At 37.7% G+C, this 57671-nt stretch carries 46 protein-coding genes (2 of these 46 cut by a window edge); 9 read left to right on the top strand and 37 right to left on the bottom strand.

What is annotated here, in order from left to right; all coding sequences use genetic code 11:
* The 12 genes from B4F31_RS16455 to B4F31_RS16400 all read right to left on the bottom strand — a co-directional run.
* A protein-coding gene (locus B4F31_RS16455) for a hypothetical protein (protein WP_075327883.1) crosses the window boundary here: on the bottom strand, positions 1-321 show its 5' portion. Its footprint begins 120 nt before the window's first position; 321 of the gene's 441 nt are visible here — the first part of the coding sequence; the start codon lies at positions 319-321; the stop codon falls past the left edge of the window.
* Positions 322-435: 114 nt separating this feature from the next.
* On the bottom strand, positions 436-1296 hold the full coding sequence (gene atpG, locus B4F31_RS16450; RefSeq protein WP_093304528.1) for an ATP synthase F1 subunit gamma: 861 nt from the start codon (positions 1294-1296) through the stop codon (positions 436-438).
* 119 nt (positions 1297-1415) lie between these two features.
* Positions 1416-2996: a F0F1 ATP synthase subunit alpha gene (gene atpA / locus B4F31_RS16445; RefSeq protein WP_075325468.1), complete on the bottom strand. Its 1581-nt coding sequence runs from the start codon at positions 2994-2996 to the stop codon at positions 1416-1418.
* Between the two features lie 124 nt (positions 2997-3120).
* Positions 3121-3675 (bottom strand): ATP synthase F1 subunit delta, encoded by a 555-nt coding sequence (gene atpH / locus B4F31_RS16440; RefSeq protein ID WP_075325467.1) that lies wholly within the window; start codon positions 3673-3675, stop codon positions 3121-3123.
* Positions 3676-3681: 6 nt separating this feature from the next.
* Positions 3682-4176, bottom strand: a complete 495-nt coding sequence (locus tag B4F31_RS16435; protein ID WP_075325466.1) for a F0F1 ATP synthase subunit B — start codon at positions 4174-4176, stop codon at positions 3682-3684.
* A 90-nt stretch (positions 4177-4266) separates the two neighbouring features.
* Positions 4267-4491: an ATP synthase F0 subunit C gene (gene atpE / locus B4F31_RS16430; RefSeq protein ID WP_037318413.1), complete on the bottom strand. Its 225-nt coding sequence runs from the start codon at positions 4489-4491 to the stop codon at positions 4267-4269.
* 23 nt (positions 4492-4514) lie between these two features.
* A complete protein-coding gene (gene atpB, locus B4F31_RS16425) occupies positions 4515-5603 on the bottom strand; it encodes a F0F1 ATP synthase subunit A (RefSeq protein WP_075325465.1) in 1089 nt (362 codons plus the stop codon).
* 134 nt (positions 5604-5737) lie between these two features.
* A complete protein-coding gene (locus tag B4F31_RS16420; protein ID WP_286761771.1) occupies positions 5738-6121 on the bottom strand; it encodes a hypothetical protein in 384 nt (127 codons plus the stop codon).
* Complete coding sequence (locus tag B4F31_RS16415) at positions 6111-6341, bottom strand: AtpZ/AtpI family protein (protein WP_057482400.1); 231 nt, start codon at positions 6339-6341, stop codon at positions 6111-6113. Before B4F31_RS16415 ends, B4F31_RS16420 begins: the two co-directional genes overlap by 11 nt.
* A gap of 19 nt (positions 6342-6360) precedes the next feature.
* Positions 6361-8874 (bottom strand): tetratricopeptide repeat protein, encoded by a 2514-nt coding sequence (locus tag B4F31_RS16410; RefSeq protein WP_286761770.1) that lies wholly within the window; start codon positions 8872-8874, stop codon positions 6361-6363.
* A gap of 90 nt (positions 8875-8964) precedes the next feature.
* Complete coding sequence (locus B4F31_RS16405) at positions 8965-9690, bottom strand: ABC transporter ATP-binding protein (RefSeq protein WP_093304538.1); 726 nt, start codon at positions 9688-9690, stop codon at positions 8965-8967.
* A gap of 11 nt (positions 9691-9701) precedes the next feature.
* Complete coding sequence (locus B4F31_RS16400; RefSeq protein WP_075325461.1) at positions 9702-11183, bottom strand: DUF5687 family protein; 1482 nt, start codon at positions 11181-11183, stop codon at positions 9702-9704.
* Positions 11184-11365: 182 nt separating this feature from the next.
* Here B4F31_RS16400 and B4F31_RS16395 point away from each other — a divergent pair, with 182 nt between their 5' ends.
* On the top strand, positions 11366-12412 hold the full coding sequence (locus B4F31_RS16395; protein ID WP_286761769.1) for a ferredoxin--NADP reductase: 1047 nt from the start codon (positions 11366-11368) through the stop codon (positions 12410-12412).
* Between the two features lie 52 nt (positions 12413-12464).
* A complete protein-coding gene (locus B4F31_RS16390; protein ID WP_286761768.1) occupies positions 12465-13433 on the top strand; it encodes an ABC transporter ATP-binding protein in 969 nt (322 codons plus the stop codon).
* Positions 13434-13817: 384 nt separating this feature from the next.
* Here B4F31_RS16390 and B4F31_RS16385 read toward each other — a convergent pair whose 3' ends face one another.
* The 9 genes from B4F31_RS16385 to pdxA all read right to left on the bottom strand — a co-directional run bounded on the left by B4F31_RS16385 (position 13818) and on the right by pdxA (position 21460).
* Positions 13818-14270, bottom strand: coding sequence for a transcription elongation factor (locus B4F31_RS16385; RefSeq protein ID WP_286761767.1), 453 nt, complete (start codon positions 14268-14270; stop codon positions 13818-13820).
* A 160-nt stretch (positions 14271-14430) separates the two neighbouring features.
* Complete coding sequence (gene mtgA / locus B4F31_RS16380) at positions 14431-15102, bottom strand: monofunctional biosynthetic peptidoglycan transglycosylase (RefSeq protein ID WP_286761766.1); 672 nt, start codon at positions 15100-15102, stop codon at positions 14431-14433.
* Positions 15099-16214, bottom strand: a complete 1116-nt coding sequence (locus B4F31_RS16375; RefSeq protein WP_075325456.1) for an NAD(P)/FAD-dependent oxidoreductase — start codon at positions 16212-16214, stop codon at positions 15099-15101. Before B4F31_RS16375 ends, mtgA begins: the two co-directional genes overlap by 4 nt.
* 231 nt (positions 16215-16445) lie before the next feature.
* On the bottom strand, positions 16446-17801 hold the full coding sequence (gene accC / locus B4F31_RS16370; RefSeq protein ID WP_075325455.1) for an acetyl-CoA carboxylase biotin carboxylase subunit: 1356 nt from the start codon (positions 17799-17801) through the stop codon (positions 16446-16448).
* A 55-nt stretch (positions 17802-17856) separates the two neighbouring features.
* Entirely contained in the window at positions 17857-18375 is a 519-nt protein-coding gene (gene accB, locus B4F31_RS16365; protein ID WP_075325454.1) for an acetyl-CoA carboxylase biotin carboxyl carrier protein, read from the bottom strand.
* A 21-nt stretch (positions 18376-18396) separates the two neighbouring features.
* Positions 18397-19392 (bottom strand): beta-ketoacyl-ACP synthase III, encoded by a 996-nt coding sequence (locus B4F31_RS16360; protein ID WP_075325453.1) that lies wholly within the window; start codon positions 19390-19392, stop codon positions 18397-18399.
* A gap of 178 nt (positions 19393-19570) precedes the next feature.
* Entirely contained in the window at positions 19571-19768 is a 198-nt protein-coding gene (gene rpmF / locus B4F31_RS16355; RefSeq protein ID WP_037318365.1) for a 50S ribosomal protein L32, read from the bottom strand.
* Positions 19769-19777: 9 nt separating this feature from the next.
* Positions 19778-20317 carry a YceD family protein gene (locus tag B4F31_RS16350; RefSeq protein ID WP_075327882.1) on the bottom strand — a complete coding sequence of 180 codons (540 nt, stop codon included), beginning with the start codon at positions 20315-20317 and terminating at the stop codon, positions 19778-19780.
* 96 nt (positions 20318-20413) lie between these two features.
* Positions 20414-21460 carry a 4-hydroxythreonine-4-phosphate dehydrogenase PdxA gene (gene pdxA / locus B4F31_RS16345; protein ID WP_093304540.1) on the bottom strand — a complete coding sequence of 349 codons (1047 nt, stop codon included), beginning with the start codon at positions 21458-21460 and terminating at the stop codon, positions 20414-20416.
* A gap of 146 nt (positions 21461-21606) precedes the next feature.
* Here pdxA and B4F31_RS16340 point away from each other — a divergent pair, with 146 nt between their 5' ends.
* Complete coding sequence (locus tag B4F31_RS16340; protein ID WP_075325451.1) at positions 21607-22194, top strand: riboflavin synthase; 588 nt, start codon at positions 21607-21609, stop codon at positions 22192-22194.
* 423 nt (positions 22195-22617) lie between these two features.
* Here B4F31_RS16340 and B4F31_RS16335 read toward each other — a convergent pair whose 3' ends face one another.
* The 10 genes from B4F31_RS16335 to B4F31_RS16290 form a co-directional block, all read right to left on the bottom strand.
* Complete coding sequence (locus tag B4F31_RS16335; protein WP_075325449.1) at positions 22618-24702, bottom strand: ATP-binding protein; 2085 nt, start codon at positions 24700-24702, stop codon at positions 22618-22620.
* 102 nt (positions 24703-24804) lie between these two features.
* Positions 24805-26145: a Gfo/Idh/MocA family oxidoreductase gene (locus B4F31_RS16330; protein WP_286761765.1), complete on the bottom strand. Its 1341-nt coding sequence runs from the start codon at positions 26143-26145 to the stop codon at positions 24805-24807.
* A gap of 2 nt (positions 26146-26147) precedes the next feature.
* Complete coding sequence (locus tag B4F31_RS16325) at positions 26148-27506, bottom strand: 3-keto-disaccharide hydrolase (RefSeq protein WP_075325447.1); 1359 nt, start codon at positions 27504-27506, stop codon at positions 26148-26150.
* Between the two features lie 121 nt (positions 27507-27627).
* Entirely contained in the window at positions 27628-28386 is a 759-nt protein-coding gene (locus B4F31_RS16320; protein WP_075325446.1) for a glycoside hydrolase family 16 protein, read from the bottom strand.
* A 2-nt stretch (positions 28387-28388) separates the two neighbouring features.
* Positions 28389-30665 (bottom strand): beta-glucosidase BglX, encoded by a 2277-nt coding sequence (bglX, locus tag B4F31_RS16315; protein ID WP_286761764.1) that lies wholly within the window; start codon positions 30663-30665, stop codon positions 28389-28391.
* A gap of 255 nt (positions 30666-30920) precedes the next feature.
* The gene (locus tag B4F31_RS16310; protein WP_093304542.1) at positions 30921-32567 is read right to left on the bottom strand and encodes a family 16 glycosylhydrolase; all 1647 of its coding nucleotides are present in this window, start codon (positions 32565-32567) and stop codon (positions 30921-30923) included.
* 12 nt (positions 32568-32579) lie between these two features.
* Positions 32580-34661, bottom strand: coding sequence for a hypothetical protein (locus tag B4F31_RS16305; protein ID WP_093304544.1), 2082 nt, complete (start codon positions 34659-34661; stop codon positions 32580-32582).
* A gap of 12 nt (positions 34662-34673) precedes the next feature.
* Entirely contained in the window at positions 34674-36137 is a 1464-nt protein-coding gene (locus tag B4F31_RS16300; RefSeq protein WP_075325443.1) for a RagB/SusD family nutrient uptake outer membrane protein, read from the bottom strand.
* 11 nt (positions 36138-36148) lie between these two features.
* Complete coding sequence (locus B4F31_RS16295) at positions 36149-39175, bottom strand: SusC/RagA family TonB-linked outer membrane protein (protein ID WP_093304546.1); 3027 nt, start codon at positions 39173-39175, stop codon at positions 36149-36151.
* 240 nt (positions 39176-39415) lie between these two features.
* The gene (locus tag B4F31_RS16290; RefSeq protein ID WP_286761763.1) at positions 39416-42184 is read right to left on the bottom strand and encodes a helix-turn-helix and ligand-binding sensor domain-containing protein; all 2769 of its coding nucleotides are present in this window, start codon (positions 42182-42184) and stop codon (positions 39416-39418) included.
* 155 nt (positions 42185-42339) lie between these two features.
* On the opposite strand from B4F31_RS16290, the gene B4F31_RS16285 reads away from it, so the two are divergent.
* The 6 genes from B4F31_RS16285 to B4F31_RS16260 all read left to right on the top strand — a co-directional run bounded on the left by B4F31_RS16285 (position 42340) and on the right by B4F31_RS16260 (position 53878).
* The gene (locus B4F31_RS16285; RefSeq protein WP_286761762.1) at positions 42340-44178 is read left to right on the top strand and encodes a PLP-dependent transferase; all 1839 of its coding nucleotides are present in this window, start codon (positions 42340-42342) and stop codon (positions 44176-44178) included.
* A gap of 105 nt (positions 44179-44283) precedes the next feature.
* Positions 44284-45165 (top strand): DMT family transporter, encoded by an 882-nt coding sequence (locus B4F31_RS16280; RefSeq protein ID WP_093304550.1) that lies wholly within the window; start codon positions 44284-44286, stop codon positions 45163-45165.
* A gap of 222 nt (positions 45166-45387) precedes the next feature.
* A complete protein-coding gene (locus tag B4F31_RS16275; RefSeq protein ID WP_286761761.1) occupies positions 45388-47925 on the top strand; it encodes a glycoside hydrolase family 9 protein in 2538 nt (845 codons plus the stop codon).
* A 253-nt stretch (positions 47926-48178) separates the two neighbouring features.
* Positions 48179-50656 carry a glycoside hydrolase family 9 protein gene (locus B4F31_RS16270; protein ID WP_286761760.1) on the top strand — a complete coding sequence of 826 codons (2478 nt, stop codon included), beginning with the start codon at positions 48179-48181 and terminating at the stop codon, positions 50654-50656.
* Between the two features lie 359 nt (positions 50657-51015).
* Positions 51016-51822 carry a response regulator transcription factor gene (locus B4F31_RS16265; RefSeq protein ID WP_075325437.1) on the top strand — a complete coding sequence of 269 codons (807 nt, stop codon included), beginning with the start codon at positions 51016-51018 and terminating at the stop codon, positions 51820-51822.
* Between the two features lie 94 nt (positions 51823-51916).
* Positions 51917-53878, top strand: coding sequence for a tetratricopeptide repeat-containing sensor histidine kinase (locus B4F31_RS16260; RefSeq protein ID WP_286761759.1), 1962 nt, complete (start codon positions 51917-51919; stop codon positions 53876-53878).
* 21 nt (positions 53879-53899) lie between these two features.
* Here B4F31_RS16260 and B4F31_RS16255 read toward each other — a convergent pair whose 3' ends face one another.
* The 6 genes from B4F31_RS16255 to B4F31_RS16230 form a co-directional block, all read right to left on the bottom strand.
* Positions 53900-54757 (bottom strand): nuclear transport factor 2 family protein, encoded by an 858-nt coding sequence (locus tag B4F31_RS16255; RefSeq protein ID WP_286761758.1) that lies wholly within the window; start codon positions 54755-54757, stop codon positions 53900-53902.
* A gap of 29 nt (positions 54758-54786) precedes the next feature.
* Positions 54787-55728 carry an NAD-dependent epimerase/dehydratase family protein gene (locus B4F31_RS16250; protein WP_349675932.1) on the bottom strand — a complete coding sequence of 314 codons (942 nt, stop codon included), beginning with the start codon at positions 55726-55728 and terminating at the stop codon, positions 54787-54789.
* Between the two features lie 35 nt (positions 55729-55763).
* A complete protein-coding gene (locus tag B4F31_RS16245) occupies positions 55764-56282 on the bottom strand; it encodes a nuclear transport factor 2 family protein (RefSeq protein ID WP_075325434.1) in 519 nt (172 codons plus the stop codon).
* Between the two features lie 16 nt (positions 56283-56298).
* Positions 56299-56709: a hypothetical protein gene (locus tag B4F31_RS16240; protein ID WP_143083642.1), complete on the bottom strand. Its 411-nt coding sequence runs from the start codon at positions 56707-56709 to the stop codon at positions 56299-56301.
* Positions 56710-56723: 14 nt separating this feature from the next.
* Positions 56724-57491: a hypothetical protein gene (locus tag B4F31_RS16235; protein WP_093304558.1), complete on the bottom strand. Its 768-nt coding sequence runs from the start codon at positions 57489-57491 to the stop codon at positions 56724-56726.
* A gap of 120 nt (positions 57492-57611) precedes the next feature.
* Positions 57612-57671, bottom strand: the 3' end of a protein-coding gene (locus B4F31_RS16230) for a LytR/AlgR family response regulator transcription factor (protein ID WP_075325431.1). Its footprint extends 684 nt past the window's final position; the window shows 60 of its 744 coding nt (coding positions 685-744); the start codon falls outside the window, past its right edge — the gene reads right to left on this strand; it ends in the stop codon at positions 57612-57614.

Here is a 57671-nt window from a genome sequence, read left to right as displayed (position 1 = left end):
CCTATTTTTGTTTTCTTCAGCAGGATCAGAGCTCATAATATCCATACCATTGGTACCGAAATTAGCAATAAATAAATTGGTTTGTTCGCTATCCTGAACCAATGGAGATTTCATTCCTCTAAAATAAACACTTTTCAAATTCACACGATTATCCTGAATAACGGCCACAGGAATGTGGAGATCTAACCCATTTTCACCCTGGGTATAATAAATACCCTGAAACTGTGCGGGTGCGCGCTCCTGCAGTTCTTTATTGCTACCGCAACCTGTAATTAAAGTTAAAGCGAATATACTGCTGAATAAAAAAAGTAGTTTTTTCATAATAGAAAGTTTGTTGTTTAAAAGTACAAAAACAAAACGCATACCAAATAAAAAACCCGTAGTTAACTTACGGGTTTTTAGAACGGAATTACTTCCGGAATATTATTTTTGGTTTTATCCATTCAATGCTTCGGCACCACCAACAATCTCAAGGATCTCATTGGTAATAGAAGCCTGTCTCGCTTTGTTATAAGACAATTTAAGATCGTCTCTTAGCTCTTTGGCATTATCGGTTGCCTTATGCATAGCCGTCATACGAGCGCCGTGTTCTGAAGCGAAAGAATCTCTTAATGCTTTAAACAATTGCATTTTTAAAGATTTAGGAATAAGCTCTTTTACGATTTCGATCTTTGATGGTTCGAAAAGATAATCCAACTGTTTTTCTTCTTCGGTATCAAATTGTTCAATGGGCAAAAATTGCTCATGCTGTACAATTTGAGTAGCCGCATTCTTAAACTGGTTGTACACCAATACTATTTTATCATATTTTTCGTCTAAGAACAACTGCATCAATTCTTCTGCGATTTCAGATACGTTTTCAAACGTTAGATCGTCGTAAATTTCGTTGTTATTCTTATATACTTCGAAGTCCTTTTTAAGAACATCATTGGCTTTTTTACCTAAAGTATAAAGTGAAACATTTTTAGACTGGTAATCGTTTTTGGTTTTATACCTAACGCCTTTTACAATATTAGTATTAAAAGCACCTGCAAGACCTTTGTTAGATGAAATAGCAACAACCAATACGTTTTTTACCTCACGGTCTTCGGCGTATTTACTGCTGGTATCATCATCCAGGGTTGCACTTAAATCCTGTAACAGCTGGGTTAATTTTTCAGAATAAGGTCTCATTTGCGTAATTGCATCCTGAGCCCTGCTCAACTTTGCCGCCGACACCATTTTCATGGCGCTGGTGATTTGCATCGTTGAAGATACTGAAGTAATCCTGCTACGTAATTCTTTTAAGTTTGCCATTTTATTTAGTATTGAGTATCGAGTATTTAGATTTTAGACAAAATACTCGATACCTATAATTTATTTAAAGTTTAAATATGAACTTAAGTTTCTAACTACTCTAAGCTCAATACTCAATACTATTTTTTATACTTAGCTGAAAGCTCTTTCGCTACTGAAACTAAAGTATCTGTAACTTCATCGGTTAATTTACCGGCTTTTAGAGTATCTAAAACATCTCTGTGTTTAGTATCTAAAAACTGTAAATAATCTCTTTCAAATTCTTTTACTTTTTCTACCGGCACATCCTTTAGCAAGTTTTTAGAACCTGCATAAATAATTGCGATTTGGTCTTCTACCGGGTAAGGATCGTTTTCTGCCTGTTTAAGGATTTCTACGTTACGCTTACCTTTTTGAATAACTCTTAAAGTGGTTGGGTCAAGGTCTGAACCGAACTTAGCAAAAGCCTCTAATTCACGGTATTGTGCCTGGTCTAATTTTAAAGTACCGGCAACTTTTTTCATCGACTTAATTTGTGCTGAACCACCTACACGAGATACAGAAATACCAACATCAATCGCAGGACGAACCCCCGAGTTAAATAAATCTGAAGTTAGGAAAATCTGTCCATCGGTAATCGAAATTACGTTGGTTGGGATATATGCTGAAACGTCTCCTGCCTGAGTTTCAATAATTGGAAGCGCGGTTAAAGAACCTCCTCCTTTTATTTTTCCTTTAAGAGAATCAGGAAGATCGTTCATATTTTGTGCAATGTCGTCGTCATCAATAACCTTTGCTGCACGCTCTAATAATCTTGAGTGTAAGAAGAAAACATCTCCAGGATATGCTTCACGTCCCGGTGGGCGACGTAAAAGCAAAGATACCTCACGGTAAGCAACGGCTTGTTTAGAAAGATCATCGTAGATAATCAAAGCCGGGCGACCGGTATCCCTAAAATACTCTCCAATAGCTGCACCGGCAAATGGAGCATAAACCTGCATTGGAGCAGGGTCTGATGCATTTGCGGCCACTATGGTAGTATAAGCTAAAGCTCCTTTATCTTCAAGTACTTTGGCAATCCCTGCAACGGTTGAGGCTTTTTGCCCAATCGCTACATATATACAATGTACAGGTTCCCCTGCATCATAAAATTCTTTTTGGTTAAGAATGGTGTCAATACAAACGGTAGTTTTACCGGTTTGACGGTCACCAATCACAAGCTCACGCTGTCCTCTACCTACAGGGACCATCGCATCAATAGATTTGATTCCTGTTTGCAACGGTTCTGTTACCGGCTGACGGTAAATTACACCTGGCGCTTTACGCTCTAATGGCATTTGAAAAGTTTCCCCTTCAATATCACCTTTACCATCTATAGGCTGTCCTAAAGTATCTACTACACGACCTACAATTCCTTCACCAACATTGATGGAAGCAATTCTTTCGGTTCTTTTTACTACAGATCCTTCTCTAACATCCTTAGAAGGCCCTAATAAAACGACACCTACATTGTCTTCCTCAAGGTTTAGTACCATTCCTTCAAGGCCGCTGTCAAACTGAACCAATTCTCCGTATTGCGCGTTGGCTAAACCATACACATTGGCGATACCATCACCAACAGTAAGAACAGTTCCCACCTCGTCTAAAGAGGCTCCGCTTTCAAAACCTGATAATTGTTTCTTTAATATTGCTGATACTTCAGCAGGATTTACTTCTGCCATAATTATTTAAGATAAAATGCCACTATAATCTCGTGACTGTTTTTATTAAATTTTTCAAAGCCCATTATAGGCATTTTATAAATAAGACCAAAAACGATTCGAAACTGCTTTTGACCGACAAATTTTATATAGTAGAACTATATGAATTATCTTTTAATTCTCTTTTTAACCTATTGAGGTTTCGGGATACGCTGGCGTCATATTGTAAATCGCCAATTCTTAAAACAAAACCTCCTATAATATCTTTATTGATAACATTTTTAATCTTAGCGCCGGCTCCGGTTAATTTCTTTACCTTGGCTAAAATCTTTTCTTCCAGTTCTGCTGTTAATGGAACTGCGGTAGTCACTATAGCTTCCTGAGACTTATTCAAGGTATTGTAACGTACTATATAATTTCTTGCTACAAGATCAAGAAGATTAATTCTTCCATTTTCAATAAGTACATCAAAACTGCCCTGAGTAATTTCACCGGCATCTTTAAAGATTTCCTTTAAACTGGCTTTTTTAACCGATGAGTTTACAACCGGACTTTTAAGCATATCGGCAAGATCTGGACTACTTGCAATGGTTTGAGAAATTTGCTGCATATCTGTAAAAACAATATCTGCTGTATTTTTCTCTTTTGCCAAGTCCAAAATTGCTTTGGCGTAACGTTGTGCTGCCCTGGTTCCTTTCATTACATCTTAGTTTAAGGTAGCGTCTTTCAACATCTTATCTATCATTTGATGTTGTTTCTCTTCGGTAGATAATTCTTTTCCAATCACTTTTTCAGCAATCTCAATAGAAAGTGTAGCTACCTGGTTTTTAATATCGGCCATTGCTGCACGCTTCTCCATCTCGATGTTTTCTTTAGCTTTGGCTACAATTTTATCTGCCTTTTCCTGGGCATCGCCTTCAGCTTCAGCAATCATCTTCTCCTTCAACTGGCGTGCTTCTTTAAGCATTTCGTCTCTTTCGGCACGAGCTTCCTGCAATAATTTTTCATTATCTGCCTTAAGATTTTGCATTTCTTTACGCGCATCTTCAGCAGAAGCAAGGGCTTCATTAATAGATTCTTCACGGGTTCTTACCGCACCAAGAATTGGCTTCCAGGCGAATTTGGCAAGAATAAGCATCAGCACTAAAAATACGATGGTTTGCCAAAATATTAGACCAACTTCTGGAGTAATTAAATCCATAATTCTTTATTTATATAATACCGTTAACATCATTTTTTTTAAAAAAGCCCATTCGCAACCAACCGTTACGAATGGGTTTTTGAAATCTTCTTAGGTGGTCAATACACCTAAAAGCGCAGCTACAACTCCAAAAAGAGCAACACCCTCTACAAGTGCAGCAGCAATAATCATTGCAGTCTGGATTTTTCCAGAAGCTTCTGGTTGACGGGCAATAGCGTCCATTGCGGCACCGCCAATTTTACCAACGCCAATAGCGGCTCCAACAACTGCTAATCCAGCTCCTAAAGCTGCAAGACCTACGTGTAATAATTCCATAGTATAAAAATTAAAAATTAAAATTAATGATGTTCATGTTCCGCAACCGCCATCCCAATAAACAGGGCCGACAGCATTGTAAAAATAAACGCTTGAAGGAATGCTACTAACAATTCCAGTATTGTGATGAAAAGGGCAAAAGGAACCGAAATCCCGGCAACTCCAGCGCTTTCCAATATAAATATCAATCCAATTAAACTCAATATAATAATGTGACCCGCGGTAATATTCGCAAATAAACGAATCATAAGTGCTACCGGCTTAATGATTAAGCCAAGCACCTCTACCACCGCCAAAATTGGCTTCACAAAAGTAGGTATTCCCGGCATCCACAAAGTATGTTGCCAAAAATCTTTATTTCCGTTAATTAAAATTAAAGCAAGGGTAAAAAGACCTAAAGAAACGGTTACCGCGATATTTCCTGTTACGTTGGCTGCACCTGGCAACAAACCTAAAAGGTTAGTGATCCAAATAAAGAAGAACACTGTTAATAAAAACGGCATAAACTTCATATACTTCTTATCACCAATTTGAGGTCTTGCGATCTCATCGCGAACAAAAAGCACTAAAGTCTCTAAAATATTATTGAAACCAGCAGGAGCTTTTTTATTCTTTTTGTGGTGACCGGCCAAACCGAAGAAGAAAATCAACATTAAAATAACAGTTAAGAACATAGCAGCTACGTTCTTGGTTATAGAAAAATCCCAGGGTTTACTGGCATTTAATACGTTATGCTCTTCATCAAACTCCACAGTTTCTGCACCTGCGTCTAATTTGTAAATATCTTCGTGATAATTTACAAAACGCATCCCATCTTTTTCTACCACGTGATGCCCTTCGGTATCGTGATGAAATTCACTAGACATAAAAGTTACAAAACCACCTTCTTCAGTAAAAAGAATTACCGGTAATGGCAATGTAAAAGAACTATCTCCTTCCCCAAAGAAATGCCAGCCGTGAGAATCACCAATGTGGTGCATAATCATATCGGTAGGATTAAATTCTTTAGATTCTTCTGCCTCCGGATCTGCTTTGGCAAAAGCGTTAAAAGGAAGTAAGGCTAAGGCTAGTGTAAACGTCACTATAATCTTTAAAGATTTATGTGCTATCATAGTACCTGGTCTGCTTAAAATTATGGGCTCTAAATTCGGCTGCAAAGGTATACTTTTAATTTTTATTTGAAAGCACCCCAACTAAAATTTTAGCAAAAGCGTTATTTTTATCATTATAACTGATAAACAGTATTTTAAGTCTTGTTTATTAGTTTCACTGCGTACAGGGTCTCAAAGACCAAAAACAAAAAGTAAGGAATAAAAAAAGCAAGAACATTTACAAAGACTGCATTTACCTCGCTCAAGACTAATGGCAGCAAAAAAATTACCGCCGCTACCATTTTAAACAAGCTTAATCCCATAAATGCAAACCCGGTTTTATCGGTGAAATTCTTATAAACAAAAACCAGGCTTAAATAAATTAGAAATGTGGCCAGAAAATGAAAAAGATAAATACTAAAACTACTATAGTAAAATTCTACTTCAAATACATACTGCTGTAATAGGAATTGAATAAGCCATAGTAAAATACTAAAAGGAAGCAATCGCTTTAGGAAAGCTAATAATTCATTTTTCATTTTTTTCGTCTTCTTCGCTCATTTTAATTACACTTCTATAAACCTGGTAAAGCGCTATAAAAACGCCCAACAAGGATAAGGAAATTGTAAATGCCGAATATTTATTCGGAAATTTCCCGTCTAACCAAATGCCCAATAACACACCTCCGGCGATAATAATTCCCATCTGGAAAGCAATATTCACAAAACCCAGGTATTTATTTAAATTATCGTTTTTCATAATTTAAGCTGAAAAAATCTTAATTGATCGGTTGTGGGTATTCTTCTAAATTCTTTTGAATTTGTATAATCCTATAATTTTCTGAGGAAATAGGCATTGATTCTTGTTCCACTAAATAATCTTCATTTATTTGAAGTAATTCAGCAAAACCTTCTGCACGATTAAGATCTTCAAGGCCGTGTACCATTACAAAAATCGTTTCCGGATTATAAACATCTATAGAAACTGAAAGATGATCGTATTTAATTTCTGAAATCGCTGTCTCTATTTTTTCTTTTAAGGCTGAAGCTGCTTCCTGTTCTGAAATATCAAACCTGTAAAGTAGTTTATAATTCTGCTGAAGACTGTCGGTATTAAATTCCAAACCACTTAACTGTGGAATTGTTTTATTTAAAATTCCCTGGGCTTTTTTTCCTTCCTGGGTTTGCGGATAGGTTAAAGCCACGTGATTTAATGCACTTTTATAAGCTTCCAAACCTAAAAGTCTTCCGCTGGCCTGGGCTTTTAAAAGTTCAAGCTTTGCAACAATGGGATCTCCAGCAAATTCTGAAATATAACGGTTTGTTTCAGCAATAGCCTTTTCAAAATTTTGTGCCTCAAAATTTCGGTAAAGTTCTGCATAAATTGCTTCAGGAGAATTTTCATCTTCTCTAATACTTTCAGGATTCAAAATATAGGCGGCATAGCGGGAATCTGGGTAATTCTCCAAAATTTCCTGCTTCATTTCTTCAGCCCTAAAACTTTGATTTGTGGCCTGGTAAATCTGGTACAAATTATACATAGAAGGCAAAATAAGGCGTTCGTCTGAAGAAATTTCTAAAACAGCCTCCAATCTATCCTGCGCCATTTTATATTCCCTGAAATTCTCTTTATAAATTATTCCGAGTTGATAATACGCAAAATCCCTGTTCCGGGTTATGGTATCCAAAACGGCCAAATCTGTCGGGATTTGATCTATGTAGGTATAAGGATCCAGCCGCGGATCGTTGTCTAAAACCTGCTGTGAAAGCCCGGCTTCTTCTGCCACTGCATCTTCCCTTTCAAAACTAACTTCTGCCCAGCGCCAGTTATCTGCTAACGGCCTATCTCCCCACTGATTCAAAAATTCCTGTCTCCCCTGTTGAACCCTCGCTTCACTATAAAAATAAAAAGTACGCGCAGAAGCTGGTGGCTGCCTGCTTTCTATGCCCGGTAAATTCACAGGCATAGCAGCTGCATTATTATCGGCTTCTAATTTAGCTCGTAAATCTGTGGTATAATTCTTAAAATAATCCAGTTGTTCAGCCGGCATCATTTGGCTTAACTGCAAGATGCTATCGTTTTTATAAGCTATGTCTTCATACCTAATAACATCTTCCAGGTTATCCCTTTTCTTTTTTATAGTTCTAAATTCTCTTAGTTGCGGATCCATCTCTGCCAGGGTACTGTCAAAATATTTACTGGCGGCCAGGTAATTGCTTCGGTCAAAATTAATATTGGCCAGGATTTCATAATTAATGGAACGTAAATAAATATCACTCGCCGGTTCACGCAGCGATTTTTTATAATATTCTACCGCAGTATCTACAGAATCTAAACGGTTATAATATTCACCAATTTGGAAATAAATTTTATCTAAAAATGGTCGATTTTCGCGGTCTTCTTCCAATTCACGAAGCATTTCCCGCAATTGGTAATTATTGCCCTGCCCCATTTCAAAATTCCGGGCTTTTTGCACATAGGCATTAATCATATAAATTCTAGGGGCTTTCCTGTTCAAATCTATCACTTCATCAAAAGCAGCGTTTGCTTCAGAAATTTCTCCCAATCGATTATGAAGTTGGCCAAGAATATAGAAATAGCGTCCTTTTTCTTCGTTGTTTTCGGTAAATTCGGCTGCATTCCTTAAGGGAACAACCGCACTGTCTAAATGCCGCAGATTGATATAAGCCTGGGCCATAGTTGCACTGGCATCAGCAATATCCTGTTCTTCAAGATGCTCTAAATCCAGTACTTTTTTGAGATTATTCACCGCAAGACGATTATTATCCAGGCGCATATGGGTTTTTTCTCGCCAAACACGGGCGTGAATAATATTGTTGCTGGCAGGATAACGTCTTAAAATATAATTGAAAGCTTCTAACGCTGGAATAAAGCGTTGATCAAAATACCGGGCTTTTCCCAGCAATAAATAAGCTTCATCTATTTGCGGATTTCTTTCTTTTCCTTCTATCAGCATCGAGTGCCGCTGAATTGCTTTTACCGCTTTTTCTTCGGCGTAGCCAAAATTCTGATTTCTGATGCTATCTGGCAAAACGATGTTTTCATCAATTTGCATACGCTCAATGGGTAAGATATCCCAGTAATTATCGGCGTAGTTTTGGTTGAGTTCCTCCTTACCTTGCTCCAGGCCTAAATTACCGTTATAGAGCGTATTATACTCTGTAGTAACGGCGTGCCAGTTTCGGTTTACAAAGGTGTTATTTTTGCGTGAACAGCCAGCGATGCTCCCAACCAGGAGCAACAATAAAGTAAGTTTGGTAATTGTATTCAAAATTAACCGGTTCTCGATGGCTTTATAACTAAAAATCAGTTTGTTTAGTGTGCAAAAATACGCTTCTTTTTACAAACGCAAACCAATTTGCTACAGTTCTTCAGCCTGAGCCGCGCCTACTTCACCAGAAAAATAACTTTCCAATTCGCTTAAAGTAGCCTCCGAAGTTTTAATATCTTTTACCGGTATACCTTTAGCTAAAACCACAATTCGCTCACACACTTCGGTCACGTGAATAAGGTCATGACTGGAAATTAATACAGTGGTTTCACGATTTTCGGTAAGATCTTTAATAATCTTTTTCAATCGAATTTGAGTTGTTGGATCTAAATTGGCAAAAGGTTCATCTAAAATCACCACTTTGGGATTTCCTATTAGCGCCGCAACAATTCCCACCTTTTTCTGATTCCCTTTAGAAAGGTCTCGTAAATATTTTCTACGTCCAATAATTTCTCCATGGAAGAAATCTTCAAAATTGGCTAAAAAAGCATCAATATCAGCTTTATTAGCGCCACGTAAATCCCCTACGAAATAAAAATATTCTTCGGGAGTTAAATAGCCAATAAGGAAACTTTCATCTATAAAAGAAGCGGTAAAAGGTTTCCAGTCTTCACTCTGGCTTACGGTGATCTCGTTATTAAAAATATTCCCCGTGGTTGGCTGAATTAAATCCAACAATAAACTGAAAAAAGTGGTTTTACCGGCACCGTTGTTCCCAACCAGGCCAAAACTTTCTCCTGTTGGAATATCAAGATGATCTATATTTAGAACTTTTGTGCCTCCGTATATTTTACTAAGGTTTGTAGCAGTTATCATATTTATAAATTTTATTCGCCGGTTTGTTTAAAACCATTAATCATTGCGTATTTTCTTTTTTGGTAAACTCCGGCAATGTATTTCATTAAACTAGATCGCAATAGCAGACCAAGAATTCCCAAGCCGGAAAGCCCAATTAAACCTGCTTCAAATCCTATGAAATAATCCAGAAGCCAGAAGATTAAAATTGGTAAAAACATTAAGGGTAGGCCAACTATCCATTGAGCTGCGCCTGTGCCCTGATAATTCATAAACGGACTTTTATCCAGGTCTATTCTCTTTTTATTAAAAGAGCCTGAATACAGCAAAATAGGAACATTTACGCCAATATTATATAAAGCGGCCACCATATTTATCAATAAAATATTCCAGCCAAAATAAATATAAGGTGTGCTTAAAATAGCCAGTATTATTACGCTAAAGCTAATTAACATCGCTTTGGAAGACAGGTAATCTTTTAACGGGATGTTTTGCGACATAATCATTGGATAATAAGATGCATCCCAGGAAGGCACAAATTGACCAAAATTGATCATAAAAATTCCGGTCATAAAAATACCGACAAATACATACATAGCTGGATGCCCATACATATCGCTAGGGTAAATAAATAAACCGTAGCACAACAAAAGCAAGGACATATAAATTGTTGTTTTTGGTCTTTTATTTCTCCAAATTAGTTTTAAATCTAATTGAAGAAAAGGCGCAAGGGCTCCAAATTTTTTAGTCCAAACAAAATCTTTTGTATCGGCATCTTTTTGTTTTTCCTTTAAACCGGCATCGAGATAAAACTTGCTTTCCAGGTTAAGTTGGTTCCATTTATAAAAAGCAATTACCAGAATTATAGGTACAATAGCCAGGTAAGGGTTTAAAACCAGGTAATCCATCATTTTGCCAAACCAGAAACTTATCTCAAAAACTTCAAAATATTCCAGTGCGCCCAAAATCACTACTAAAAGAATGGCGGGAATTAATGCTTTTAGATTATCGGTAAATTTCTTTTTAATAATAAAATTTAGAAAATTTATGCATTGAGTTGTGGCAATCATCGCTACCATCCAACCCAGAATATTCCAGATTCCATAATCACCTTTATAAATGCAAAAAATTCCGAAGGGAATAATTATAAATAATGGCAGAAAGTTAAAAAAGGAATACATAGACTTAAGCAGTACAAAATTCACCGCTTTTCGTCTGGGAATTGGCAAATTTAAAAGTGGTTTTATATCTAAAACCGGCAGTGTTTGCAGCATAAACCTAAAACCGAGTTCAAAAACCAGCCACAGTAAAACAAAACGGTTTACCATTTGTAAAGGATCCTGGTCTGGAAAAGTTTCCTGCAGCAAAGGATAAAGACCAATTCCCAAAGCGAGAAATGCTACAGAAAAATATAAAGCCAGAAAAATAAGCAGAACTTTTAATCCAATACTCTTCCCCACACTTGCGGAACGGAAAAAAGATTTCCATTCTAACCATAAAAACCGTTTAAACATAATTTAATAATTTAACCCATTAACGGGATTAAAAATACTAACCCAAAATGATTAAATACCCAAAATAAAACATCAGTATAATCAGGTTACGGGCATATTTACCTTACATGTATAGAAATTTAGGTATTTGTTACACTCTTTAATTTCACATACTTTGTATTTTTGCCAAAAATAAATTTTTGATGAGTCAGTTTTTTCCGTTAGAAATAAAAGAAGTTATTAGGGAAACCCCGCAGGCAGTGAGCTTGTCTTTTAATATTCCAGAAAATTTAAAAGAAGAGTTTAAGTTTGACGCGGGCCAATATATTACGATAAAAATAAAATTAGGCGACGAAGAATTAAGACGTGCTTATTCGCTTTGCTCGGCACCAAATTCAGGAGAATTCAAAGTTACCGTGAAAGAAGTTGAAGGCGGTAAATTTTCTGTAATTGCCAATAATAAACTTAATGCCGGCGATGTTTTAGATGTTCACCCGCCAGAAGGGAAATTTATTTTAAAACCTACCGGTGAAGCTAGAAATTATGCAGCCTTTGCAGCAGGAAGCGGGATTACCCCGGTGCTTTCTATTATAAAAACTGTTTTAGCCGAAGAACCAAAAAGTCGGTTTGTACTTACTTATGGAAATAAATCTCCAGAAGAAACTATATTTTTCAAGGAATTGCTGGAACTTCAGGCTAAATTCCCCGATAGACTTTTTATTGAATTTGTATATAGTCGTACCCGGGAAGACAATTCACATTTTGGAAGAATTGAAACCAGTACGGTGAATTTTGTGGTGAAAAACAAGTTTAAAGATCACGCCTTTGATGCTTTTTACCTCTGTGGACCTGAAGAAATGATTAACCAGGTAAGCGATGTTTTAAAAGAAAACGGCGTTACCGAAGACAAAATTCTTTACGAACTTTTTACTTCTGAAGAAACGGGAGCTATAGAAACCAATGTAGAAGGCCAAACTGAACTTACCATTATGGTAGACGATGAGGAAACCACTTTCTCTATGGATACCAAAGAAACGGTTTTAGACGCCGCTTTGGAGCACGATTTAGATGTGCCTTATTCCTGCCAGGGCGGAATTTGCAGCAGTTGTATTGCCAGGATCGTAGAAGGAAAAGCCGAAATGCGTAAAAATCAAATCCTTACCGATGAAGAGATTGCACAAGGCTTGATTCTTACCTGCCAGGCGCAACCGCTTACCCCAAAACTAAAGGTAGATTACGACGATGTATAGTTTCTTACCGGAAAAGTCTGAAAAGCTTACCTTGTAGGAACAAAAAATATTTATGCTGAAACTCAAAAATGTCTCCTTTGCCTATGCTGAAGAACCGGTTTTAAAAGATATCGGTTTTACACTGGAAAAAGGAGAAAACCTATCTGTAATTGGGGAAAGCGGCTGCGGAAAAAGTACGTTACTAAAACTTATTTACGGCCTGCTGCATACCGATGGCAAGATTTTTTGGGGAGAAAAAGAACTTTTAGGCCCCAATTTTAACCTTGTGCCAGGCGAGCCGTTTATAAAATATCTCGCGCAAGATTTCGATTTAATGCTTCCTTTAAGTGTTGCTGATAATATTGGGAAATATCTTAGTAACCAATATCCTCAAAAAAAGAAAAAACGTATTAAAGAGTTACTGGAAGTTGTTGAAATGACCGAGCTAGCCAATAAAAAAGCGAAACTCTTAAGCGGCGGGCAACAACAGCGCGTAGCTCTGGCAAGAGCACTGGCCAATGAACCCGAATTGCTTTTACTGGACGAACCTTTTAGCCATATAGATCATTTTAGAAAAAATAATTTACGCCGCAGACTTTTTGATTATTTAAAGGAAAACAATATCACCTGCATTGTCGCCACCCACGATAGTACCGATGCACTTTCTTTTGCCGATAAAACCATTGTTTTAAAAAACGCAAAAATTTACGCTGAAAATTCTCCGGCAGAATTATATCAAGATCCGCCTAATAAGTATGTGGCGTCCCTCTTTGGCGATGTAAATGAGTTAATGCTAAAGGAGCTGACTGAAGATGATAGCAGTCGAAAAAAAGTAATTCTTTACCCCGAAGAAATTAAACTTACCCAAAAAGCAGGAATTAAAGCCGAAGTAAAAAAATCCTGGTTTAAAGGCGAAACCTGGGTAATTGAAGCCGATTTAAACGGGAAAATCATTTATTTTAATCATTCGAAAGCTTTAAAAGAAGGGAAAAAGATAAGTCTCAAAGTTTCCGAAAAATTAATTAAATCAAGGTTGAAGTAGTTTAAGCTTCGCCACAAATACACGAATTGTTTTAGTCTCTTTTTCGAAGTTTTTTTCTTCAATCTTAGCGTCAAACGAGCCACTCAGGAGCGCGGTAATCTTTGGAATGACTGTTTCAGTTGTGCAGATTGCTTCAGTCGTACCTTCTTCCTTGGCACATTATTTATAGATATTTGCTCGGGAAAAAATATTAAAGCTCCTCCCATTTTTTCAAGGGGAGGTGGCCGTAGGCCGGAGGGGTTTGATATCAAAAAGTTTTTCAGTTGTTATTTTATCGGTTGTCCAACCACCCCGTTCTTCAGCTGCGCTGAATTCATTCCATCCTTTGAAAGTAGGGGAGCTATTTTATAGAATATTCGTGAATTCGTGCCTAATCATTTTAATTTAAAAGACTTCCAAAATTTCAGCTGATTTTCCATTAAATGTAATTTCTTCACCGGCTTTTTTATGAAGCAATAATTGCGCGATTGGGGAATTGGCGCCAATGGCAAAATACTCTTCGCCATCTACAATAATACGATCTGCCGGGATCGCGATAAAATAATTAGCCATATTGGTCTTTACCGCAGTTCCTAATTGAGCGGAAACATTGTTAGTTCGGCTTTTAGCAACATTAAGCGTATTTCTTAGATTTTTAAATTGCTGTAGCTGTTCGGCTAGTTTATTTATTTCCAGGTTTATCATTTCCCGGCCGGTTTCATATTTATCGCCCGCACTGCTTTTGGTTTCGTTTTCCAGATCACTTTCAAGTCCGGCCATAGCAGCTTCAATACGCTTTATACGTTCGTCCACATAAGCTTCACAGGCTATATAAAGTTTTTCTTTTATTGCATTCATAGATTATTCTCTTTTTGAAATATGAGAAGTTTGTAGAATCGTCATCCTGAATTTATTTCAGAGCATGCTCCGATATTTGTTCGGAGTTCTAAGCGTTCATTAATCCTCACCAATTAAAAATCTGAAACCAGTTCAGATTGACGGTAATTTTTTTACTGATTTACTCTAAACTAAACTTCCCGTAATTCTGCATTTGCCTTACAATCCAGTTTTTTCTTTGATTTATATAATTACTGGCAGGATTTGCCCGGTATTCTCTAGGATTCGGTAAAATAGCCGCAATTGCAGCAGCTTCGTAGACAGAAAGATTTGCAGCCGATTTGTTAAACCAATGCTGTGCAGCAGCTTCTGCGCCGTAAATTCCGCGGCCCATTTCAATACTATTTAGATAAACTTCTAAAATTCTTTCTTTACTCCAAAAAGTTTCGATCAAAAAAGTGAAATATACCTCCAGGCCTTTTCTTAACCAATTTCTCCCCGGCCATAAAAATACATTCTTTGCGGTTTGTTGGGAAATTGTGCTGGCGCCGCGTACCCGCTTTCCTTTCTGATTATCTTCAATGGTTTTTTCTATAGCTTCAATATCAAAACCATTATGTTTTACGAAATTTTGATCTTCACTGGCAATTACGCCAAGTTGCAAATGCCGGGAAATATCTTGTCGTGGCACCCAGGAATGTTGAATTTTCTCCTCAGGATTTTCAAAATATCGAATAGCCATTAACGGCGTAAACGGTACCGGAAACCATTTAAACAGCAATACAATTAAAAGCGAAAACAGGAGTAAAATTCCTGCAAGTTTCAATAGAAATTTGAATATTTTTTTAATCATTTTATCAATTCTGAAAGTTCTTTCCCTACTAAACTGCCAATAGCAACACCCATTCCGCCAAGGCGAACTCCGCAAAAAACATTATCTGAAATTTGTTTAACGACCGGATTTTTCTGCTTTCCAACGCCCATAATACCGCTCCAGCGTTCATCGATCTCAAAAGCAGTTTCAGGCAAAATTGTGGTTTTTAGTAATTTCTCCAGTTTTTGCTGAATAAGTTTCGTTTGAGCGATTTCGGTAGTTTCTTCGGTTTTAAAATCCAGGTTTCTGCCACCGCCAAAAAGAATACGATCGTCAATATTTCTGAAATAATAATAACCCTTATCCAAATGAAATGTACCCTTAATTTCCAGGTTTTTAATCGGTTTGGTGATCAAAACCTGGGCGCGGGCGGGTTTTACCTGAGCAATTCCCAATTTTTCTGAAAATCCATTAGTAGCGATCAATAATTTATTTGCTGAAAAATCTAATTTATCGGTTTTAATCTTTACTGAGTTCTTTGTTTCTACAAATCCTTCAACTGTAATATTATTCAGGATTTTGATGCCGGACTTCTGCACTTTATGTAGCAGAGCTTCCATCATTTTCCCGGTATTTAATTGCCCTTCAAATTGATTAAAAATGAGTTTTTTTTGAATATTTTTAAATCCAAAACTGTCTTTTTGAACACTAAAAACAGCGTCTCCAAATATTGGTTTCAGCATTTTATTAAGTTGTGGTAAAGCCGACCTACATTCTTCAAAAAGAGTTATATCCTCATTGACAAAAAGTTCGTAACCGCCATATTCTTTATAGCGAATATTTTGATCTCCAAGATTCTTCCGAAGCAATTTTAAACCTTTTAACCGTTTTTGTACTAGTTGTAGCACTTCCTCTTCAGAATGTGAATTTAGATCGTCAAGAATCTCTGAAACACTTCCAAAACAGGCAAATCCGGCGTTTTTTGTACTCGCACCATTGGGTAAAATTCCGCGTTCCAAAATCAGGATTTTCGATTTCGGGAACCGTGTTTTTAAATCAAGCGCACAATTTAGCCCGGTAATTCCGCTACCTACAATACAAAAATCGATATTTGAAAACCAGGTTTTGGTTTCCCAGTAAGAAAAGTTCATTGAATGAGTTAATTTTCAATGAAAATACGAAATTAAAAAAGGAGGCTGTCTGAAAATTCTAATCAACCTGGTTTAAGTTCAGAGCATATTTGTATTTGTAACTTGTTAGATTCTGATACAATCCCTGCTGAACGACAGGGCAGGTTCAGAATAACGTAAATCCAGTAAATAAAAAGACCTCACAGGTTTTGGAAACCTGTGAGGTCTTATATTTAGATTCACTGAAAAAACTTAATCCTCTTTTTCGAGTGGTTTCATTTTAAAATCTTCCATAAACTTAGTGGTGTAGTTCCCTTCAATATAATCGGGGTGATCCATAAGTTGCCTATGGAAAGGAATCGTTGTTTTTATCCCTTCTATTACAAATTCATCTAAGGCGCGTTTCATTTTATTGATCGCTTCTTCCCTGGTTTGGGCAGTAGTGATCAATTTCGCGATCATAGAATCGTAGTTTGGCGGAATAATATATCCACTATAAACGTGGGTATCTATTCGTACTCCGTGACCGCCGGGAGCGTGCAAATTCGTGATTTTTCCCGGTGAAGGCCTAAAACCGTTAAAAGGATCTTCAGCATTAATTCGGCATTCTATAGAGTGTAACTGTGGGAAATAATTTTTCCCAGAAATTGGCACTCCTGCCGCTACAAGAATTTGCTCTCTAATAAGATCGTAGTCTATTACCTGCTCGGTAATTGGGTGTTCTACCTGAATACGGGTATTCATCTCCATAAAGTAGAAGTTTCGGTGTTTATCTACCAAAAATTCTACGGTACCGGCACCTTCATACTTAATATATTCGGCAGCTTTTACTGCGGCCTCTCCCATTTTCTTTCGAAGGCTATCGGTCATAAAAGGAGATGGAGTTTCTTCGGTTAATTTTTGGTGACGGCGTTGTACCGAGCAATCCCTTTCTGAAAGGTGACAGGCTTTACCCGTGCTGTCTCCTACAATTTGAATTTCAATATGGCGAGGCTCTTCAATAAGCTTTTCCATATACATCCCGTCGTTTCCAAAAGCAGCGCCTGCTTCCTGGCGGGCAGAATCCCAGGCATCTTCAAGATTTTCTTCTTTCCAAACGGCTCGCATTCCTTTACCACCACCACCGGCGGTAGCTTTTAGCATTACAGGAAAGCCTATTTCTTTCGCAAGTTTTTGGCATTCCTTAAAATCTTTCATCACCCCTTCTGATCCTGGAACACAAGGAACTCCCGCAGCTCTCATAGTGGCTTTTGCGGTAGCTTTATCTCCCATTTTCGCGATCATATCTGGAGAGGCGCCGATAAATTTTATATCGTGCTCTTCACAAATCTTTGAAAACTTGGCATTTTCTGAAAGAAAACCATAACCGGGATGAATAGCATCTGCATTGGTTATTTCTGCAGCAGCAATAATATTTGAGATTTTTAAATATGATAAATTACTGGGCGGAGGTCCAATACAAACGGCCTCGTCGGCAAATCTTACGTGAAGACTTTCAGCATCTGCGGTAGAATAAACCGCCACGGTGCTAATTCCCATTTCTTTACAGGTGCGAAGTATGCGCAATGCGATCTCGCCCCTGTTTGCAATCAATATTTTTTTAAACATACCTATTGTTTTTTTGGCCCGGGAAAAATTTCCCTTAAGCTAAATGGGCAGTAATTTATGATGGATCTACTAAAAATAATGGTTGGTCGAACTCTACAGGAGAAGAATCGTCTACCAATACTTTTACTATTTTCCCTGAAACTTCGCTTTCAATTTCATTGAAAAGTTTCATAGCCTCAATTACACAAAGCACATCACCTTCTTTAATTGAATCTCCTACTTCTACAAAAGTTGGCTTATCTGGAGAAGGTTTACGGTAAAATGTTCCAATTATAGGAGATTTTACGGTAATATAATTTGAATCTTCTCCTGCAGGTGCTTTTTGCTCTTCTTTACTCTGGGAATCACTTTCCTGAGAAGGAGCAGGTGCCTGTTGTTGAGGTTGCTGTTGAGGCTGTGGCTGTGCAGGCATTTGCTGCATTTGGCCGCCCATTGGCACATGTTGAACAATAGTTTCTTTCTCGTCTGAGCCTGTTTTAATGGTGATCTTTACATCGCCCGTTTCCAGTTTTACCTCGCTGGCACCAGATTTGGCTACAAACTTGATTAAATTCTGAATTTCTTTTAAATCCATAATAATAGGGTGTTGGTTTTTTTAAGAATTATATGCCCATTTTAAATAGGTCGCCCCCCAGGTGAAGCCGCCCCCAAATGAAGCAAAAACTAAATTATCTCCTTTTTTAAATTGCTTCTCGAAATCGCTAAGCAATAAAGGCAAAGTAGCCGATGTAGTGTTTCCGTAGCGCTCAATATTCATAAGCACTTTTTTATCTTCCAGTCCCATGCGGCTAGCCGTTGCCCCCACAATTCGTTTATTTGCCTGGTGCGCCACAAGCCAGTCTACATCTTCATTGGTTAATTTATTACGTTCCATAATATTAGCACTAACTTCTGCCATATTGGAAACTGCAAATTTAAAAACCGTTTTACCGTCCTGTCTCACATAATGTAATTTATTGGCTACAGTCTCTGCAGTAGGTGGCATTAAAGAGCCTCCCGCTTCTATTCTAAGAGAATCCCTTCCAATAGAATCGCTTCTAAGCAGCTCGTCCTGTAAGCCAAAACCTTCTTCATTTGGTTCCATAAGTACTGCACCGGCGCCATCTCCAAAGATAATACACGTAGTTCTATCGGTATAATCAATAATAGAAGACATTTTATCGGCTCCAATTACCAGTACTTTTTTGTACCGACCAGATTCTATATACGCTGAAGCGGTAGACATTGCATATAAAAATCCTGAACATGCTGCCTGAAGATCGTAAGCAAAAGCATTTATAGCACCTATTTGGGTCGCAACGTGAACTGCGGTTGCAGCTACAGGTAAATCTGGAGTGACAGATGCAAGAATAACAAGGTCTATCTCTTTTGGATCGAGATTAGATTTTTCTAATAAATCTTTAGCTGCTTCTATTCCTAAGTATGAAGTTCCTTTATTAGGGTCTTTAAGTATTCGGCGTTCTCGTATTCCGGTTCGGCTGAAAATCCATTCATCATTGGTCTCAACCATTTCTTCCAACATTTTGTTGGTTAACACATCTTCGGGCACATAAGCACCCACAGCGGTAATTGCTGCTGTGATTTTATTCATAGATTTGACTTTTAACCCCTTTTACGTTCTAAAAAAACGTAAAAACTTAAAAAGAAAAGTACTAATTTTTCTTTGAACGGGGGTGCAAATTAAGGTCTTTTTAGCACTTATTCAACTTCAAACAAAAAACTCTCACGTGGGTGAGAGTTTTTATAAAAAGTTAAAGCTCTATGTTAAATTAAGCTTCTATTTCTTCGGTATTGTCAATTAATACCTGGCCTCGGTAATATAGTTTACCTTCATGCCAGTGTGCTCTGTGGTACAAATGCGCCTCTCCTGTTGTAGGATCTGTAGCTATTTTAGGTACCGAAGCTTTATAATGTGTCCTTCTTTTATCTCTTCTGGTTTTCGAGATTTTTCTCTTTGGATGTGCCATGGCTTGCTGTTATTTATCGTTTAATAAGTTTTTTAATTTATCCCAGCGAGGATCTATTTCATCCTCATCATTTTTATTCTCGTTATTATTAATACTTAATTCTTCAAGTTTATCAAGTACGTCAGATTCTAAAGTACCGTCTTCTACCCCGGGATGCACCCTTTTTAATGGTATAGACAAAACTATAAGTTCGTAAATATATTGCTGAATATTTACTTCAAATTCACCGTGTGGCAAAATAAGTAAATCTTCATTTTCATCGTTAAATTCTTCTCCAAACTTAATTACCAAAAACAAACTGCCGTCTATAGGCTGATTGTATGGCTCATTTGTGAGGTCACAATTTACGTTTACAGCACCCGAAGCTTTAAAAGTAAGCTCCATCATTGTTGTTTTCTTCTCCAACAACAAATCAACTTTAACATTGGCACTATTTAAATCGTCGTACTCAAAATGCTCAAAGAACTCATTATCAATATCGTATTCAAACTGGTGTTTTCCCAGCTTTAATCCCACAAAAGGAATTGTATACGCTGCTAATTTCCTCATCTCATCGTCAATTTCTTGCCCGGGCCGCTTCGGCTTAGGCGGGTGCAAATATATAAAAATTAATAAATTAGAGCGCTGTTATAAACAAATTTTTGTTTATAACTTTCTACCCTGTTTCTTTAAAGGGTTTTTGGTGAGTTCCTTATATTCTTCACGGCATTTATGAATTTCTATTGCTCGAAAAACAGCTTCTTTAAAAGAATTAATATTAGCCGAATTTGTTCCAGCTATTTCAAAAGCGGTACCGTGATCTGGCGAGGTTCTTACCTTACTTAAACCAGCGGTAAAATTCACCCCATTCCCAAAAGAAAGTGTTTTAAACGGAATTAAACCCTGGTCATGATAAGAAGCCACCACTGCATCAAAATTTACGTAATTTTTTGAACCGAAAAAACTATCGGCTGAAAATGGGCCAAAAACCAAATCGCCTTTATCACGTAATTTCTGAAGGGTAGGCTTTAAAATCTCTTCATCTTCTTTTCCAATTACTCCATTATCTCCACTATGCGGATTTATTCCTAAAACAGCAATTTTTGGTTTTTGCACCCTAAAATCCTGTTTTAAGGTTTCCTGAATTATGTTTAGTTTCTTTTCAATTAACTCTGGGGTAATTGTATTCGCAATATCTTTTAGTGCTACGTGATCTGTAAGTAAACCAATTTTTAAGGTGTCGGTAATCATAAACATAAGACTCTCCCCTTCAAGTTCCTTAGCTAAATAATCGGTATGGCCGGGAAAATTAAAATCAGCCGACTGGATACTGTGTTTATTGATAGGTGCCGTAACTAACACATCAATTTCATTTTCCTTAAGCGATTTTGTTGCAGCCTGAAGCGATTTAAAAGCATATTCACCAATTTTAGGATCTTCTTCGCCAAAATTGATATTTACCCCCTCTTTCCAAACATTAACAACATTAATTTTTCCATCTATAGCTTTTGAAGCCTCATCTATTCCCTGGTAGTTAAGGGAAAGATTAAAATGTTTCTTTAAAAAAGTGAGTACTTTAGTAGAAGCAAAGATTACCGGGGTACAGAAGTCTAACATCCTGGAATCATCAAAGGTTTTAAGCATTATTTCACTTCCAATTCCATTTAAGTCTCCTATGCTTATTCCTAATTTCACCTTTTCTGCTTGCTTCATCTGCTTATAATTAGTGGGAATATTTCTTGCTAATAAATTACCATTTTCAATCCAAAATTAAATCTGGATTTGTTCTGGGCTATTTCATTAAACTTCCCGTGTTTATTTATATTTTTACATCACAAATGTAAGAATAATCCAAAGATATGTTTACCGGAATTATTGAAGAAGTAGGAGAAGTAAGCCGCATAGAAACCGAAGGGGGAAATATGCATTTTCACATTAAAGCAGCAATGATGCCCGAATTAAAAATAGACCAAAGTGTAGCGCATAACGGCGTTTGTCTAACTGTGGTTTCAATTAAGGATAATGAGTATACCGTTACTGCAGTAGCCGAAACACTGGAAAAAACGAATTTAAAGAATTTGGCTGAAGGCGCACCGGTAAACCTGGAACGTGGAATGAAGTTAGGTGACCGCTTAGACGGCCATATTGTACAGGGACACGTAGACCAAACCGCAATTTGCAAAAAGGTAGAAGAGAGAGACGGCAGTTGGGAGTTCACTTTTGACTACGACCCAACTTTGCAAAATATTACGATTGAGAAAGGTTCTATAACCGTAAATGGCGTGAGTTTAACTGTTGTAAATTCTAAGAAAAATGAATTTAGCGTCGCTATAATTCCTTATACCTACAAACATACCACATTTAAAAACCTTACGGAAGGAGCTATTGTAAACCTGGAATTTGATGTTATTGGGAAATACGTTAAACGCCTGCAGGATTTAAAGTAATTATTTTCTATTCTTAATATGATGAATACCCAGCGCTAACCCAGCAGCGATTAAAGCTGAAATTCCAAAATCTATGGGAAGACCTGGGGGTGGAGGAATTGCAGTTGGACTAGGCTCTGGAGGATTTTGTCCTAATACTACTTGAGAGAAAAAAAGGAGTATTAAAACAAGTATATATTTAGAATAATTATTTCTCACATCAACCCTCATAATTCGTGCGTAATGTACTACATTAATGTTATTCGCCAAAAAACTTTGTTGTGGAGTAGATATACGTAAAAGTTAGCAAGTTGGTTTTTGTACGGGGCATACTTTATAAAAATAATACAAATTTGCTATACTTTAACCATTTTTACAAATTAATCTATTTCCCTATTAACTCTATAATTTAGTACAGGCTATTCAGCGCAAATTTTAATCCTTTTATCCCTGTACCCATTTTTCAACCTTTTCGAACAATTGTTTTTTCTGAAAAGGTTTGGCCAGGTAATCATCCATACCAACCTCAGCACATTTTTGTCTTTCGGTAGCCATAAAGTTAGCTGTTAATGCTACAATAGGCGTTTTTAACCCCATTTCTTTTCTAAGAAATTTCGTAGTGTCATACCCATTTTTGACCGGCATTTGAACATCCATAAAAATCAGGTCATAAGTGCTTTTCCTCAAAAACGAAAGAGCTATTTCTCCATTAGAAGCAATATCTACCTCAAGACCTTTTCCTTTTAAAAGGGCCTTTACCAATCGCTGATTTAGTTCACTGTCTTCGCAAATTAAGATTCTTCCTGAATACTTTTCCTCAAAATTATCTTTCGCATCTTTAACAAGCTGTTTTTCCTGAGTGGCTTTTTCAAAAGGAATTTCAACAATAAAATCGGTTCCTTTTCCGGGTTCACTCTTTACTTCAATTGTTCCTCCCTGTTTTTCTATCAACTGTCTGGAAATATTTAGTCCTAAACCTGTGCCACCATACTTTTGAGAGGTATTTTTATCTGCTTGTAAGAAACGTTGAAAAACAGTCTCCAATTTATTCTTCGGAATACCAATTCCGGAATCTGAAACTTTAAATTTCAATATTGTTTTATCAGCAGTTTCTTTTGTCACACTTAAAAATAATTTCACACTTCCTTCTGAAGTAAATTTTATAGCATTTCCCAAAAGATTAATAAGTACCTGCGAAAGTCTATTTTTATCTCCCATTAATAAAGCAGGAACATTAAATTCAATATGCGGTTCAAACCCAATTTTCTTTTGGTGCGCCTTTAAATGTAAAATTGAAAACACTCTATTTACGGCATCCCTAATATCAAAAACATCTTTATCTATTTGTAATAGGCCTGCATCCATTTTTGAAAGATCCAGGATATCATTTACAATAAATAGCAAGGAATCTCCTGCGATTTTTACCGCTTTTAAATAATTTGTTTTATGCGCGTCTTTTTCATTCTCCAGTAAAAGATCGGTAAATCCTAAAACTGCGTGAATTGGTGTTCTAATTTCATGACTAACATTTGCAATAAAGTTATCTTTCTGTTCATTAAGGCTTTCGGCCATTTCTTTGGCCTTTTCCAAAGAAATTTCTGCTTCAATTTCTTTAGTAATATCCTGTGAAATCTTTACCACTTTTATCACATTCCCATCCAGGTCCTGAATTGGATTATAAGACGCCTGTAAATAAAATTCAGATCCATCTTTATGGATTCTACGTACACGACCCGTTTTATATTCACATTTTCTTAGAGAAGCCCATAGTTGCTTATTTTCAGCATAATCGGCCGGAGTAATAAACTTATGATGAGGACTCCCTAACAGTTCCTTTTCAGTATATCCTGAAATTTCTTCAAAATTTCGGTTTACAGAAATTATCGTTCCATCTGGTTTAAATTCTACAACTCCGCTAGAATTTTTAATCGCCTGCATTAAGGATCTATTCTCGCTCTCTTTGAGTTCGAGTTTCTTTTCTGTGCGTGCGATTCGTTTTTCGAGAATACTATTTAATTCCTTTCCCAGACTTTTATTCTTTTTCCTGGCTTCTATGAGGTGCATTGCCTGGTTGGTAAGTAATTTCAAGGCTTGTCTTTGCTGGGCATCAAGCTTTCTTGGTTTGCCATCTACAACGCAAACCGTCCCAATATTATGGCCGTTTTCAGCCTTTAAAGGCATCCCGGCATAAAACCGAATTCCATTTTCTGAAGTAACGTGAGGATTATCTTTTACCCTTTCATCTAAACGAGCATCAGAAATTTCAACCAGTTCATCCTGCTTAACAGTATATTGGCAGAATGTTTCTTCTAACGGTGTTTCACTGCCATCAAGACCTACCTTGGCTTTATACCACTGTCTTTTATCGTCTATCATTGCAATAAAAGCAACGGGGACATCGCAAATTAGGGCAATAAGCTGCGCTAGCTCATTAAAATCTTTTTCGTAGGGTGTATCAAGAATATTATAGGAAAGTAAGGTTTGAAGCCTTTTTATCTCCTTATTCTCATCAATTTTAGTATTATTCATAAGGGGCGTTATGAGCGGCTAAGGTATTAAATAAGAACTCTCTGCACTTATGATTTTGATAAGGTTTTACTAAAATAGTTTATAGAAAAATTAACCCAGAGGTTAAATTTCAGGTTTCCACCCGGGGGCGTATTCACGGCCCCAAAGCTTCATCGCATCCCTGTCAAAAATTCTTCCTGTTTTATCGTCTATATCAAAGCCTCTACCCAATTGATCGGCAATATTGGTATAGTGTACCATGGTCATACTTATGTTTGCATCATCTATGGGCGCATTTAGTTTGGCTGTGCCGCGTATTCCATCAAAGAAATTAAGCATATGCGCTGTAGACATATCTCCTCCACCCCCTAAAGCTGTCCCGGCTTCATCAGATGCTGAATTGTATTCTTTAATTATTTCACCATTTCTATTGGTAAGCACATATTTCTCACGGTCTACAAATACGCCACCATCGGTACCATAAATTATGGTGCCGCGGCCGCCACCGTAGGTATCGTAGGCATTTCGGCTTTTACCATCCCACTGAATAACCTTATTGTCTGCAAACTTAAAAGTAGCCTCCATGGTATCGTACATTTCCCAGCCGTCATCTTTAAAATGTCGTTTTCCTGATTGTACATCGGTGCGTAGCGGGATTCCAACCTGTAATGCCCAACGTGCTACATCCATTTCGTGGGTTCCGTTATTTCCGGATTCGGCTGTACCATAATTATAACCATACCAGTGCCAGTTATAATCCCAGGTTTCTTCAGTGTATTCTCTTCTTGGTGCCGGTCCCTGCCATAAATCCCAATCTAATCCATGCGGAACAGATGCTTTTTTCTGATTTGGCACCTCGCCACGTGCATTTGTATAAAATGCCACTGCTTTATAAACTTCACCAATCGCCCCCTCGTGAATATCCTTTATAATTTCAATCGTATGATTTGAAGAGCGTTGCTGATTTCCCATTTGCACCACTTTTCCATATTTCTTAGTAGCTTCTACCAGCAGTTCATTTTCAAACATATTATGGCTGGAAGGTTTTTCAACATACACATGCTTCCCGGCTTTCATTGCCATAATAGAGCCCGGGGTGTGCCAATGATCTGGTGTAGCGTTAATAATGGCATCTACCTTTTTATCGTCAAAAACTTTACGAATATCGTTTTCAAGTTTTGGTTTGTAATCTATATGTTCTGAAAAACGCTCTAATGCATTTACCCGCTGACTTTCCATCACGTCGCATAAATACAGGAGTTCTACATTAGAATCTTTGCGAGCAATAGGATCAAAATAAGCACCTAACCTTCTTCCCAAACCGGCTATAGCCACATTAATCCTATCGTTAGAACCTATAATTTTGCGGTAGCTTTTAGCGCTCATTGCCATTGCCGAACTTCCAACTGCAAGAGCAGTTCCGCCTAAAGCTGTTTTTTTTATAAAATCTCTTCGTGAATTCATATTTATTCTGCTTTGATCTTAATGTTTTTAAAACTCACTTTATTACCATGATCCTGAAGCAGAATATGGCCCTCCTCGGCTTCTCCAAAATTTGGCCAGTCTACATACTTGCTTTCAGAAACCAGCTGGCGGTACTCTTCACTTTTTCGTCTATATTCCAGCACTTTCTCGCCATTTAACCAATGTTCTACTTTTTTATCTTTTGAAACAATACGGGCGGTGTTCCATTCTCCTATTGGATTAACCGATTTAGCGAGATCGGCTTGAATTAAATCATATAAAGAAGCCATTGTTCTACTTCCCTCGTGGTTACCCAATTTGGCATCAGGATGACGTTCATCGTCAAGAATCTGGTATTCCAAACCTATTGAAGAACCCGGACCTTTATTGAGATCGGTATCCACAAAATACTTAATGCCGGAGTTGGCACCCTCGGTAATTTTAAAATCAACTTTTAATTCAAAATCGCCATAAAGTTCTTTGGTAACGATATCCCCACCGGCTTCAGATTCTCCGCCACCGCTGGCCAACACTGTAAGTACTCCATCTTCTATTTTCCATCCTTCTTCCGGAAATTCATCTAAACGTGCACCACGCCAACCTTCAGTGGTTTCACCATCCCATAACATTTCCCAGCCGTTATCTTTTTCAGCTGTAGTTAAACTGTTTTTGGTTTTTACAGGTTCCAGGGGAGTTTCTTTGCTATATTTCTCTAAATCTTCGGTAAGAATTTTAATGTTTTTCCACATTACTTCGGTGCCTGCCTCAGCATCTTCGCCAATGCTGTGTACCTGTAGGGCAATAAACCCTTCTGAAGTTTTATCATCTATTAAATGCGAAGCGGGAACCCCGTTTATCCAGGTTTTAATAGTGTCGCCAATGGCCTCAATTCTATAGGTATTCCATTCGTTTTGTTTAAAAGCCTGCTGAGCTTTAGAATTTTCGCCTAAGTCCACCAACCAGCCACGGCGTGCTTCATCATAAATTCCACCGCTCCAAGCACGGTCTGAGGGATCAATTTCTACCTGATACCCGTGTACCCGACCATCCATATAATTGTCTAAACTATTGCTTCTAATTTGAATCCCGGAATTCATAGTGGGATGCAGCTTAAAATCCACCTCCAGAATAAAATCTTCGTAATTTTTATTAGTAGTAAGAAAGGTGTTGGGCGTGTTATGTTGGGTAGTGCCAATTATTGCTGAATTTTCTACCCGGTACTCGGCATCGCCACCTTTTTTAGTCCATCCATCCAGGTTTTCTTCGTTAAATAATTGGGTCCAGGGTGTCGCATCTTTTTCTGAGTCGGCACAGCTTGTGAATACCAATGCTGAAAACAGGAAAATAAAAAGGTTTCTCATAAGGTAGGATTTAAAATATCTGTAAAATATACATAAATTATTAATCACCAGCCAATTCATTAAAATAAAAGGCCAGCATACGCTACTGGTATGCCGGCCTTACTAAAAAAGGGGGGGATTTTTATTTATAAACCTTTACATAATCTATTAAAAACTGCTTCGGAAAAATAGAATCATCAACTTCTGGCCCACCAAAATTACCGCCTACTGCAAGATTCAATAAGAAATAAAACGGGTGCCTGTATGGGTATGTTTCCTCATTCTTTTCTGAAGGAGAAAATGTATAGGTTTTTTCACCGTCAATATAAAAAGTGATCGCATCCTCCGTCCAGTTCATTTTAAACACGCGAAATTCTGAAGTTGCATTTTTTACCGGCGTGGTTTTAATGTTTTCGGTATCACCGTGGCTTGCTGGAGTGTGCAGCGCATTATGAATAGTGTCGGGCTGTCTCCCTACAAATTCCATAATATCAATTTCACCGGAAGCCGGCCAGCCTACCACATCAATATTATCTCCAAGCATCCAGATTGCCGGCCAAAGTCCGTGGCCATCGGGTAATTTTGCTCTTACCTCAACAGTACCGTACTGAAACTCAAATTTATCTTTGGTATTTACTTTCCCACTGTAATACTTATCCCCAACTTTATCGGCAGTAAGTACTAAATTCCCGTCTTTTACCTCTACATAATCTTCGCTATAAATCTGGCGCTCATTATTTCCCCATCCGCAAAGATCGGGACAACCGTCACCGGTTTCGTAGCTCCAGTTTTCCATATTCAGCGAATCGCCTTCAAAATCTTCTTCCCAAATTAATTCCTGAGCAGAAACCTGCAAACCCGCACATAGAACCGCGCTCAATATTATATTCTTTTTTTTCATCTTTATTTTTTTAAACTGAATGTAGCTTTTTGAAGATCTCTAGAATTCCCGCCTATAAAAACTTCAAATTCCCCGGCCTCAGATTCCCATTTTCTATTGGCGTTATAAAACTGAAGCATTTCTTCATCTATCTCGAAAGTGACCGTTTTAGATTCCCCGGGAGCTAAGTTTACCGCTTCAAAACCTTTAAGTTCCTTTACAGGCCTGGTTGTGCTCGCCACAAGATCTCCTAAGTAAAGCTGAACGATCTCTTTTCCTTCAACGTTTCCAATGTTGCTTAAAGTTATGCTTGCCTCGATACTTCCATTGGCATCCATTTCTTCTGAAGAAAGTTGCAAATCCCCATATTCGAAATCGGTATAACTAAGTCCGAAACCAAAAGGATAAAGTGCATCTTTCTTTTCATCGGTGTATCCTGAATAAGTCACATGTGTGGGATTGGATGGTCTTCCCGTACTTTTTTGATTATAATAAAGCGGTTCCTGGCCTACGGCTCGCGGAAAAGAAACCGGAAGTTTTCCCGAAGGATTGTAATCTCCCAGTAAAACATCGGCAATTGCATTTCCGCTTTCAGAACCTAATTGCCAGGCTTCAACAATAGCCGGAATATTTTCTGCTGCCCAGGTAATTTCCAAAGGTCTGCCGTTGATTAAAACCAAGACAACATTTTGATTCACTTTATAAATTTCTTCCAGCAATTCCTGCTGAACTCCGGCCAAACCAATATTTACCTGGCTTCTTCCTTCACCGGTTTGAAAAGCATCTTCTCCCAGTGCCACAATCACCAAATCGGCTTCTGAAGCGGTATTAATCGCTTCTTCAAACCCCGATTTATCGGTTTCATTAATCTCAAGAGGCATTAAAAAGCTTCGTTCCCCAACGCCCAGGTCGGCTCCTTTAGCATAAGAGATTTCAACATTTTCATCGTTATTATTTTGCAAACCTTCCAGCAAGGAAACAGCTGAATTAGCTTCTCCCTGTGCTCTCCAGTTTCCAATTGGAGTATCTTTATCATCGGCCAACGGGCCAATAACAGCAATCTTTTTGACGAATTCTTTTATTGGAAGTAAATCTTTTTCATTCTTCAGCAGCACAATAGATTTTTTCGCCACGTCGCGAGCTACAGCTTTATGTTCTTCAAAAGATATCTGGTCTAAAAGATTGGCATTAGAATATAAATAAGGATCATCAAAAAGTCCGAGTTTAAATTTTACCCTTAGCACTCTTTTCACCGCATCATTTATATAATCTTCGCTTACTTCTCCTTCTTCAACCAAATCTACGAGGCTAGACTCGTAAGCGCCACCTTCCATATCCATATCGCTACCGGCATTTAAGGCGATTTTAGCAGCTTCCTTTTTATCTTTTGCAATTCCGTGAGCAATCATTTCTGGAATAGAACCCCAATCTGAAACTACAAATCCGTTCCAGTCCCAATCCCGTTTAAGAATATCTCTTTGTAGGGTTTTATGCCCGGTTGCGGGGATTCCGTCTAAATCGTTAAAAGCGTTCATAAAAGTAGCAACTCCTGCATCGGCTGCTGCTTTAAATGGAGGAAGAATAGTATTATGCAGTTCGTTCTCTCCAATGTGCACCGTATTATAATCCCGGCCGGCTTCACCAAAACCGTAACCTGCAAAATGCTTGGCTGTAGCGGCTATACTGCGCGGATTTGCAAGATCTTCACTTTGATAGCCCTTTACTTTGGCTACCGCAACTTTGGAAGTTAAATAAGGATCTTCCCCAGAACCTTCCATAATTCTTCCCCAACGCGCATCTCGAGAAACATCTATCATAGGCGAAAAAGTCCAGTTAACCCCGTTAGCCGCAGATTCTAATGCTGCAATTTCTGCCGTTCTCTCCATAGCTTCCAGGTCCCAGCTAGCTGTTTCTGCCAGCGGCACAGGAAAAATAGTAGTATACCCGTGTATTACATCATACCCGAACATCAACGGAATTTGAAGTCGGGAGTTTTCCATTACGAGCTTTTGTGCTTCCCGGGTGGCATCTACCGAAAGTACATTAAGCATAGCACCTACTTTACCGGCTTTAAGATTTTCTTCCTTTTGTTTATTATTCATTTCAGAAGCAGGTCCCGTAAGGTCCCAACTCCCGTTATATTGTACAAGTTGTCCTACTTTTTCTTCGAGGGTCATTAACGTTAAAACCGAATCTACTTTGGCTTCTACATTTTTAACCGAACTTTTTATAGTTGAATCCTGTGCTTTGACCATAAAACAGCCTAACAGGAAACACCCTAATAAATTTAGTTTTTTCATAATTTGAAGTAATCTACCTCGGGACATGCCCAGGAGGCATAATTGGAAAATAAAATTTAATTGCGAGGCACAGCCCATCTAAATAATTTGGGCAGGTCTCACCACTCCCGGCATTAAAGCGACATACGATTAGCGAATAAAAAAACTGCCTGAAGTGTGTTTAAGAAGTTAAGTTTGTGGCCTACAAACAAATAATCTTCAACCGTAAATTCAGAAAACAATAACAGTAATCAGGCAGTCTTATCATAAATTTTGTTACTCTTGATAAACCCTGATGTAATCAATTTCCATGGAGCGTTCATCAAATGCCGGATCAATCTCTCCGCCAAAAGTTCCACCCATCGCTACATTTAGAATTATAAAGAAGTCTTTATTAAATGGAGAATCAGGATTGTTCGCATAAGTATGGTATACTTCACCGTCTACAAGAAATAGTATCCTTTCGGGAGACCATTCTACCGTATAGGTATGGAATTCGTCACTTACACCGGGAACTTCTATAGAACTCCCATCAGCATTTCCACCAGATCGACCCGGATAATGAAGGGTACCATGAATTATATCCTGTTGGTTTCCCACGTGCTCCATAATATCTATCTCACCAGTTTCAGGCCAACCCACTTCATCAAAATCAGATCCCAGCATCCAAATTGCAGGCCAGGTTCCGGCTCCTTCAGGTAACTTAGCACGAGCTTCTACTCTTCCGTATTGAAATTCAAAATTGTCTTTTGTAGTTATTCTTGAAGATGAATAATCAAAGCCGTTGGTTTCTTCTGCCTTTGCAGTAATTACCAGGTTTCCATTTTCTATTATTGCGTTATCCTCGGTATAATATTGAGATTCCTGGTTTCCCCAACCACCATTATTACCGATCTCAAAATTCCAGATACTGCTATCTACAGGGCCATCGGTATCAAAATCCTGTTCCCAAACAAGATTTTCATATTCGGTTTGAAATTCTTCAGGCTCTTCTTCTCCGCCCTGGGAAGTGGTGAATTTTAAATACCAGGCCAAAGCAGGATCGTTACCCGGTATTACCCTAACATCCATTGTAGTTGGTGTAATATTAAGAACTTCGTAAGAACTTGAACCTACATAGTAGCTCATCGTTCCGCCGCCAGCGATGTTAATTACCGTACCGGTAGTAGCATCTTCTGGCAATCCAGACGTTGAAGGAGATAGAGAAGCACTAAAGTCTCCAGTATTACTAAAATCAAGACACTGGTCTTCAGAACCATCTCCACCAAAATCACCGGTGTAAGCAACATTTACAAAGGTTTGCCCATTGTTATTGTAATTATAAACTATATTATCATTTTCGTTCAGGCTAAACGTCATTTCATCGGTATAGAAACAAGAACTAACATCTGCGCCGGCTTTTTCAAAAGGAGCAGCGGCATAATATATAGGAGCCGTAAATCCTTCTCCAGAGCTTGGCCCAACTCCCAGGTGAGCCGGCTGTGAAGCTGCTACATACCAGGTTTTTGAACTTCCGCCGGTAAGCAATTCCTTAGTTTCCGGATCGCTAAAATCACTAAAGACAGTTACGGTGGTGGTCATATTCGAGGAAACTCCCCCTGTACCAGATGCCACAACTGTTACTGTATAATCATTTACACCGTTCTCGTTAAAACTATGGGTGGTTTCTCCAGAAGCAGAAACTTCTTCAAAACCATCACCATAAATAAACTTGTAGGTCATGGCGTTATCGGCGCTGGCGCTAAAACTTACCGCTCCACTACCGTCGCCATTAGGCATTTCCTCAGTTTGCCCTACCACTTCAGCGCTAACACTAAGGTTAGAAGGTGTGGTAATATCACCTATATCATAATCGTCGTTGGAACAGGCGCTGAAAAAAACCAGCGAAAGTACCGCAAGACTTGTTTTAAATATATTTTTCATTTGTGTTCTTTTTTAATTCGTAAGTTGAATATCGTCGTAATAATAAGTGCTGCCGTCACCTGCTACACCTTCAATAATTTCAAAGAATAAAATCACTTTAGAATATTCCTGCACAATTTGCTCATCTGAAAATTCAAAAACTAATTCTTCCCATTGATTGGCTACAGTAGTAATAGCATCTACTTCGGCAAATATTCCAGAGTCATCGTTATTTTCTAATTTCACTCTAACCGGAATATCAGCCTTTGGTGAATACACTTTTACGCTAATTTTATTGTTTCCGTTAAATTCTATGGGACCGTCTAACTGAAGTGTTGTACCAGCGTAAAATAGGGCACCTTCGGTTTTTGTACTTCTCACAACAGTATTACTGGTATTGATGCCTTCTTGAAAAGGGTTTTCTTCAACTGCAGAATCTGCTCCTTCAAAAGGAGTTAGAGAATAGGTTAAAGAAGAGTTTTCAAAAGTCGCCGGTAATGTAACAGCAGTTGCATCACTCTCTGAAAAAAAATAAAGATTGTCAATATAAAAAGCACCACCGGGAGCAGTTCCCACATCAAATTTGAACTGAAAAATATCGCTTATATTAAGATCCTGACTGGTAAATTCAGACAAGGGAATTTCAATACTGTTCCATTGATTTGGAGTTACATTCAAGTTTACACTTTTTTCTCCTGAACCAGAAGAAATAAGAAAGAATGGTATTGAGGAGTAATCTCCAGACCAAACATCTATGTGAACAGATTCAAATGCAGTTACATCTATAGCCTCTCCAATATCAATTCCCTGATAATTTGCGTTGCCATATTTAATCGCCTCATTTCCATTTACAGAAACCACTTCATAGGTTGTTGATTGACCCCAATCTGGATAATAGTCAACGCCTGCGGGATCTGAATACTTATCACTAAATATTGACTTTACATCCTCTTCTAAATGAATTGGGGTCGGAGCGGCATTTACCGGCGAAGTTGGCACCTGTACACTTTCATCATAAAAGAATACATTATCTACTAATACAGTAGTCTCACCTTCAGGTGTAGCTGAATAAATCAATTGAGAAATATGTGCTCTGGTGGTTAAATCTGTAAAGTCTTCCAGAGGAATGTCAAGAGTTACCCATTCTCCCTGGGGCATGTCCTCAATTACCACTTCATGCTCAACATCATCACCACCTCCATCATAAACACCGTTAGGTCCAAAGTCTACAAGTTTAACTTTAAAGGTTTCTGCATCTAGAGAGAAAATATCAGTACGTAAATGAGTCATGTTAGTTGCATCAATCTGAGTGCTTTCAGTTAAAATTCCAGCATAATTTAAATCAGTATATTTCTTAATATCATTTCCTTCAATGTCCGTTTCTTCCAGTTCTGCAGCTGACCAATCCGTGAGCCAGGTATCTACTGGTACATTTGTATAAGTATTACTGAATAGTGAGATAACACTTTCAGGTAATTTATTGGGAGTAGGTGCAGGAACTGGTCCATTCATTTCTACAGTTTCTGTATATTCAACCGTTGCTGTACCACCACTTAGGGCAATTACCTTAATATCATAGGTTCCTATTTCAGCATAGGTATGAGTAATAGATTCTCCTAGCATAAGTAAGGTTGGCACCTCATCTTCTTCATCACCAAAGTAAACCTCAAACATTGCAGCATAATCTGCTGCTGCAGAAACAGAAACCGAATATCCATCAGTATTCTTTGTAATATCCACCTCCAGGTTTTCAGGAGCAAGGAAAGAAACGGTTAAAGGTTGAATTCCCGAAGTCATTTTACCGTTAATATGAGTCCCGGTAACCTCTACTTCATATTCACCTTCTGCATAAACGTGTTCTACGGCATCTCCTACTTTAATCCCTTCTGCAGGAGTAGAACCATCACCGAAATCTACGGTATACACCGCAGCTCCTTCACCGGTTGGGGTAATCTCTACCAAACCGGAATTATCTTGAGTTATTTGAAATGTTGCACCCAAATTTGCCGGTGCCTGTACCTGCTCAAGATCTACAAGGGCATCGTCATCACTCTCGCAGCCAAAAAATGGTAGAGCAAGAAGGAATGCAAAAATTATTTTATAATGTCTTTTCATAATTCTAATGTTTTAGTATCCCGGATTTTGCTCCCAGTTGCCCTGAGAAAATTCTATTTCTTCTAACGGAATAGGGAAAAGTTCATTTTTCCCTGCAGTAAATCCTTCAATGTTATCTGCGGCTCTGCCGGTTCTTACCAAATCAAAGAAACGGTGACCTTCGCCTACTAATTCTTTTCTTCTTTCTTCGTAAATAATTTCGGTAAGTGCATTTCCTGCAGCATCTACTCCATCTAACCCTGCTCTCTCACGAACTTCATTAAGGTAAGTTCTAGCCTCACTATCGTCTATTCCGCCACGGTTCAGGGCTTCAGCAGCCATTAATAAAACATCGGCATAACGAATAGAACGGTAATTATTAGGCTGGGTAAGGTTAGCATCACCTACGTTATCATTTTCTCTTGGAAGGTATTTTCGGTTAAAATAACCGGTGTGTTTGTAGCCTTCAGCATAAGTTGCGCCGGTTTCTGCCGCCCAGGCTTCGATATCTAAAATGGAAAGATCTCTACGAATATCATCTTCTGTAAACAAATCGTATGCTTCCTGAGTAGGAACATTAAAACTGAAACCAGGTTCAAAAACAGGACCCGAATAATTTCTTATTCCCTGGAAACCTACGGCTACATTACCTTCACTACATTGTAAACATCCAAAACCTGCTCCTTCTTCACCGGTGTATTGCACCTCAAAAACCGATTCTTCGTTATTCTCACCTTCCTGTAAGAAAAGAGTATCAAAATCTGCTAAAGCGTAAGGACCATTTTCGATCAAATCTGTCAACACATTTGCAGCTTCATCAAATTCTTCCTGATATAAATGCGCTTTACCAAGCAAAGCCATTGCAGCTCCTTTGGTTGCTCTACCAGTTTCAGGTGCAGCATAATTAAGGTTTTCTATAGCAAATTGTAAATCGCTTTCAATTTGCGCGTAAACTTCTTCGGTAGAAGCTCTTGGAACAGAAGTCTCATCTCCTAATACAAAACGCTCATCTCCTTTTATTGGAATTGGCCCAAACCATTTTACCAATTCAAAAGTGAAATAAGCACGTAAAAAACGAACCTCAGCAATAATCATTTCGAGACCTTCAAAATCTGTTTTGTCCTGAAATTCCAAAACATAGTTTGCGCGTTGTACCCCGGCAAAATTCCAATCCCAAACATCGTCCAGGTTATCGTTTACAGGAGTATGCGTCATTTCATCTACTTGTTGAAAGCCTATAACATCATTGGCGCTTTCACCTCCACTTAATGTATTATCTGAAGCAATTTCGCCCAGCAATACATTTACGTAAGTAGATTGTAAAATATCATAAACGCCAATTAACGCGTTGTAATAATCTTCTTCAGAATTAAAATAATTCTCAGAATCTATATTGTATTCTTCGGTTTTTTCCAAATAATCTTCGCTGCAACCAAAACTGAAAGCCAGCAGGAGCAGAAGAAGCATTTTATTGAATATGTTGTTATATCTCTTCATTGTGCGATTTTTTAAAAGTTAAGGTTTAAACCTGCAAGGAAAATTCTTGGTACAGGGTAGAATCCGTAGTCAATTCCGCCACCAATAGCTTCACCGGTAGAGGCCGAAGGATCAAAACCTTTGTAATTAGTGAAAGTGTAAAGGTTTTGTACCGAAGCATAAACTCTTAAGCGGTTTATACCTACTTGCTCTAAAAATGTTTCAGGCAGGCTATAACCCAGCTGAACATTCTGAATCCTTGCATAAGAAGCGTCTTCAACATAAAAATCTGAAAAAGCCACATTAGAAGTTGCACCTGTTGTTACACGAGGCACTTCGTTGCTTGTTCCCGGCCCGGTCCATCTTTCTAAATAATAAGCGTGGCGATTTACATTTGGCTGATTACGCTCGTAATTTCTTACCATATCGTTCCCTAAAGAAGCGTATGTATACGCGGTAAAATCGAAATTCTTATAATTGAAATTAAGATTTAAGCCCATTGTAGCGGTAGGAATAGGATCGCCAATATTGGTACGATCATCTACATTTATAACTCCGTCACCATTGGTATCTACATAACGAATATCGCCAGGCGAGGCTTCAGCACCTAACGATTCCTGTGAAGGATGCGCATCTACTTCTTCCTGCGTTTGGAAAATCCCGTCGGTTTTATATCCGTAGAAATAACCAATAGGGAAACCTTCCTGAAAACGTGCCGGTTGTGGTTGTCCCACACCAAATTGACCGCCGGGAAGAAACTCGGTTCCATTTACCGCGGTTACTTCATTCCTTAAGAAAGTGGCATTATAACCAATTCCAACTCGAATATCGTCCCCAAAATTTTCTTTATAATTAATAGCAAATTCAAAACCTTCATTTCGGGTAGTTCCAGCATTTATAGTTGGAGCGCCAGATCCCGGTGCGCCACCACCAAAAATCCCCGAAACAGGAATTCCTGCAACCAAAAGATCTTTTCGATCTTCTCTAAAAATATCGGCGGCAATATCAACTCTGTTATTAAAAAGCCTAAGATCTATACCAATGTTTGTTTTTTCGGCTTCTTCCCAGCCTGCCCCGGGATTTGCAATTCTACCTAAAGCGGTACCGTTTACTAAACTCCCATTTAAAACATAAGTAGCTTCACCATCTAATAATGAACGGTAGAATTCTGCGCCACCGGCTTCATCATTACCAAGTATACCAAAACTTCCTCTTAATTTTAAGAATGAAATTACATTAGAATCTTCTAAGAAATCTTCTTCAGAAAGAATCCAACCAGCCGTTGCTGACGGGAAATAACCTACACGGTTTTCCGGGCCAAATCTTGTGGAAGCATCTCTACGAAGCATCCCAGAAACAAGGTATTTTCCTTGATAATCGTACTGTAGCCTTCCGAAGAAGGATAACTTTCTAATGTCATATTTATAAGCACTGTTGTTCAAACCATCGTTTGTTCCCGTAGTTAGGCTAATATCAGCAAAGTCCCAGGAGTTATTTGGAACATCATAACCAGTAGCATATAAACCATCTCCCCAGTCCCTAATTACCGTCATCCCGGCAGTACCGGTTAAATGGTGTGTTTCATTAAAAGTATTCTCGTAAGTCCCAAAAAGGTCATAGGTATAAGAATTATCGTTAATTCGGTTTTGGTTTACCGTACTACGAACATTGTTAAAAACCTTTCCCGGCCCATAATCTATAATTGGCGCAAAATCTTTTCCTTTTGAATTAGATAGACTGTAACCAATTCTGGAGGTGAAGGTCAATTCTTCTATAGGCGTATAATCCAGACTGAAAGAACCGTTGAATTTATTAAGATTATAGTCATTAAAGGTATTTTCAATTTGTGAAAGTGGATTAATAATCTCGTTTCCTAATCTTCCTTCCAAATCTTCCTGGTCGCGGCTAAATGTGGACGGAATATTCAAGGCGTTAAATAAAACAGAACCTAAGCCGTTTTCGTTAATAGATCTTCGGTTTAGACTTGTATAAATTGAATTGGCGGTAAATTTAAATTCATCTGAAATATCTACCCCAATATTAAATCTCGCGGTGCTTCTTTGAAAATCAGATTTTTCAGCGCCAATTATTCCTTCCTGGTCAAGGTGTGAAACCCCGAACGAATAGGTTACTTTTTCTGAACCTCCATTTAAAGTAAGGTTATGACTCATAATTGGAGAAGTGTCAAAAACCTCGTCCTGAAAATTTGTTCCCCTACCTAAATCGCTAACATTGGGATAAGGCAAGGCCTGGCCATTGTTGGCATAACTTTCATTTAAAAGTAAAGCATATTCTGTGGCATTCAATAGTGGTAATTTTCTTGAAGTTTCCTGCATTCCTACATAAGCATCATACTGTACGGTAGGCGCGGTATTCTTTTTACCAGATTTTGTAGTTACCAAAACCACTCCATTAGCTCCTGCAATACCATAAATTGCGGCTTGCGCATCTTTTAGGATAGAAATAGATTCAATATCGTTAGGGTTTATAGTGTTTAAATCTCCCTGGTAACCGTCTATAAGAATTAGCGGGCCATTTTCACTGTTGGAAGCGATTCCTCGAATATTTACATTAATTCCTGCTCCCGGTGCGCCGGAAGATGGAGTAACATTCACCCCGGCCGCAGTACCCTGCAGGGCCTGCTCAATTTTAATAGGATTAAGTTCTTCAATAGTTTCATTGGAAACAACGGAAACGGCACCGGTAATATCTTTACGTTGCTGGGTTCCATAACCAATTACTACAACTTCTTCTAAAGCAGCAGCATCTGTTTTTAATGTAACATCTATTACATTCTGATTTTCTCCCACGGTAACTTCCTGCGGAAGAAACCCCACATAGGAAAATACTAAAACGTCTCCGGCTGAAACTTCATTAATGGTGTAATTTCCATCAAAATCGGTTACCACTCCATTAGAAGTATTTTTTACAATAATGTTTACTCCCGGTAGTGGAAGTCCGGTATCAGCTTCATCTACCATTCCCGAAACAGAAAAGGTTTGTGCCTGCAAGGAAAAGGTTCCTATACAAAACAAAATTAGTACGAGTATTTTATTCATTTGTTGATGATTTAAATTCGGAAATCAATGTATTAAGAAAGCATTAACAGCAATAATAAATCACCCTTACAAATAGTATACAGGAAAAATTATTAGGTGAATTTTGCGAAATATGCATACAAAACCCGCTGAAATCAATGAATACGCAGCCTATAATTATTTTAAGCTAAATATTGATTTTCTGTGGTTTACATTAAATGTTGTGGTAATGTTGAGGAAGAATACGTTCATGTAAAGGCACTAAAACTTAAGGATGTATTCTACCAATCCCTGATCATGCTCTAAATTCATTTTCTTCCGCAAACGATATCGTTTTATTTCTACACTTCTCACCGAAATATTAAGCAGTGGAGCGATCTCTTTTGAGGATAAATTGAGCCTTAAATAAGCACAAAGTTTAAGATCGTTAGAAGTTAGGTTAGGATGTTCTTTTTTTACAGATTGCAGGAAATCCTTGTCGGCATTATCAAAAGCTTCTTTAAATAGTTTCCAGTTATCTTTTTCGGCAATATTCTTATTAATAATAGAAATGACCTCCTGAATATCTTCCTTTTTATTGGCTTCAGTCAGTTTGTTTTTAAGCTGGGTAAGAAATTCATTCTTTTTAATAATATTCATCGTAGAGGCCGCTAATTCCCGGTTTTTAGAAGCTACATCAGATTCCAGTTTTTGATTTTGAAGTGTAATAATCTCCTGTTGCGATTCTAATTGCCGTATTTCCAGCTTCTTTTTATTCTGTTCCAATAATCTTTCCCGCTGTTTTCTGTAATATCCCGTGTAAATTTTATGCAAGATAAAAATGAGCAATAAGAAAAGTAAAATATAAACTACAATTGCTACCGTTGTAGCGTACCATGGTAAAGCAATAGTGAATGCGTAAGTAGCTATTTCACTTATACTGTTATTATATTTACCACGTACTTCAAATACATAATCTCCCGCCGGAAGATTTTCAAAAGTTGCGCTACCGTTGCGTTGCCAGGTGCTCCAACCCGTACTAAAACCTTTAATTCTATAACTATACACCGGTTTTGCAAGTTTGGAATAGGCCGGTATACTAAATTCAAAATTGATATTATTAACCGAGTTTGGTAATTCTAATTGATTAAGGTCTAACTTGTGACTTTTAAACTCCTCCTCCAACGCAGCAGTAGAAACCTTATTTATATTAAGTTGCTCCATAGAAGGCAAATCTAAAGGGGTAGAAAAAATAGTATAGCCTACATTAGAACCCACCAGATATTCACTTTCCCCAATTAGGGAAATATTTTCAAAACCCTTCGCAATACTCCTATATTCTAAGGGAATAGCTGCCGATTTTGCGCTTAACCTATCCTGAAAAGCATCTCGGGTAACATATAAAAGATTGTCTTCACCAAATCCCCACCAGGTATTATCGGGTAAAACGTGGGAAATTCCGCTAATTCTTTGCTCCTGAATTAAATTATTTAATTCATTTTCAAGGCTGAAGGTGTCAGTTTTTGGTTCATATTTATAAATTTCATCTTCAGTAGAATAATAGATAGCGCCATTAAACTGAAATACTTTAAGTCCCATACCACCATCGTAGGATACGCTGTAATTTTCCAGGTCTAAAACTTCATTTACTTCAGCATTAATTTTTAATTTAAAAACTCCCTTATGATCGTGGCCCACCCAAAAAGTAGAATCATTCTGTACCACTAAATTTCTCGAAGAAAGATCGAAATTTGCTAAATAAACGGGATCATTTTCAACATTTCCTTCTTCCCAAAAACTAATTCCGTCGTAATGCCCCTGAAGCAGTCCGTTTTTAAATTCCCTTATTTCCCAGACCCCGGGACCATCTGAAATATGGGTTGCACTGTTCCCTTCAATTGCAAAAATTCCGCGGTCATGCCCTGCGTAAAGTTTTCCTTTAATTTCATTAATACTCCATACCTGACCGCTAGTGCCGGGAATGAGTTCATAAGTATTAGAAGTTCCTATTTTAAGATACAAACCCTGGTTAGTACCTAAATACAAATTATCCCCAAATTGATGACTGCAATAAACCGTGCCTACTTTTCCCGAAATATCGGTGAATAACCTAAACGGACTTTTACGATTAATAAGCACAAGTCCATTATCCAGCCCACCCCAAATATTACCGGCTTTATCCTCCAAAATTGATAAAACCGTATTATTATTAATTACCGGTTGGAGCAATTGGTAGTTTTGTGAAGTTGCCAGGTCATAAACGTGCAGCCCATTACCAATGCTTCCTAAAACAAGGGTTTGGTCTTCCAGCAATTTTGCGGTAAAAATACTTTCATTTAAAGGATAATCTTTAAACTGAAAAGGCTCCCAATTAGAATTTTCAATAGTGAAAAGCCCGTCATCACGGGTAACGGCAAGCATTTTATTTTCTTCAAAAGGAAATAGACCTACAATGGGTTTGTCTTTAATTTTAGCATTAGAAATAACCTGTTCAATCCTCCCGTTGTCTATGGTGTAAAGTCCGTCTTCTGCAACCTGGTAGTAAAGTCTATTATTCACCTTAAATAAATTGGAGATAATATTACCGGCATTAATTGTATTAATTTCTTCGGTTTCCCGGGTATAGCTATAAAGCCGACGTAAACTTTGAAAAATAATATATTCTTCCAGGGCTTCAATATGCCAGAATTGTTCGCCATCAAGGATTTTTTCTTCAGAAAGGTTTTTTAGGCTGGTATAATTTAGTTCTCCTTTTTGGTCTGTGTCCCAATATCCAAAATCCATATAAGACCCCGTATAAATTCTTTTATCCTTGGCTAACACAGAGCGAACCGCACTGGCATTTGGCACCCTGTGTAAATTCCAATGTTCACCGTTAAAAGAGAGTAAGCCAAGGTTATTGGCTATATAAATATGGTTATTATCTGCTTGCGTCAGCATCCAGTTTTGATTGCCGGCATTGTAAATTCCGGGGTCAAAATTGGTAATTGGCGGCAGCTCCTGAGCAAACAGGCTAAAGCTAAAAAACAAAAAGAGAGCAAGTAAACGCATAGTTTAGCAAAAAACGGAAATTACTAAATAATATGGGCTTTTACTAAAGGGAAAAATTAAGAAAAGAATTATAACGGTACTAAGAAAATCGATCGCTTTTACTTTTAAAATTGTATTAAGCAGTTTATATTACCAACTTATCTAAAAGTTAAGTTATGAAAGAGCAGAAAGTGCTAAACTATATTGAAGAGGTAATAAAAAACGTACCCAATGATTGGTTGAAACTAACCACCCATAGATTGGACATTTATAATGAAAAATTGGCGAAAACTGAATTTCTTGAAAAGTTTGAAACCTTATTTGCTGCTAACAATGCTGAAACCTCAGCAATTAAAGCATTACCCACTGCTTTCGATTATATTCGTTTAGGTCACCCCTTATCGTCTGTTCTGGAATGGGGAATTGCTAAATTGAATAATCTCAAGCCCGAAAATATTATCAGTTTTTCTTCCAGGACGATGCCTGTTTTAGCGGTTTTAAGAAAAAATCTATTCGACAATAAAAATACACAGATCGTTTATACCAATTCGTTACCGGATTTTTTTGATACTGAAGCGCTAAAAAATGTGTACGGATATAATTTTGAATTAAAACAGGTGGAGAATGCTGAAGAGATTTCTGAATTTAACGGGAGCACTATATTTATTTCACAAAAAGACGAAATTGGCAAAGTTGATCTGCATCCAAATATCGACTTTTGGCTTAATACTTATCCAAATACTGGAAGTATTTTACTGGTAAATGGCGAAAAAAATGAGACGTACATTTCTGAAATACAACACGTAAGAAGAAGAGAAAGTATTGCTATGACCCCGGCAGATTCTTTTTCTGCTTTAAAACAATTAGCAGGAAAACCTTCTTCTAACCGCAATAATACTGAAAACAATAAAGCTAGTGTAATTGCATCAATCCAAAATATTACCGGCACAAATTCAAATGCATTACTTGCCTCGTGCGGACTTTCGATGCAATATGCCATTATAATGGGACTTATTGACGAAGCCCTGGAGAAACATCCTGGAAAAGCGATTAAAATTGTTGTTCCTCCTAATTGTTACGGTGGTACAAACGACCAGGCAAGACGGGTTGCTGCCAGCCTGGAAAATGTAGACATTGTAGATTTACCGGTAGACGGTGATAATGATATGGTGCAAAGTACTGATATGGTTTTGGAGCAGGTTGCCAAAGAAGATGCTGTTCCTTATATTATTGCCGAAATCCCTACCAATCCACGAGTTGAAGTTCCCAACCTGGAAAAATTAAGAGACGCTTTAAGCAAAAAACGTAAAACCGCCAGGGGCGAAACGGCTATAGATCCTGTATTTATTTTAGATCAAACCTTTTGTCCTAACGTACAATTTTTAGCCGAAGATGGAATATTATCTTCTATTCGAACAATTTCATATGTTAGTGGATCTAAATTTCCAAGTGGCGGAAAATGTACTGCCGGTTACTGTGTTGCCAATCAAAAAGCTGAAAATTTATTGAGCAAGATAGATAAGCATCTTATTCTTTGTGATAATGAAGCAACTGCCCTTCAGGTTGAAATATTAGCAGAGCAATTACCTTCTATGAATCAAAGAATTGCCGATGCCTATAAGAACACACAGGAATTTGTAGACTTTATCAGGAAAACATTACCAGACGCAAAAATCAATTTTGTATCAGAAGAATTAGCTGAGCAAGGCTTTACTCCCTCTGTATTTTCATTAGATCTTCCTACAAAAGGAAATACACAAGAAGAAAGAGAAGCTTATAAAAGGAAATTAAATCAAAAGCTAATCAATATGATGATTAGTGAAATCCCAAACGAAAGTAAATATTGTGTGAGTTATGGGCAACTAAAGGGTTGTTACTGGACAATCCCTGCCACGTCTACCCAGGGAACTACTAAAGAAGCCGACAAAGATTATATAGCCCGGGTATCTGTATCTCCCGATTTGGATCTTGAGCTTCATAAAAAAGTCTTTTTAGATTTCGTTGAACAAATTTAGAGTTAGGGGAGGTTTTAAGGCCTCCCTCTTTTTTCTATTGTGAGTTAGCTAAAAACTGTGTAGTTTCAATGGTTAAAGCGCTGCGCGCTGTAGAAAACCGCTACGATGAAAAGAAGTACAATTTTACTAATTGTAGGCTTTGTTTTATTATGGAACTCCGGTTTTATAGGAGCCGAATATGGACTTCCTTATACCGGGCCTTTTACTTTAATCTTCCTAAGATATCTCGCAGTAACCGTATTATTATTGCTTTACCTTCTTTTCAGAAATAGATTGAAATGGGTAGGTTTTAAAGCGGTGTCCCTCAATATGCTTATTGGTTTCCTGGCGCATGGAGTATGGCTAACCTGCGTTTTACTTGCGCTTGCGGAAGAAGTGCCGGCGGGGATAGTAGCCCTAATCGTCGCGTTGCAGCCATTAGCCACCGGTGCACTTTCTGGTTATGTTACTAATGAAAAAACCAATAAATATCAATGGTGGGGATTAATATTAGGTTTTTTAGGTGTAGTATTAACCGTAGCTTTTAGAATAGATTTTAGCAAATCAAGTTCAATTTTTGGTTATCTAATTCCTTTAGGATCTGTTGTAGGAATCACTATTGCTACATTAATTCAGCGTAAAATGGAGATAGATGATAAGAACGAGAAACTACCACTAGACCAGACTCTTTTCTATCAAAGTCTGGCCACTATGCTGGCTTTAGCTATCCCTTCAATTTTTGTAGAAAAATTAGCTGTAGAATGGGTTTCTGAATTTACTTTTGCTATGATATGGCTCATTCTGGCTGTCTCCCTCGGCGCCTATATTCTCATGTGGCGGTTAATTGAACGACTTGACGCCACCCGGGTAGCGAGTTTATTTTACCTGGGGCCGCCGGTGACCATGCTCATGGCCTGGATAGCTTTTGGTGATACTATTAAGATTATGGATATTGTTGGCTTAAGCGTAGTATTTTTGGGTGTAATATTAACTTCCCGGTCAAACTAAAGTTTCACCAGCCTATATACCTCTCTCTTTATATAATTGCTGAATAATTAAAATTCTCTTTCCACTAAAACACAACTCCGGTCTATTTTTTTAACTGAGAACCTTCTTTTTTCACTCATTAAATCTTCAAAAAAATTATTGCTTTTCCCATTCTTTTTAACTGAAAAATAATAAAGTGTGTATTTAACAATTATTTTATACTTTTATAAAAACTAAACACTTATGCATAGAAATTACTCAGTTCAGAATTGGTTACTCATTGTTTTTTGCAGCTTATGTACCGGCCAAATATTTGCTCAACTTGAGCTTAACGAAAAAGAATATTTTGAAACGCGGGGGCTCAATGTCCTTGTTTTTAGTAACGAGTATAACGGATTCTTTTTTGATGAGAAAAACGCAGGAATTGAACTAATTCATCACGGGATGAGAAGCAGTACCGGAGGTGCTGTAAGACTACAAAATACCCCCGAACAATGGGATCTCGTACCTTCACTTTTAGAACGAAAGGTAGATCGTAGTACCAATACCGTAGAAGTAACTACCAGGTATGAGCAATTAGAATTTACATCAAAAATCATTGTTAAACCCGAAGGAAAAAGAATAAATATTTCTGTTTATCTGGATGAACCTCTTCCTGAAAACCTGGAAGGAAAAGCAGGATTTAATTTAGAATTTCTCCCAGCTGCTTATTTTGAAAAATCCTACCTGGTAAATGGTAATCCCGGTATTTTTCCCCTTTACCCATCAGGTAATACTAAGATTAAACCCATTAGTGAAAAAGTACCGCAGTTTGCCGGGCATTCTACCCTGGACACCCGTGGGGAAGAAGAATTTATAGTACCCCAACCCCTTGCCAGTGGTAACACCATTATTCTGGCACCCGAAGATCCTTATCACCACGTAGAAATTACTTCAGAAACCGAAATTTCATTATTTGATGGAAGAAGCCTGGCTCAAAACGGCTGGTTTGTTACCCGCAGTATACTACCGGCAAATAAGACCGGAAAGGTGTTAGAATGGCATTTAGAAGCCAACACGGTATCCAACTGGTTACGCGATCCAAATATTGGCTTCTCCCAGGTAGGTTACCATCCAAGCCAGGAAAAGGTTGCCATTATAGAACTGGACGAAAATGATAATCAACTGCAAACTGCTTCCTTATACCAGGTAACTTCTGAGGGAAAAACAATCGAAAAATTTAGTAAAAAAGTGGCCGAATGGGGAAAACATTTTAGGTATAATTATGCTGAATTTGATTTTTCTGATATCACGGAAACTGGGATTTATTATATTAAATATGGAGATCAAACAACAAATACATTTCCTATTAGTGAGCAGGTTTATGAAACGGCCTGGCATCCAACCCTGGATGTGTTTTTCCCCGTGCAAATGGACCATATGAAGGTGAATGAAGCCTATAGAACATGGCACGGCAGACCATTTATGGATGATGCTATACAAGCCCCGCTGGATCAGGAACATTTTGATGGCTACAGTATGGGCTCTTCTACCGATACTAAATTTGAACCCTATGAACATATTCCCGGCCTGGATGTAGGCGGATGGTTTGATGCAGGAGATTACGACATCCAAACCGGCACACATTGTCTCACAATTACAGATCTTGTGGCATCCTGGGAAGAATTTGGGCTGGAACGTGATCAAACCCATATTAATCAGAAAAATCGTTATGTAGATATTCATCGGCCTGATGGAAAAATAGATATCCTTCAGCAAATTGAACATGGAACCCTAAATCTTGTGGCTCAAATTAATAATATAGGGCATCCGGTACGTGGGATAGTGGTTCCCAACCTGCACCAGTACCATCATCTTGGAGATGCCTCTACCGAAACTGATAACCTGCCCTACAATCCCGATTTGGAACCGTTTGAAAGCGATGGTTTATCCAGTGGAACATTAGATGATAGATGGGTTTTTACAGAGCGTTCTCCTTACCTGGATTACCGCACCGCCGGTGCATTGGCAGCAGCCAGCCGGGCTTTAAAGGATTACAATTCTTCTTTATCTAAAGAATGCATTGAATTAGCAAAGAAACTATGGGAGGAAAATGAAAATATGCCCTTAGAGGAAGCCTCTTCCGGCTATTTTGCACGTTTTCTAAAGCTTAGTGAAATGAATGCTTCCATGCAGCTTTACGTAAGTACTAAAGAGGAAAAATATGCCGAAGCTTTTGAAGAAAAAATCTGGAAAGCGATGGATGAAAGTCTGGACAGAACCATAGATATTGCATTACATGCCGCGCCTCATATGGATGAGAAATTCAATAAAAAACTGAAAACTTATGTTCAAAAATATGTTGATGAAATTGACCAGTTAGAAAAAGACAATCCCTACGGTGTACCTATGTTTCGCAGACCGGGTTGGGGTGGAAATCACGGGATTATTGATTTTGCCATCGCAAATTACAGGGCGCATAAATTATATCCAGACCTGGTAGATAAAGAACATGTATTTAAGGGATTACATTATATTTTTGGAAGACATCCGCATTCTAATCTCTCTTTTGTTTCGGGAGTGGGGACAAAAACTAAAAAAGTTGCCTACGGTAGTAACCGGGCAGACTTCAGTTTTATTGCGGGAGGAATTGTACCGGGCATTTTATTGATGAATCCTGATTTTCCCGAAAATAAGGAAAACTGGCCTTTTTTCTGGGGCGAAAATGAATATATAGTAGATATTGGAGCAAGCTATATTTTTCTTGTTAATGCCACAAATGAACTCCTGAACGAAAAATAAGCTACTGATTCAAAAAGGAGGCTGTTAGTTAAAGTTAAACGGTCTCCTCTTTTTACTCCTATTATTCAAATGAATATTTAACTACTTATAATGTCCTAATATTCAGAATATAAACGCTTTGTTAGCTCTTCTTCCGTTTTTTCATTAATTTCAAAAGAAGAATAGCTTTTAGATTAAAATAAAGATCAAGAATTAAAAATTACCAACTAACCTATAAATCTTTTTCTATAGTTTATAGCCAAACTTCAACAATATGAAATCACTATTACTTTCCTTTCTAATTTGTTTTTCAATAACAACAATTTTTGCCCAAAACCAGGGAGACAGTTTAAAAATTAATGAGCAGGAATATCTTGAAATGCGCGGTCTCAACGTCATGCTTGCGCACGATTTTTATCCGGAAAGTCATCAGGGCGGTGTAGGAATTATTCAAAATGGAATTAGAGTTGCCACCAACGGAGATTTACGCCTGGAGCCTACCCCAGGGCAATGGCAACCGGTACCAAAAGTTGGGGAACGGGTTGTAAATAGGGAAAATAATAATATTAGTGTGAAAATGGCTTATCCCGATGAAGCCAAAAACCGAACAGGCTTTAATCCTATTGAATATCCCGATTTGGAATTTTCTTATAACCTGAAAATAATTCCGCAGGGAAAATCTTTTAAAATCGTAGTAGACCTGGATGAAGCTTTGCCTGAAGAATGGATTGGAAAAGTGGGAATGAATATCGAATTCTTCCCCGGCTACCTTTTTGGCAAATCATATTATATGGATAACGAATTTGGTCTTTTTAACCGCCAGGCAAATGGCCCGGGATCTTATGATGATGACGATGAATATCAAATAAAGCCTATGGCTACGGGAAAAGAATTAGTGATTGCCCCCGGTACGCCCAGGCAAACTTTAAAAATTGAAAACTTAAAAGAAAATAATTTAGAGTTAATAGATGGCCGTGCACAGCATAGTAATGGCTGGTTTGTGGTTAGGTCACTAGTTCCTTCAGGAGCCACCAAAAATGCTATTGAATGGCTTATTACTCCAAACACCCTGGAAGATTATACATACGATCCCGTAGTTCAAATTTCCCAGGTTGGTTATCATCCCGCCCAGGAAAAAATTGCCGTGATAGAAACCGATAAAAATGATACTAACCTGAAAGAGGCGAAATTATTACGGATAAATAATGAAGGTGGTTTTACCGAGGTTCTTTCAGAAAATCCTTCAAATTGGGGGGAATTCCTCAGGTATAAATATTATCAGCTGGATTTTACCAAAATCGAAGAACCCGGAATGTATGTTGTAAAATACGGCGATTATACTACTGAAGCTTTTCAAATTAGCAAAGATGTTTATAAACGTGAGGTTTGGCAACCCACTTTAGAATATTTTTTACCGGTGCAAATGTGCCATATGTTGGTAAACGATAGATATAAAATATGGCATGGCCGTTGTCATTTAGACGATGCAAGAATGGCGCCTGTAGATACCAATCATTTTGATGGTTACCTGCAAGGCCCTGAAACCCTTACCAATTTTGAACCTGGCGAACACGTACCGGGGCTAGATGCCGGTGGTTGGCACGATGCCGGAGATTACGATCTTAGAATAGAATCCCAGGCTTCTACCATCCACGGACTTTCGCATATTTATGAGATTTTTCAGGAAGATTATGATAATACCACCATAAACCAGGAAACAAAAACCGTAGATATTTTGCAACCCGATGGAAAGCCCGATTTTCTTCAGCAAATAGAACACGGCACCATACATATTGTAAATGGCTATAAATCTTTGGGTCGGTTTTATCGTGGGGTGATTGTGCCTACTTTAGACCAATATGTTTTGTTGGGCGACCCGGTAAACCATTCTGATGGCGAGATTTATAAAGAAACCAGTACTTCAAAAGAAATTCCGTTAGGCCAGGAAGGCGCGCCAGATGATCGCTGGGTGTTTACCGAAGAAAATCCGCGTAGGGAATTACAAAGTGCAGCGGCCCTAGCTGCCACCTACAGGTCTCTAAAAGATTTTAATCCAGACCTGGCTGAAGATGCCCTGGAAATTGCTAAAAAAACCTGGGAAACTACCTCTACAGATAATCCCGTGCACAAACTCAGCTTAGGTGTAGAACTCTTCAGAAGTACTTCTGACGCGAAATATGAAAATTTTATAAAAGAAAATGCTGAAATTTTTGCTGAAAATATTGCGCAAACCGGCTGGGTTCTCGCACCCGTTTTTGATGAAATTCAAGATGAAAATTTCAGAAATAAAATAAAAGCTTCTGTAGAAGATTATTACGTGCAAGTAGAAAAATTAGGAGCGCAAACTCCCTACGGAATGCCTTATGAACCCGATATTTGGGGTGCAGGATGGGGAATTCAGAATTTTGGGATGAAACAGTATTTTTTACATACCGCTTTTCCTGAAATCTTTCCGAAGAAATATATGCTAAACGCGCTCAATTTTGTTTTAGGAACACATCCGGGTGTAAATACATCTTCTTTTGCTTCGGGAGTGGGTTCTCGCTCCTTAACCCAGGCTTATGGAATGAACCGGGGCGATTTCTCTTTTACTCCCGGCGGAATTGGCTCGGGAACGGCATTAATTCGACCCGATTTTCCTGAATTGCTGGAATGGCCTTTTCTTTGGCAACAAACCGAATATGTTTTAGGCGGTGGTACTACAGATTACCTTTTTTTAGTATTGGCAGCCGATAAATTATTAAACGAATAATTGGAAAATCTCACTGTAAAAAGCTTAGAATATTCAACTCTCATTACCTAATAAATTACCTTTAAAGTGGTATTTTATAAATTATTTTCTGTCTCTATCTTAGCCTTGTCAAATTACTAATTGTAATAGCAGATTAGTTCAAAGAAGATTTGGTAGGGCTAACTTCTTAAATGTTTGATTTGGGGATTAACATTTATGAGTATCTAATTTCTAATACCATTAAAAAGTATTTGACGCAAAAACCTTCAGGATTTCCCTGGAGGTTTTTTCATTTATATAATTTTCTACCACAAAACTTGAAAAGACTAAGGTAAATAAGGAAAATTCCTATATTTAATGTGATTAAACAATCACACTTTATGCAAAAGGATTTCGAAAAAATCTCCGCTTACTGGCAGGAAATGTATTCCCGCCAGGTAAAAGAGTATCGGCCGTTTGAAATCTCTGAAGAATTTAAAAGATTTGCCACTATTTTCGCCCCGGGAGACTCCTATTTATATATTGTAAACCTTCATAATTTTGGATTGGAATATGTTTCTAATTCGGTAGAACGTTTTGTAAATAAAAAGGCCGGAGATATTACGCTACAGGATTTATTACAAACCGTTATCCCCGAAGAAATTGAAATTATAAGTCTTAAGAGCAAAGTCATCAATAATTTTTATACCGAATTTCTTGATAAAGAAGATGTATTAAACTATAAAAATATGTTTTCTTATAGAATGAAAAATGCCGGCGAACAAACACGAACTATGTTGTACCAAGCATTCCCATTAAGTGTGTTAGAAAATGGAACCCCAGAACATGTATTGTGCATTCAAACCGATGTTTCTCACCTTAAAGTGACCAGTACCAATACAGTTTCATTTATTCATATAAACGGCGGAAAATCTTATTATAATATAGATATTTCTAAAGGTACATTTGAACCCGGCGAAAGTGCAGATGCCAATTTTTCAGAATTTCTCACCGAAAAAGAAAAAACTATTGTTTGTAAATTATCCCGAGGATTAAATGCTGAACAAATAGCCACAGAAATGAACCTCTCTCCTCACACCATTAAGACGCATAGAAGAAACGTACTACAAAAAAGCGGTTGCAGAAATACTACTGAACTTGTTGCCAAATGTCTTACTACCGGAATAATTTCCCCGGTATTAAGTTGAAAACAGTTTTACACCATTTAATTTTATATCAATAAAGTTCTCACAAACAGTTATTTAGTCTTATATTTATAAGGATATCTCAATATTACGATCCTTGATTCTGGAGAAAAAATTATTTTTAGCGCTTTCCTTTTTAGTGCTTTTTAGTCCATCAATTTATGGGCAAATCTTCGATTTTAGTAAACCTGATCCATACAAAAAGATTTTTGTAGAAACCGATGATTTTGGCCTTTCTTACTTGAAAGAGCTAGAAGAATCTTTGGAGAAAATTGAGTCAGATACTCTTAAGTTTGAAGTTTTAAACGATCTGGCTTATTACTGGCATACCAGGAACCTCAGCACTGCCCTGGAGTTTACCGAAAAAGGATTGGCACTTACTTTAGAAAAAAATAATTCGCTTTGGAATGGTAGATTCCAAATTACCCAGGCTGCTATTCTATTGCGCCAGGAAAAACTAGATGAAGCAGAGGCAGTCCTCAAAGAAGCTGAAGCCAAAGTAACAGAAAGCGACCTTTCATTTCTTAATACACAATTAGGCTATGTTTACGAACGCCGTGGACAATTAGGAAGAGCTGCCGATTTTGCCCTCGAAACTTTGCGCCTGGGAGAAAAATTAAATAATAATAAAGCAATTGGAATTGCTTACAGCGATTTAAGCAACTTGTTTTGGAAGCAGGAAAAATATGAGGAAGGTTTGGAGTATGGCCTGAAATCACTTTCCTTTTTTGAAGAAAGAAACGTAGTAGATCTTGATTATGATTTTACACTTTACGTGGTTGGAAATAATTATTTAAAACTTAAACAATACAACAAAGCAATGGAGTACTATACACGTTCTATTGAAATTGGTGAACGTTATGGTTTTTATAATAATCTAAGCGATGTTTACATTTCTCTTGTAGATCTTTATGCATTTTTGAATGAATTTGAAAGCGCTGAAGAAGCCGGTAAAAATGCCATAAAGTATGCCTATCTTCTAGATAATGCGTTTATGCTAATGCGTTCTTACCTTTCGGTTGGAGAGTTACAAATTCAGAACAAAAATTATCCTGCCGCAATAACTAATATTAAAAAATCTATCGAGGTGGCTACGCCAAGCTTTGGAGATGGTTTCTTCTTAAGCAAAGCTTATAACAGTCTTGGTGAAGCTTATGCGAAAAATGCACAGTATCAGGAAGCGTATAAAGCATTTTCTGAATATGATTCCCTTAATAAAATTGTATTCACCGCAGAAGCAGATCAACGTATCTCTCAGCTTGAAACCGAATTTAATGTGGCTCAAAAGGAAAATACTATTCAACTTCAGGAAACAAGGTTATTACAACAGCAAACGAGTCAAAATCTTATTAGTCTTATTGCCGGCTTATTGTTCCTAATTTTATTGGTGCTATTTGTTAGTTTTAGCAATAATCGAAAGAAAAATAAACTATTAAGAAAACAGAATAAGGAGAAAGAATTCTTATTAAAAGAAATTCATCACCGGGTAAAAAATAATCTTGAAGTGGTTTCCAGCCTTTTGGCTTTACAAACAGCACAAATTAAAGATCCTAATGTTGTGAGTGCGATGAAGGAGAGCCAGAACAGGGTATATTCTATGAGTATAATTCATCAGCGTTTATACCAGAATGATCATCTTTCTTCTATTGAAATGAAAGATTATTTCTTAAATCTTGGCAATCATATCCTGGATTCCTTTGGGGAAGAAGAACGCATTAAGATTAACTATAAAATGCCTGAATTGCATCTAGATGTAGACACTGCGGTACCTTTGGGATTAATAGTAAACGAACTATTAACAAACAGCCTCAAATATGCTTTTCCGAATAAGCAAGCGGGGGAGATAACTATAGATTTAGATAAAAAATCGGCTAACGAGTTGCAGCTGCTAGTAAAAGATAATGGTATTGGGCAAACCGAAGGTGAACCCGTTAAAGGAACCGGATTCGGAAAAACACTCATCGATTTGCTTACCCGACAATTAGATGGGACGATGCAGGTAATTTATACCTCTGGCACTCAATATTTATTCAATTTTAAATCTCACAGGTTTCCTTGATTTGAGATAGAACAAGGTTTTTTAATTACCCATAGCATCATTTATTTTTTTGGTATCTACATATTGCTGAAAGGCACTAACTTTTCCATCTTTTAAAGTCCAAAGGTGAGCAACTTGTGCATTATAAGTTTTTCCCGTTTCTTTAACTTTAGCATTATATCGCAAGGTAGCCAATACCTGATTGTTGCTCATTTCATGTAGCTCGATGTCTTCAAGTTTAAAATATTCGTGTTCTGCTCCAACCCTCTCAAAAACACCTTTTAAAACGGCCTCCGGACCTATATATGGGTTGCCATCGGCATAAGCATTACCTTCGGCTTCGTTCCATATAATTTCTTCGTCTATTGCTTCCAGAACAGAAGGAATATCACCCTCGCCAAAAGATTTATAAAGGCCATCAATAATCCCTATGTTTTGATTTGTACTTTCAGGTTTCATCTCCACCCGAATGAGACGTATGGGCTTTGTCTTGCTAAGATTTACGACAGAATGCGGTGCCTCCGGTTCTTTGGCCATGGTGAGCGGAAAGCTTAATGGTTCCGGAAGTTTTTGAGTATTAAAAATAACCTTATCATTACTATCATAGTCAATAAAGTCGGCGGCTTCCTGGATATATAAAACGCTTGGCCATTTGTGATGGTGAAGCGGTTCTTTTTCTTCCGGAGCCAAATAAACTTCAAGTACCCTTACCTGGTCATTCTCTAATAATATTTTATGATTATTTGGTGCAGCTATCACAGCATCCAGTTCAGCTGGCCAATTAGCCGGATTACCTGTTTTATAATCTATTTTTTGACTTTCCTCGTATTCCTGTCCAAAAGTGGCAATGGTCACTAAAAATACGGCCAGGAAAATAGTCTGGTTTTTAAGTGTTTTCATGATTAATATGTTTTAAATTCGGTAATTTCTCATTTAGAATAACTTCTTAGGGTTTCTCTTACGGGCCTGAACTGAATTCCTAAATCTGTTTTTGCGAGATCGTTTTTATAGACAATTTGTGCTTTTTCCTTGGGTTCTTTATGATTCAACATTTGATGAATATCCCACACTTTATATGTTTCACTCGTTAAAAGGTAATCTTTGCAGTGTAAGCCCTTTTTCGTGGCTGCCTGGTATGTGGCATTAGCCACGTCTTCAACATCTACCACGGCAAAAGGAACATTATTATCGTAGAGTCTTTGAATAAAATCATCTGGCGCTAATTTGTTCTTTATAAGAAATTGCAGGCCAGTAGAGGTGGAGTCTTCTCTATTAGACAAAGATTTGCCCATCACCATTACGGGGGAAACAGAACAAATTTCAAATGGAAGGTCCGGGTTATCTGCGATGAATTTCTCAACGACCTGGTTAGCAATAAATTTGGCTTGAGAGTATGGATGGCTATCTTCACTGGTGTACCTGTCTTCTTTTTCATCAAAAGTATCAGAAAAGCTTTTGCCACCTGCCGGCATTGGGAAATTGGTATTCCAGGCTGCAACAGATGCAATAAAAACTACTTTTTCAATATTCGAAACCTCGCTTATTGCCTGGAGAAAATTTTGGGTTCCTTTTATAGTAGGATCATAAAGTTCAGCTTGCGGGTCTTTTACATCCAGTTGAAAGGGAGTGCCACTGTGAATTACGATCTCGCAATCTTTTATAAAATCTTTTAATTGATCCAGGTCTTCCAACTTAAAAGCCCTGATGTTGAGGTTTTCTGAATTTTGAAGATCAAAAAGATGCTGATATTTTTCGCTCTTATGGATATTGGTTACCGAAACTTTTACCTCGTAGCCTTCTTCCAAAAATTTCCTGGTTATGTAGCTTCCAATAAAGCCCGAACCGCCTATAATTCCTACCGTTTTCATCATCATAGCATTTAAGTAAGTCGTAACTGTATTAACAGTTAATTCCCGGTTCTTTCTTCTGAAGAACTTAATTCATCTGCCTGCTGGATATCCTTTACTATTTTTGAAACATCCCAATAACCAAATTCTCTTACAATTTTCCCGTTAACAAACCGGGCAGTAATATGAGTGGGAATTTGATACACTTTATTATTTGCTTTATAAGTGCCCTCCCAAAGGCCCCAAAAGTTCACCCAGGTTTCGCCTTCATCGTTTACAATCATTTCATATTCTGAGGCATCGTCTACAAAATTCCAGCTAGTAAATTGAGAGGCATCTTTCTTGTTTTCCGCTAAGAATTGCGTTAGGTTTTTCCCGTTTTCTTCTGTTACATTGTTCATTATTTTAGCGGTATCACTATAATGTGCTAGCATAGCTTCCCAATCCCTATCTTCATAATCTTCCAGTACTTGTTTGTAAGTTTCTATTTCTGGTGATTGCTGGGTGTAGCGTGTTCGTTGTTGGCTACAAGCTATAAATATGACTATTGCAACTCCTAATGACATTAACTCTTTCATGACTTTATATTTTTAATTATTCTAGGAAACCTATTATTTTACCTTGCTTTAAAGACCAGGAATGTTTAAATATTGTATAGATGTATTCACATTCTGATGCTTTGCGACCCTTCACTATTCCGGTTACCAAAACCTTATTTTTACCAGATACCTGAAAATTGAGATCCTTAAATAGAATGCTTTGCCATTCATTTTTTATAATTCCGCTAAGCGTAATATTGTAATTGCTATTCTTTACACTTTCTATTTCATCCCAATCTATACTGTTCGTTAGTGCGGCAATTTCATTTGCCGTAGCATTCTTATTTTGCAAGATTTCATATAGCTTTTTTACCAAATCCTGGTCAATATTCTCCTGCCCCTGCAAGTAGTTTGAAGTAAACAAACCAATAAGTAATGAGATGAAATAGAGGTGTAAGACTTTCATAGCTGTTTATTTAATTAATTGGAGATATAAGCTAGATCTGGACGCATACTGCCTGTTTTAGATTCATATTTATGAACATATTGCATAAGATCATCAAATAATTTCTCACCCTCTTCTCCAAGCAGTTTATCTGTTTCTTCAGAAGTTTTAGCATAGGATTGCGCATCTTTTGCTGAAATCACCACTAGGTAATAATCTCCAGTACTTCCAAAACCATTGCGATAAATTCTGAAATGTTGTGTAGCACCTTTTGTTTCATAAAGGGATTTAATCTCCTTCATCTTGTTTCTAAGGTTCGTAACATTTTGTGGTGTCACGTGAAAGAAATGCCATTTCCGGTAATCTTCTCCCTCGGTATTTGTGGTAAGGCCGTTGGGCATATAAGACATATCGTTTATTAAATGCACCATATAATTGCGGTGGGTATCGTAGCATTTATCAAATCGACTAAATATAGCCCTGAAGTTTTCTTCTCCCATCTTTTCGGCTAAAGGCGCCATAGGATTTTTGTCAAAATCGGCCATACTATTTATGGGAGCAATAGTTAAATAGGTTCCTCCGTCAATACGCGCTGTAGTCCAGTCTGCATCTTTAAGATTGTGTTCCTTGCAGGCTTTAATAAAATCTTTGGTAACGGCTTCATATTCTTTTAGCATAGCAGGTTTTACCTGATCTTCGTGTATCCAGAATGCCTGAGTAGTGCTTCCATTTTGTGCCAATAATTCATTGGTGTTCAATAATACAATTGCTACAAAAAGGGCAATAAATTTTACGGTCTCCATAATTTCTTGTTTTTAAATTAATTACAAGAACAATATACCATCGTAAAAAACTGAAATAAAGCAAGTTAGGACGAGAATGCTAAAAAACTGTCCTAAACACCCTTATTTTTGATCAAAGGTCTAAATGGTCTGCAGTCTTTTTAAAAGTTCTGGGCGTTTATCTTTGGTCATAGGAATAGC

Origin of the sequence: Salegentibacter sp. UBA1130, assembly GCF_002311535.1 — a bacterium.
Classification (GTDB): domain Bacteria; phylum Bacteroidota; class Bacteroidia; order Flavobacteriales; family Flavobacteriaceae; genus Salegentibacter; species Salegentibacter agarivorans.
This window is presented reverse-complemented; position numbering and strand designations above follow the sequence as displayed.

Bases quoted from the DNA above. Each gene is read 5' to 3' on its own strand.
- atpG (WP_093304528.1), bottom strand. From the start codon at position 1,296: ATGGCAAACTTAAAAGAATTACGTAGCAGGATTACTTCAGTATCTTCA.
- atpA (WP_075325468.1), bottom strand. From the start codon at position 2,996: ATGGCAGAAGTAAATCCTGCTGAAGTATCAGCAATATTAAAGAAACAA.
- atpH (WP_075325467.1), bottom strand. From the start codon at position 3,675: ATGAAAGGAACCAGGGCAGCACAACGTTACGCCAAAGCAATTTTGGAC.
- B4F31_RS16435 (WP_075325466.1), bottom strand. From the start codon at position 4,176: ATGGATTTAATTACTCCAGAAGTTGGTCTAATATTTTGGCAAACCATC.
- atpE (WP_037318413.1), bottom strand. From the start codon at position 4,491: ATGGAATTATTACACGTAGGTCTTGCAGCTTTAGGAGCTGGATTAGCA.
- atpB (WP_075325465.1), bottom strand. From the start codon at position 5,603: ATGATAGCACATAAATCTTTAAAGATTATAGTGACGTTTACACTAGCC.
- B4F31_RS16420 (WP_286761771.1), bottom strand. From the start codon at position 6,121: ATGAAAAATGAATTATTAGCTTTCCTAAAGCGATTGCTTCCTTTTAGT.
- B4F31_RS16415 (WP_057482400.1), bottom strand. From the start codon at position 6,341: ATGAAAAACGATAATTTAAATAAATACCTGGGTTTTGTGAATATTGCT.
- B4F31_RS16405 (WP_093304538.1), bottom strand. From the start codon at position 9,690: ATGATAACTGCTACAAACCTTAGTAAAATATACGGAGGCACAAAAGTT.
- B4F31_RS16400 (WP_075325461.1), bottom strand. From the start codon at position 11,183: ATGTTTAAACGGTTTTTATGGTTAGAATGGAAATCTTTTTTCCGTTCC.
- B4F31_RS16395 (WP_286761769.1), top strand. From the start codon at position 11,366: ATGAGTCAGTTTTTTCCGTTAGAAATAAAAGAAGTTATTAGGGAAACC.
- B4F31_RS16390 (WP_286761768.1), top strand. From the start codon at position 12,465: ATGCTGAAACTCAAAAATGTCTCCTTTGCCTATGCTGAAGAACCGGTT.
- B4F31_RS16385 (WP_286761767.1), bottom strand. From the start codon at position 14,270: ATGAATGCAATAAAAGAAAAACTTTATATAGCCTGTGAAGCTTATGTG.
- mtgA (WP_286761766.1), bottom strand. From the start codon at position 15,102: ATGATTAAAAAAATATTCAAATTTCTATTGAAACTTGCAGGAATTTTA.
- B4F31_RS16375 (WP_075325456.1), bottom strand. From the start codon at position 16,214: ATGAACTTTTCTTACTGGGAAACCAAAACCTGGTTTTCAAATATCGAT.
- accC (WP_075325455.1), bottom strand. From the start codon at position 17,801: ATGTTTAAAAAAATATTGATTGCAAACAGGGGCGAGATCGCATTGCGC.
- accB (WP_075325454.1), bottom strand. From the start codon at position 18,375: ATGGATTTAAAAGAAATTCAGAATTTAATCAAGTTTGTAGCCAAATCT.
- B4F31_RS16360 (WP_075325453.1), bottom strand. From the start codon at position 19,392: ATGAATAAAATCACAGCAGCAATTACCGCTGTGGGTGCTTATGTGCCC.
- rpmF (WP_037318365.1), bottom strand. From the start codon at position 19,768: ATGGCACATCCAAAGAGAAAAATCTCGAAAACCAGAAGAGATAAAAGA.
- B4F31_RS16350 (WP_075327882.1), bottom strand. From the start codon at position 20,317: ATGAGGAAATTAGCAGCGTATACAATTCCTTTTGTGGGATTAAAGCTG.
- pdxA (WP_093304540.1), bottom strand. From the start codon at position 21,460: ATGAAGCAAGCAGAAAAGGTGAAATTAGGAATAAGCATAGGAGACTTA.
- B4F31_RS16340 (WP_075325451.1), top strand. From the start codon at position 21,607: ATGTTTACCGGAATTATTGAAGAAGTAGGAGAAGTAAGCCGCATAGAA.
- B4F31_RS16335 (WP_075325449.1), bottom strand. From the start codon at position 24,702: ATGAATAATACTAAAATTGATGAGAATAAGGAGATAAAAAGGCTTCAA.
- B4F31_RS16330 (WP_286761765.1), bottom strand. From the start codon at position 26,145: ATGAATTCACGAAGAGATTTTATAAAAAAAACAGCTTTAGGCGGAACT.
- B4F31_RS16325 (WP_075325447.1), bottom strand. From the start codon at position 27,506: ATGAGAAACCTTTTTATTTTCCTGTTTTCAGCATTGGTATTCACAAGC.
- B4F31_RS16320 (WP_075325446.1), bottom strand. From the start codon at position 28,386: ATGAAAAAAAAGAATATAATATTGAGCGCGGTTCTATGTGCGGGTTTG.
- bglX (WP_286761764.1), bottom strand. From the start codon at position 30,665: ATGAAAAAACTAAATTTATTAGGGTGTTTCCTGTTAGGCTGTTTTATG.
- B4F31_RS16310 (WP_093304542.1), bottom strand. From the start codon at position 32,567: ATGAAAAATATATTTAAAACAAGTCTTGCGGTACTTTCGCTGGTTTTT.
- B4F31_RS16305 (WP_093304544.1), bottom strand. From the start codon at position 34,661: ATGAAAAGACATTATAAAATAATTTTTGCATTCCTTCTTGCTCTACCA.
- B4F31_RS16300 (WP_075325443.1), bottom strand. From the start codon at position 36,137: ATGAAGAGATATAACAACATATTCAATAAAATGCTTCTTCTGCTCCTG.
- B4F31_RS16295 (WP_093304546.1), bottom strand. From the start codon at position 39,175: ATGAATAAAATACTCGTACTAATTTTGTTTTGTATAGGAACCTTTTCC.
- B4F31_RS16290 (WP_286761763.1), bottom strand. From the start codon at position 42,184: ATGCGTTTACTTGCTCTCTTTTTGTTTTTTAGCTTTAGCCTGTTTGCT.
- B4F31_RS16285 (WP_286761762.1), top strand. From the start codon at position 42,340: ATGAAAGAGCAGAAAGTGCTAAACTATATTGAAGAGGTAATAAAAAAC.
- B4F31_RS16280 (WP_093304550.1), top strand. From the start codon at position 44,284: ATGAAAAGAAGTACAATTTTACTAATTGTAGGCTTTGTTTTATTATGG.
- B4F31_RS16275 (WP_286761761.1), top strand. From the start codon at position 45,388: ATGCATAGAAATTACTCAGTTCAGAATTGGTTACTCATTGTTTTTTGC.
- B4F31_RS16270 (WP_286761760.1), top strand. From the start codon at position 48,179: ATGAAATCACTATTACTTTCCTTTCTAATTTGTTTTTCAATAACAACA.
- B4F31_RS16265 (WP_075325437.1), top strand. From the start codon at position 51,016: ATGCAAAAGGATTTCGAAAAAATCTCCGCTTACTGGCAGGAAATGTAT.
- B4F31_RS16255 (WP_286761758.1), bottom strand. From the start codon at position 54,757: ATGAAAACACTTAAAAACCAGACTATTTTCCTGGCCGTATTTTTAGTG.
- B4F31_RS16250 (WP_349675932.1), bottom strand. From the start codon at position 55,728: ATGATGAAAACGGTAGGAATTATAGGCGGTTCGGGCTTTATTGGAAGC.
- B4F31_RS16245 (WP_075325434.1), bottom strand. From the start codon at position 56,282: ATGAAAGAGTTAATGTCATTAGGAGTTGCAATAGTCATATTTATAGCT.
- B4F31_RS16240 (WP_143083642.1), bottom strand. From the start codon at position 56,709: ATGAAAGTCTTACACCTCTATTTCATCTCATTACTTATTGGTTTGTTT.
- B4F31_RS16235 (WP_093304558.1), bottom strand. From the start codon at position 57,491: ATGGAGACCGTAAAATTTATTGCCCTTTTTGTAGCAATTGTATTATTG.